The sequence below is a fragment of the Stenotrophomonas sp. YJH_SMC_54 genome, from assembly GCF_059368435.1.
Window position 1 is genome coordinate 339430 of sequence record NZ_JCAFRS010000002.1, and the last position, 57671, is coordinate 397100.

46 protein-coding genes (2 of these 46 only partly in view) are annotated in these 57671 nt (G+C 67.4%); 12 read left to right on the forward strand and 34 right to left on the reverse strand.

The features are described from left to right. Positions 1 to 53, reverse strand: the 5' end (the start) of a protein-coding gene (locus tag AC5P5S_RS03850; RefSeq protein ID WP_005410685.1) for a glycosyltransferase family 2 protein. Its footprint begins 967 nt before the window's first position; 53 of the gene's 1020 nt are visible here — the first part of the coding sequence; its start codon is at positions 51 to 53; its stop codon lies off the left edge, out of view. A 46-nt stretch (positions 54 to 99) separates the two neighbouring features. Further along, positions 100 to 849: a monofunctional biosynthetic peptidoglycan transglycosylase gene (mtgA, locus tag AC5P5S_RS03855; RefSeq protein WP_062607958.1), complete on the reverse strand. Its 750-nt coding sequence runs from the start codon at positions 847 to 849 to the stop codon at positions 100 to 102. A gap of 77 nt (positions 850 to 926) precedes the next feature. On the opposite strand from mtgA, the gene hslO reads away from it, so the two are divergent. Beyond that, complete coding sequence (gene hslO / locus AC5P5S_RS03860) at positions 927 to 1820, forward strand: Hsp33 family molecular chaperone HslO (protein ID WP_005414237.1); 894 nt, start codon at positions 927 to 929, stop codon at positions 1818 to 1820. Between the two features lie 149 nt (positions 1821 to 1969). Further along, positions 1970 to 2782 carry an XOO1806 family protein gene (locus AC5P5S_RS03865; RefSeq protein ID WP_024956328.1) on the forward strand — a complete coding sequence of 271 codons (813 nt, stop codon included), beginning with the start codon at positions 1970 to 1972 and terminating at the stop codon, positions 2780 to 2782. Positions 2783 to 3001: 219 nt separating this feature from the next. Here the strand turns inward: AC5P5S_RS03865 and AC5P5S_RS03870 are convergent, their stop codons facing one another. Both AC5P5S_RS03870 and AC5P5S_RS03875 read right to left on the reverse strand, forming a co-directional pair. Then, positions 3002 to 5959 (reverse strand): TonB-dependent receptor domain-containing protein, encoded by a 2958-nt coding sequence (locus AC5P5S_RS03870; protein ID WP_005414239.1) that lies wholly within the window; start codon positions 5957 to 5959, stop codon positions 3002 to 3004. 230 nt (positions 5960 to 6189) lie between these two features. Then, positions 6190 to 6789 (reverse strand): TetR/AcrR family transcriptional regulator, encoded by a 600-nt coding sequence (locus AC5P5S_RS03875; protein WP_005410690.1) that lies wholly within the window; start codon positions 6787 to 6789, stop codon positions 6190 to 6192. 141 nt (positions 6790 to 6930) lie between these two features. Here AC5P5S_RS03875 and AC5P5S_RS03880 point away from each other — a divergent pair, with 141 nt between their 5' ends. The 3 genes from AC5P5S_RS03880 to AC5P5S_RS03890 all read left to right on the forward strand — a co-directional run bounded on the left by AC5P5S_RS03880 (position 6931) and on the right by AC5P5S_RS03890 (position 10866). Then, positions 6931 to 7848, forward strand: a complete 918-nt coding sequence (locus AC5P5S_RS03880) for an alpha/beta fold hydrolase (protein ID WP_005410691.1) — start codon at positions 6931 to 6933, stop codon at positions 7846 to 7848. Then, a complete protein-coding gene (locus tag AC5P5S_RS03885; protein ID WP_005410692.1) occupies positions 7845 to 10322 on the forward strand; it encodes an acyl-CoA dehydrogenase in 2478 nt (825 codons plus the stop codon). Before AC5P5S_RS03880 ends, AC5P5S_RS03885 begins: the two co-directional genes overlap by 4 nt. Positions 10323 to 10398: 76 nt before the next feature. Beyond that, positions 10399 to 10866 (forward strand): hotdog fold domain-containing protein, encoded by a 468-nt coding sequence (locus tag AC5P5S_RS03890; RefSeq protein WP_005410693.1) that lies wholly within the window; start codon positions 10399 to 10401, stop codon positions 10864 to 10866. Between the two features lie 500 nt (positions 10867 to 11366). Here the strand turns inward: AC5P5S_RS03890 and AC5P5S_RS03895 are convergent, their stop codons facing one another. Beyond that, positions 11367 to 11717 (reverse strand): DUF1304 domain-containing protein, encoded by a 351-nt coding sequence (locus tag AC5P5S_RS03895; RefSeq protein WP_012481032.1) that lies wholly within the window; start codon positions 11715 to 11717, stop codon positions 11367 to 11369. Between the two features lie 42 nt (positions 11718 to 11759). Continuing rightward, entirely contained in the window at positions 11760 to 13049 is a 1290-nt protein-coding gene (locus tag AC5P5S_RS03900) for an NTP/NDP exchange transporter (RefSeq protein ID WP_176394319.1), read from the reverse strand. Positions 13050 to 13373: 324 nt separating this feature from the next. On the opposite strand from AC5P5S_RS03900, the gene AC5P5S_RS03905 reads away from it, so the two are divergent. After that, positions 13374 to 14774: a serine hydrolase domain-containing protein gene (locus AC5P5S_RS03905; RefSeq protein ID WP_005410697.1), complete on the forward strand. Its 1401-nt coding sequence runs from the start codon at positions 13374 to 13376 to the stop codon at positions 14772 to 14774. A gap of 99 nt (positions 14775 to 14873) precedes the next feature. On the opposite strand, the gene AC5P5S_RS03910 is transcribed toward AC5P5S_RS03905, so the two are convergent. Beyond that, complete coding sequence (locus tag AC5P5S_RS03910) at positions 14874 to 15632, reverse strand: SDR family NAD(P)-dependent oxidoreductase (protein ID WP_062607967.1); 759 nt, start codon at positions 15630 to 15632, stop codon at positions 14874 to 14876. Positions 15633 to 15746: 114 nt separating this feature from the next. Here AC5P5S_RS03910 and AC5P5S_RS03915 point away from each other — a divergent pair, with 114 nt between their 5' ends. Beyond that, entirely contained in the window at positions 15747 to 16640 is an 894-nt protein-coding gene (locus AC5P5S_RS03915) for a LysR substrate-binding domain-containing protein (RefSeq protein ID WP_062607970.1), read from the forward strand. Between the two features lie 120 nt (positions 16641 to 16760). On the opposite strand, the gene AC5P5S_RS03920 is transcribed toward AC5P5S_RS03915, so the two are convergent. The 10 genes from AC5P5S_RS03920 to nudE all read right to left on the reverse strand — a co-directional run bounded on the left by AC5P5S_RS03920 (position 16761) and on the right by nudE (position 24446). Further along, a complete protein-coding gene (locus tag AC5P5S_RS03920; protein WP_062607972.1) occupies positions 16761 to 17267 on the reverse strand; it encodes a hypothetical protein in 507 nt (168 codons plus the stop codon). A gap of 774 nt (positions 17268 to 18041) precedes the next feature. Then, positions 18042 to 18437 (reverse strand): glycine cleavage system protein GcvH, encoded by a 396-nt coding sequence (gene gcvH / locus AC5P5S_RS03925; RefSeq protein WP_005410701.1) that lies wholly within the window; start codon positions 18435 to 18437, stop codon positions 18042 to 18044. Positions 18438 to 18530: 93 nt separating this feature from the next. Beyond that, a complete protein-coding gene (gene gcvT, locus AC5P5S_RS03930; protein WP_005410702.1) occupies positions 18531 to 19643 on the reverse strand; it encodes a glycine cleavage system aminomethyltransferase GcvT in 1113 nt (370 codons plus the stop codon). Between the two features lie 358 nt (positions 19644 to 20001). Then, positions 20002 to 20448, reverse strand: a complete 447-nt coding sequence (locus AC5P5S_RS03935) for an NfeD family protein (RefSeq protein WP_049454216.1) — start codon at positions 20446 to 20448, stop codon at positions 20002 to 20004. Between the two features lies 1 nt (position 20449). Then, positions 20450 to 21409 (reverse strand): SPFH domain-containing protein, encoded by a 960-nt coding sequence (locus AC5P5S_RS03940; protein WP_005410704.1) that lies wholly within the window; start codon positions 21407 to 21409, stop codon positions 20450 to 20452. Between the two features lie 66 nt (positions 21410 to 21475). Next, the gene (locus AC5P5S_RS03945) at positions 21476 to 21778 is read right to left on the reverse strand and encodes an Mpo1-like protein (protein WP_005410705.1); all 303 of its coding nucleotides are present in this window, start codon (positions 21776 to 21778) and stop codon (positions 21476 to 21478) included. 125 nt (positions 21779 to 21903) lie between these two features. Next, complete coding sequence (locus AC5P5S_RS03950) at positions 21904 to 22233, reverse strand: YnfA family protein (RefSeq protein WP_005410706.1); 330 nt, start codon at positions 22231 to 22233, stop codon at positions 21904 to 21906. Then, positions 22230 to 23069 carry a nucleoside triphosphate pyrophosphohydrolase gene (gene mazG / locus AC5P5S_RS03955; RefSeq protein ID WP_005414245.1) on the reverse strand — a complete coding sequence of 280 codons (840 nt, stop codon included), beginning with the start codon at positions 23067 to 23069 and terminating at the stop codon, positions 22230 to 22232. The genes AC5P5S_RS03950 and mazG overlap by 4 nt, the downstream gene beginning before the upstream one ends. Before the next feature lie 13 nt (positions 23070 to 23082). Continuing rightward, positions 23083 to 23886 (reverse strand): 3'(2'),5'-bisphosphate nucleotidase CysQ, encoded by an 804-nt coding sequence (cysQ, locus tag AC5P5S_RS03960; protein WP_005410708.1) that lies wholly within the window; start codon positions 23884 to 23886, stop codon positions 23083 to 23085. Further along, complete coding sequence (gene nudE / locus AC5P5S_RS03965) at positions 23883 to 24446, reverse strand: ADP compounds hydrolase NudE (RefSeq protein ID WP_033833433.1); 564 nt, start codon at positions 24444 to 24446, stop codon at positions 23883 to 23885. The genes cysQ and nudE overlap by 4 nt, the downstream gene beginning before the upstream one ends. Positions 24447 to 24523: 77 nt before the next feature. Here nudE and bioA point away from each other — a divergent pair, with 77 nt between their 5' ends. After that, positions 24524 to 25915: an adenosylmethionine--8-amino-7-oxononanoate transaminase gene (gene bioA / locus AC5P5S_RS03970; protein ID WP_033833434.1), complete on the forward strand. Its 1392-nt coding sequence runs from the start codon at positions 24524 to 24526 to the stop codon at positions 25913 to 25915. Further along, positions 25906 to 26643 carry a 16S rRNA (uracil(1498)-N(3))-methyltransferase gene (locus AC5P5S_RS03975; RefSeq protein ID WP_049448757.1) on the forward strand — a complete coding sequence of 246 codons (738 nt, stop codon included), beginning with the start codon at positions 25906 to 25908 and terminating at the stop codon, positions 26641 to 26643. Before bioA ends, AC5P5S_RS03975 begins: the two co-directional genes overlap by 10 nt. 102 nt (positions 26644 to 26745) lie before the next feature. Here the strand turns inward: AC5P5S_RS03975 and AC5P5S_RS03980 are convergent, their stop codons facing one another. The 7 genes from AC5P5S_RS03980 to pilG all read right to left on the reverse strand — a co-directional run bounded on the left by AC5P5S_RS03980 (position 26746) and on the right by pilG (position 38687). Further along, positions 26746 to 27210: a chemotaxis protein CheW gene (locus AC5P5S_RS03980; protein ID WP_033833436.1), complete on the reverse strand. Its 465-nt coding sequence runs from the start codon at positions 27208 to 27210 to the stop codon at positions 26746 to 26748. Then, complete coding sequence (locus AC5P5S_RS03985; protein ID WP_049459284.1) at positions 27207 to 28532, reverse strand: chemotaxis protein CheB; 1326 nt, start codon at positions 28530 to 28532, stop codon at positions 27207 to 27209. The genes AC5P5S_RS03980 and AC5P5S_RS03985 overlap by 4 nt, the downstream gene beginning before the upstream one ends. Beyond that, positions 28519 to 35196 (reverse strand): Hpt domain-containing protein, encoded by a 6678-nt coding sequence (locus tag AC5P5S_RS03990; protein ID WP_231336625.1) that lies wholly within the window; start codon positions 35194 to 35196, stop codon positions 28519 to 28521. Before AC5P5S_RS03990 ends, AC5P5S_RS03985 begins: the two co-directional genes overlap by 14 nt. 100 nt (positions 35197 to 35296) lie before the next feature. Then, complete coding sequence (locus AC5P5S_RS03995; protein ID WP_005410715.1) at positions 35297 to 37333, reverse strand: methyl-accepting chemotaxis protein; 2037 nt, start codon at positions 37331 to 37333, stop codon at positions 35297 to 35299. Between the two features lie 41 nt (positions 37334 to 37374). Then, positions 37375 to 37905 (reverse strand): chemotaxis protein CheW, encoded by a 531-nt coding sequence (locus AC5P5S_RS04000; RefSeq protein ID WP_005410716.1) that lies wholly within the window; start codon positions 37903 to 37905, stop codon positions 37375 to 37377. Further along, on the reverse strand, positions 37905 to 38267 hold the full coding sequence (locus AC5P5S_RS04005) for a response regulator (protein WP_005410717.1): 363 nt from the start codon (positions 38265 to 38267) through the stop codon (positions 37905 to 37907). Before AC5P5S_RS04005 ends, AC5P5S_RS04000 begins: the two co-directional genes overlap by 1 nt. A gap of 18 nt (positions 38268 to 38285) precedes the next feature. Further along, on the reverse strand, positions 38286 to 38687 hold the full coding sequence (gene pilG / locus AC5P5S_RS04010) for a twitching motility response regulator PilG (RefSeq protein ID WP_005418455.1): 402 nt from the start codon (positions 38685 to 38687) through the stop codon (positions 38286 to 38288). A 240-nt stretch (positions 38688 to 38927) separates the two neighbouring features. Here pilG and gshB point away from each other — a divergent pair, with 240 nt between their 5' ends. Next, a complete protein-coding gene (gene gshB / locus AC5P5S_RS04015) occupies positions 38928 to 39875 on the forward strand; it encodes a glutathione synthase (RefSeq protein ID WP_005410718.1) in 948 nt (315 codons plus the stop codon). Then, positions 39875 to 40759 (forward strand): energy transducer TonB family protein, encoded by an 885-nt coding sequence (locus AC5P5S_RS04020; protein WP_005410719.1) that lies wholly within the window; start codon positions 39875 to 39877, stop codon positions 40757 to 40759. Before gshB ends, AC5P5S_RS04020 begins: the two co-directional genes overlap by 1 nt. 494 nt (positions 40760 to 41253) lie before the next feature. Here AC5P5S_RS04020 and tsaB read toward each other — a convergent pair whose 3' ends face one another. From tsaB to AC5P5S_RS04065, 9 genes are all read right to left on the reverse strand, one after another. Further along, positions 41254 to 41967 (reverse strand): tRNA (adenosine(37)-N6)-threonylcarbamoyltransferase complex dimerization subunit type 1 TsaB, encoded by a 714-nt coding sequence (gene tsaB, locus AC5P5S_RS04025; RefSeq protein ID WP_062607978.1) that lies wholly within the window; start codon positions 41965 to 41967, stop codon positions 41254 to 41256. A gap of 9 nt (positions 41968 to 41976) precedes the next feature. Continuing rightward, positions 41977 to 44025, reverse strand: coding sequence for a DNA repair helicase YoaA (gene yoaA, locus AC5P5S_RS04030; protein ID WP_043033640.1), 2049 nt, complete (start codon positions 44023 to 44025; stop codon positions 41977 to 41979). A gap of 473 nt (positions 44026 to 44498) precedes the next feature. Continuing rightward, positions 44499 to 45850, reverse strand: a protein-coding gene (locus AC5P5S_RS04035) for an IS3 family transposase (RefSeq protein ID WP_231336609.1) whose coding sequence is annotated in 2 segments (ribosomal slippage) — positions 44499 to 45403 and positions 45403 to 45850 — 1353 coding nt in all. Because the reading frame shifts where the segments join, the coding sequence is not laid out codon by codon here. Between the two features lie 158 nt (positions 45851 to 46008). Beyond that, entirely contained in the window at positions 46009 to 46545 is a 537-nt protein-coding gene (locus tag AC5P5S_RS04040) for a hypothetical protein (RefSeq protein ID WP_080052382.1), read from the reverse strand. Further along, a complete protein-coding gene (gene mrcB / locus AC5P5S_RS04045; RefSeq protein ID WP_495276289.1) occupies positions 46542 to 48977 on the reverse strand; it encodes a penicillin-binding protein 1B in 2436 nt (811 codons plus the stop codon). The genes AC5P5S_RS04040 and mrcB overlap by 4 nt, the downstream gene beginning before the upstream one ends. 84 nt (positions 48978 to 49061) lie before the next feature. After that, positions 49062 to 50114 carry a glycosyltransferase family 2 protein gene (locus tag AC5P5S_RS04050; RefSeq protein WP_062605831.1) on the reverse strand — a complete coding sequence of 351 codons (1053 nt, stop codon included), beginning with the start codon at positions 50112 to 50114 and terminating at the stop codon, positions 49062 to 49064. 72 nt (positions 50115 to 50186) lie between these two features. Further along, entirely contained in the window at positions 50187 to 51077 is an 891-nt protein-coding gene (locus AC5P5S_RS04055) for an NAD-dependent epimerase/dehydratase family protein (protein WP_062605829.1), read from the reverse strand. Between the two features lie 63 nt (positions 51078 to 51140). After that, on the reverse strand, positions 51141 to 52712 hold the full coding sequence (locus AC5P5S_RS04060; RefSeq protein ID WP_062605827.1) for a hypothetical protein: 1572 nt from the start codon (positions 52710 to 52712) through the stop codon (positions 51141 to 51143). 30 nt (positions 52713 to 52742) lie between these two features. Then, entirely contained in the window at positions 52743 to 54899 is a 2157-nt protein-coding gene (locus AC5P5S_RS04065; RefSeq protein WP_032965949.1) for a bifunctional (p)ppGpp synthetase/guanosine-3',5'-bis(diphosphate) 3'-pyrophosphohydrolase, read from the reverse strand. 130 nt (positions 54900 to 55029) lie between these two features. Here AC5P5S_RS04065 and AC5P5S_RS04070 point away from each other — a divergent pair, with 130 nt between their 5' ends. Next, positions 55030 to 55566 (forward strand): hypothetical protein, encoded by a 537-nt coding sequence (locus tag AC5P5S_RS04070; protein ID WP_005410728.1) that lies wholly within the window; start codon positions 55030 to 55032, stop codon positions 55564 to 55566. A gap of 73 nt (positions 55567 to 55639) precedes the next feature. On the opposite strand, the gene hrpA is transcribed toward AC5P5S_RS04070, so the two are convergent. Next, positions 55640 to 57671, reverse strand: the end of a protein-coding gene (gene hrpA, locus AC5P5S_RS04075) for an ATP-dependent RNA helicase HrpA (RefSeq protein ID WP_062605825.1). The gene runs 2054 nt beyond the window's last position; the window shows 2032 of its 4086 coding nt (coding positions 2055-4086); its start codon lies off the right edge, out of view; the stop codon is at positions 55640 to 55642.

Below are 57671 nucleotides of genomic sequence, written 5' to 3' on the forward strand. Positions count from 1 at the left end.
GCCAGGGCCTCGTTGTAGGCGGCGATGACGAAAGTGAGCCGTTCGCGGGTCATGCCCGGATTGTACGTTGCCGCCGCCCGTAGATCAGGCGGCGCGCGCTCACTCTTCCGAAAGGTACGCGGCCCCGCCCAGCTGCCGTGCCTGGCGCTGGATCCAGGCGGCGCGCCGCTGCACGTACGGCCCTGGCTTTGCGGCGTTGTAGCGCCGCGGTGCCGGCAGCACCGCCGCCAACCGCGCGCTATCGGCCGGGCTCAACCTGGCCGCGTCCTTGCCCCAGAACTTCTGCGCCGCCGCCTGAGCTCCGTACACGCCATCACCAAACTCGGCGATGTTGGCGTACATCTCCAGGATGCGCTCCTTTGGCCACAGCGCTTCGATCAGCACGGTGTACCAGACCTCCAGCCCCTTGCGGATCCAGCTGCGGCCCTGCCAGAGGAACAGGTTCTTGGCGACCTGCTGGCTGATCGTGCTGGCGCCACGCAGTCGCCCGCCCTTGGCATTGTGGTCGCGGGCCTTCTCGATCGCCTGCAGATCGAAGCCGTTGTGGTCGGGGAAACGCTGGTCCTCGGCGGCCACCAGCGAAATCGGCAGGCTCGGCGCCATCTGGTCAAGGTCGCGCCACTGGTAATGCAGGCGATAGGACCAATCGGCCTCGCCCACCGCCTCGCCATAGCGCCACAGCATCACCATGGACACGGGCGGGTCGATGAACCGCAGCACCAGGACCTGCAGGCAGCTGAAAGCGGCCAGCAGCACCGGCAGCCACAGCAGCCGTTTCCAGCGCCAGCGCCTGCGGCGCGGGCCTTCTACGACAGCTTCCACCTTGTGCTGCTCTCCCCCTGCCCCCATTACTGGTGCATCCTTCTTCTATCTGGTTGTCGGCGCATTATCCGGCAACTGCCCCCGTTTACGCGCGATGTGAGCCGATGACCGCCAACTCCGATTCCCTGATCCGCTTCCTGCTCCCCGACGCCGGCGTCCGCGGCGTCCACGTGCGCCTGCAGGCCACCTGGCAGGAGATCCTGTCCCACGCCGAGTACCCGGATACCGCCGCCGAACTGCTCGGCGAGGCCTGCGTGGCCTCGGCGCTGTTCACCGGCCATACCAAGATCGATGGACGCCTGTCGATCCAGCTGCGCAGCAGCACTGCCCTGCGCACCCTGTTCGCCGAATGCACCGCCGCCGGCACCCTGCGCGGCATCGCCCAGCTCAGCGAAGGCGGCGACGCGCCGCGCGACCTGTCCAGCCTGGGCGATGACGCGATCCTCGCCATCACCATCGAGAACCCCGGCCTGGATCCGCGTGAACCCCAGCGCTACCAGAGCCTGGTCGGACTGACCGCACCGGAGCTGGACGAGGCCTTCGAGGACTACTTCCGCCAGTCCGAGCAGCTGCCGACCCGCCTGCTGCTGGCGGCCGACCGCAATGGTGCCGCCGGCCTGCTGCTGCAGAAGCTGCCGGGCGACGAGGGCGACGAGGACGGCTGGGCACGCGCCAGCGCCCTGTTCGAAACCCTGGGCAAGGCCGAATTGCTGGCCACCCCGGCCGAGCAGCTGCTGCACCGCCTGTTCCACGAGGAGAAGCCGGCGCTGATGGGCGAAAAGCCGCTGTCCTTTGCCTGCTCCTGTTCCCGCGAGCGGGTGGCGGCGATGCTGCAGTCGCTGGGTGAGGAAGAGGCCCGTGCAGCGGCTGCAGACACCGGCGCCGTCGAGGTCCGTTGCGAATTCTGCGGGCGTGAGTATCACTTTCCATTGACGGAGTTCGGCATACTGTTCCACGGCGCCCAGGGGGCTGTACCGGCGCCTGAACGGCTTCAATGAACGGCAGTCTTGTACCTGGGGAGGATCAAGGCTTGTTAAGAATTCATAAACACCCTAGGATCAAGTTCCCGTCCCCACGGGAACTTCCGTTGTCCGTCCCTGTCTGAACTGGTCCGATGCGTACCTTCCTGCGTCTACCGCTGGCCATGATGATCGCCCTTGGCGCGATCACGGGCGTGCATGCGCAGAGCAAGGACACCCGCACCGTGCTGCCGGTATGGAACAAGGGCAGCGGCAAGGTCGAGGCCCTGCTGTACCTGGAGCCGACCGGTGAGCAGGCGGCCGGGGCGCGCTGGCATTTCGGCCGCAACTCGCTGGATGCGGCCTTTGGCCTGTCCTCCGGCGATTCACTGGGCCTGCTCTGCAGCAGCAGCGGGACCAGCATGAGCGGCCTGGCCAGCCACTGCATGCTGGCCAGCCTCGGCGACGAGGACGACCTCAACAGCCGGCGTTTCACCGGCACCGCCGCATTGAACCGTGGCAGCAGCCGCCTCGGCATCACCGCCGGCACCGGCCGTGAAACCCTGCCGGCATGGCTGGCAGGCCCGAACAAGACCCCTTCGCTGCGCGCCGAGCAGAATGACCTGACCGTGTTCGCGCAGAAGAACATCGGCCGCGAAGGCTTCGTGTCCATCGCCGGCACCTACGCCAAGGCCCGCCTGGTACCGCTGGCCGACGCCTCGCCGGCCATTGCCGACCGCTGGGACAGCAAGAGCCTGAGCATCGGCGCCGGCTACGGCAATTTCACCGGCAGCATCATCGGCCGCGTCATCGACGTGCCCGGCAAGCCCGGCAAGTGGGAAGGCCTGGGTATCGGCCTGACCTGGCGCACGCCATGGTCCGGCCAGCTCACCGTGGGCGCCGAGAACGTGATCAGCCGCGGCAAGAATCCGTTCTCGCCACGCAACGAAAGCAACGACGACGGCACCGTGCCGTACGTGCGCTACGAGCAGGACCTGTAAGCTCCCTGCCGCCTCACCGCGACGTTTCCGCGCGCGCTCCCTTCGCCCATCCCCGTAATGACACCTCGCCGCCACCACGCGGCGATGCGCAAGCGCCTGTGCGCGGCCTGGTCCAGCACGGCTGCGCAAAGGCCTGCGCCATCAAGCCTGGCTGCCCCATGAAAAAAGCCACGCCCCTTTCGGGGCGTGGCCATGTCACACGTACATATTACGCCGCGATCAGAAGCGCTGGGTGTACTTCATGTACAGGAAGCGACCGATGTCGAAGCCACCGTAGTAGGAGACGTTCGCGCTCGGCTGGCTGTACATGGTCGGGCCCACGCGGCCGAACACGTTGTTGGCACCCACGGCCACGGTCGCATTCCACGGTGCGTTCCAGCGCAGCTGGACGTCGTTGAATACGGTCGCGCCACGCTGGTTGGTCGCGCTGCCCACCGCCACGCCCTGGTTGTTCGGCGAAGCGTAGTTCGGCAGGTTGCACTCTTCCGGGAACGTCACGGCGCTCAGGCACGATTCCTTCATGCCGGAGAAGTAACGGACGGTCCAGCTGGCGCCGAAGTCACCCATTTCCCAACCCAGGTTCAGGTTCGAACGCACGCGGAAGGCGCCGCCCGCCCAGCCCACGCCGGTGCGGGGATTCGGGTGGGTGACCGGGTTCTTGGTGGTGACCAGGTCATCACGCGAGGTGTAGGTGCTGGTCCACTGCGCGCTGAAGTTGCCGAAACGATCGGTCGGCAGGCGGTAGCTGACATCCAGGTCGAAGCCTTCCACCTCGCGGTAACCGGCGTTGATGCCGGTGCGCTTGAGGTTGTTGACGATGCCGGTCACCGGGTCACGCGTGAACGCCGAGCAGCGTGCCGCGATGTCGTTGATGTAGCAGTCGTTGAGGATCAGGTTGGCCGTGTCCGAGATGATGGTGTTCTCGACGCGGATTTCCCACCAGTCCAGCGACATGTTGAAGTTCTGGATGAAACCCGGGCTCCAGACGAAGCCCAGGGTCTTGGACGTCGAGGTTTCCGGGGTCAGCTGGTCGTTGGAGCCGGAGACGAAGGCCAGCGGGGTCTGCGACGATGCAGCGGTGGTCGGGGTGAAGCCCTGCTGCTGCTGGCGGAAGTTGGCTGCATTTACGCCGGCCGGCAGTGCGGCGGCGCAACGGGCACGCACCGCAGGATTGGTGCGCGCCGCACCGTAGACCGAATCGCACGGATCGGTGAAGAAGTCGAACGACTGCGAACCGCCGCTGTACAGGTCGGCGATGGTCGGGGCACGGAAGCCTTCCGCCCAGGTACCGCGGATGAGCAGCGAGTCGATCGGCTTCCACTTGAAGCCGAACTTGCTGTTCAGCGTGGTGCCGAAGGTGTCGTAGTCCGAATGGCGGGTGGCCGCGTTGAGGCTCAGCTCGCGGGCGCCCGGCAGGTCGGCCAGGATCGGCACGTTGAACTCGGCATAGACTTCGTCAACCTTGTAGCCACCACCGGTGGGGAAGTTGGCCAGGCCGGAGGTGTTGCCCGACTGCACCAGCGCGTCCGGGCTGAAGCTGCCGGTTTCCTTGCGGTGCTCGACACCCACGGCGAAGCCCAGGTCGCCGGCAGGCAGGGTGAACAGGCTGCCGGCCAGGTTGGCGGTGATGACCTTGGTGGTGGTCTCGGCGGTGGAGTGCGCGGACGGGAACAGCAGGTTCTGCAGGGCGGTGTTGCCGGTCAATGCGCCGTTGGCACCGTTGCTCTGGATGCCGGCGTGCAGGAACGGGTTGTACGGCACGCACTGGTTCAGCCCGATCGGGTTGGCCACGGTACCGCACTGCGCCACGCCGCTGCTGTTGATGAAGGACGGACCCACCGCCGCACGCAGCGCGGTCAGGTTGAGGTCGCCGGTGCTGGTCTGGACCAGCTTGTTGTTGTTGTACAGGTAGCCGACATCCCAGTCGAACAGGCGGTCGGAGAACTCGAAGCTGCCTTCCAGGCCGCCGCTGAAGCGGAAGGTGGTCAGCTCGGCGCGGGTGTTGCGCGGCACTTCCGAAGTACGACGCCACCAGTTGGCGATGTCAGCACCCAGCGGATTGAACACACTGCTGGCCGAAATCGGCGAACCGAAGGCCAGTGCGCCGTACGGGTAGCCGGCGATCTGGCGGTTCGAATCGCGGAAGCTGTACAGCATGTTGGTGCGCAGGCGCACGTTGTCGGTCAGGTCGTAGATGCCATCGACGAACACTGCACGGCGTTCCTGCGGGGTACGCAGGTCGGTCTGCAGGTTGGTGTTGGTCTTGTCCTTGGTGGAGAAGCTGTTGACGTTCTGCGCGACGTAGTCGGCCTTGTTGTTCGCGTTGCCACCCTCACGCAGGATCACGCGCACTTCGCGGTTCGGGTTGGATGCGCTGGCGGCCGGATAGGTGACGCCCGGCAGGCCATCAGCCGGACGGCTGACGAAACCGCCGAACTCACCCACGGTGGTCCAACCGAAGTCAGGGTGGTTGGAGCTGCGCGGGAACGCACCGTACGGACGATCGGCCGCCCGCACCTTGTCTTCCTTGGCGTACTCGGCACCGATGGTCAGCGAACCGCGCTCACCCTTCACGCCCATGGTGAAGTCCATGGTGCGGGTGGCACCGTCGCCTTCACTGTACTGGCCGTAGTAGACGCTGCCGGTGGCGCCTTCGAAGTTGGTACGGGTGATGATGTTGATGACGCCGGCGATGGCATCGGAACCGTAGATCGACGAAGCGCCGTCCTTCAGCACTTCGATGCGCTCGATGGCCGAGACCGGCACGGTCGAGATGTCCTGCAGGCCACCGGTTGTGATGCCCAGGCGCTTGCCGTTGAGCAGCACCAGGGTGCGGGTGGCGCCCAGGTCACGCAGGCTGATGTAGGTGCCGCCGACGGCTTCGCCCGAGGACAGCGGCTGGGCACGGCTGATCGGCGGCGTACCCACGGCGCTGATGTTCTGCAGGATGTCAGCGACCGACGAGAAGCCCTGCTTCTCGATGTCAGCGCGGTTGAGGGTCAGGACCGGCTGGGCGGTTTCGACGTCGACGGTACGGATGCGCGAACCGGTGACTTCGATGCGGTCCAGGTTGGTGGCGGTCTGGGCAGACGCCACCCCGGTACCGGCAACGGATGCGGCGCTGGCGGCCAGCGCAACGCACACTGCATCGCGCAGCTTGTTGCTGTTCAACTTCATGGGCTCTCTCTCCATGGATCTTGGGTTGTGTGCTGAGTCCAACCGACGTGCCCCAAAAGGGAGGCACAAAAAACGGCTGGTGACCCGATAGTAGCCACACTTGATCTGGAATTAAAGAGTCGTTAAGAAAATGCCCAAATCGCGTGAAACCAGCCTCACCACGACATACGTTGGCGCATTGAGGTCGCCTGCAAGGCGCATTCGGCACTTGCAGGGCGCCATTCTCCCATTCAGCTGGGAATGAGCGTCTCGATCAGATGCTCGACATAGGCCTCGAAATCCTCGCGGGCCTGCTTGGGTTGCTGCAGCTGCAGCGACAGCTGCAGGAAGCCGACGTAGGCGGCATAGGCCAGGCGCGCGCGATGCCGTGCATCGGTGGAGCTGAGCCCGGCCTGGCGGAACGAAGCAACCAAATAGTCGAGCCGGCGCTGCGAAACGCGGTCGATCACCGGGCGCACCATCGGGTGGTCCAGCGCCTTCAGCAGTTCGCTGTAGATGATGTGCGGCTGCACTTCGTGCGCGACCATCTGGAACAGCTGGCGCAGGCGCACGCGCGGATCCGGCACGTCCTCCAGGCTGCCGAACACCTGTTCCTGTTCGAACAGTTCCCAGCGTTCCAGCGCCGCCTGCAGCAGTGCATCACGCGAGGGGAAGTGCCAGTAGAAACTGCCCTTGGTCACACCCAGGCGCCGCGCCAACGGTTCCACCGCGACGGCCCCCACACCTTGTTCAGCAATCAGATCGAGAGCGGCCTGGGCCCAGTCTTCGGCACTCAGGCGGCTGTTGCGGCCGGCGCGCGGTTCGCCGGCGGAAGCGTCAGGTTGATTCATGGGCTGATTTAACCATACGCCGGGGTTCGTTGCAGTACGCGGTTGCGGCCCAAACCGTCGCGACGCCCGCCTGGGCACCTGCCGCAGCGCACCATACCGTGCAGTATTGACTTCCCTCACAAGCGATCCATACTAGCAAGTATGGTTACGTCCCCTACTCCCGCTGCGTTCCATGATCTTCGCCTGGAGGCCGCCCATGGCGCACGCCTGGCCGCAACCGCCAGCGACCACGGCCGCCGTGGCCGCGTGTTGTTCGCGCACGGCTTCGGCCAGACCCGGCACGCATGGAACGCCACCGCGCGGGCCCTGTCTGCGGCGGGGCTGCAGACGCTGGCCTACGACGCCCGTGGCCACGGCGATTCGGACTGGAATTCTGCCGAACTGCCCTATCACGGCGAGCAGTTCGCTGATGACCTGATCGTGCTGGCCGGGGAACAGCCACGCCCGCCGGTGCTGGTCGCAGCCTCGATGGGCGGCCTGTTCGGCCTGCTGGCCGAATCGCGCTGGCCGGGCCTGTTCTCGGCGATGGTGCTGGTGGACATCACCCCGCGTTGGGATACCGCCGGTGTTGAACGCATCCTGGCCTTCATGACCGCCCATCCCGACGGCTTTGCCTCGCTCACCCAGGCCGCCGACGTGATCTCGGCCTACATGCCGCACCGTCCGCGCAAATCCGAGCAGTCGCTGCGCGCACTGCTGCGCGAGGACGGCCACGGCCGCTGGCGTTGGCACTGGGACCCGCGCCTGGTGGCCGAACTGGCCCGCGACAGCGAGCAGCACCAGGATGCGCTGGCCGAGGCCGCACGCCAGGTGAAGTGCCCGCTGCTGCTGGTCAGCGGCGGCCGAAGCGACCTGGTCACGCCACAGACCGTGGCCGAATTCCTGGCGTTGGCGCCGCACGCGCGTCATGTACAGCTGCCGCAGGCCACGCACATGGTCGCCGGCGATGACAACGACGCCTTTACCGCTACTGTGTTGGACTATCTGGACGTGTTGCCCGCAGCGGATGCTGCAGCTTCGTCCGCCACAAACGAGCACGTCACCGGAGCACGCTCATGAGCATCGTTCTTCCCTTCCTCGCCCTGCTGCTGGCAGGCGCGTTCGTCGCCTACCACCGCATGCGGCTGGTTACCTGGACGCTGATCAGCGTGGCCCTGCTGGTCGCCTGCTGGTTCATTCCCTACGTCAACCAGACCGCCACGATCGTGGCTGCCGCCGTATTGGCCGTCATCGCCGTGCCGCTGCTGCTGCCGTTCATCCGCAAGCCGCTGCTGACCGGCCCGATGATGAAGGTGTTCCGCAAGGTGCTGCCGCCGCTGTCGCAGACCGAGCGCATCGCGCTGGAAACCGGCTCGGTTGGCTTCGAGGGCGAACTGTTCACCGGTGATCCGGACTGGAACATCCTGCTCAATTACCCCAAGCCGCAGCTGACCGCCGAAGAACAGGCCTTCCTCGATGGCCCGGTCGAAGAGCTGTGCACGATGGTCAACGACTGGGAAATCACCCACGTCCACGCTGACCTGCCGCCGGAGCTGTGGGCCTTCATCAAGAAGAACAAGTTCTTCGGCATGATCATCCCGAAGGAATATGGCGGCCTGGGCTTCTCTGCGCTGGCCCACCACAAGGTGATCCAGAAGCTGGCCTCGGTGTCCTCGGTGGTCAGCTCCACCGTCGGTGTGCCCAACTCGCTGGGCCCGGGTGAACTGCTGGTGCATTACGGCACCCAGGAACAGAAGGACCAGTACCTGCCACGCCTGGCCGATGGCCGCGAAGTGCCCTGCTTCGGCCTGACCGGTCCGTTCGCCGGCTCCGACGCCACCTCGATTCCGGACTACGGCATCGTCTGCAGGGGCGAGTGGAACGGCGAGCAGGTGCTCGGCGTCAAGCTGACCTTCGACAAGCGTTACATCACCCTGGCCCCGGTCGCTTCGCTGATCGGCCTGGCCTTCCGCATGTACGACCCGGATGGCCTGATCGGCGACACCCGCGACATCGGCATCACCCTGGGCCTGCTGCCGCGCGACACCGCCGGCGTTGAAATCGGCCGTCGCCACTTCCCGCTGAACTCGACGTTCCAGAACGGCCCGATCCGCGGCAAGGACGTGTTCATTCCGCTGACCCAGCTGATCGGTGGCGCGGCCATGGCCGGCAAGGGCTGGAACATGCTCAACGAGTGCCTGGCCGTGGGCCGCTCGATCACCCTGCCGTCCACCGCCAGTGGCGGAGCCAAGGCCGGTGCCGCCGTGACCGGCGCCTATGCACGCATCCGCAAGCAGTTCGGCCTGTCGGTCGGCCGCTTCGAAGGCGTGGAAGAAGCGCTGGCCCGCATCGGCGGCAAGGCGTACAAGATCAGCGCGCTGTCGCAGGCCACCGCTGCTGCAGTCGACCGTGGTGACGTGCCGTCGGTACCGTCGGCCATCGCCAAGTACCACTGCACCACCATGAGCCGCGAAGTGATCTCGGACATGATGGACGTGATCGGCGGCAAGGGCATCATCCTGGGGCCGCGCAACTTCGCCGGCCGCAGCTGGCAGGCCGCGCCGATCGCGATCACCGTGGAAGGCGCCAACATCATGACCCGCAGCCTGCTGATCTTCGGCCAGGGTGCGATCCTCTGCCACCCATGGGTACTGAAGGAAATGAAGGCCGCGCAGGATCCGGATACCCGTGCCGGCCTGCAGGACTTCGACCGCAGCCTGTTCGGCCACATCCGCTTCGGCATCTCCAATGCCGTGCGCTCGTTCTGGTTTGGCCTGACCGGCGCGCGCTTCGGCGCCGCCCCGGGTGACGCCTACACCCGCCGCTACTTCCGCAAGCTGGACCGTTACTCGGCCAACCTGGCGCTGATGGCCGACATCTCGATGATGACCCTCGGCGGCAAGCTGAAGTTCAAGGAATCGCTGTCCGGCCGCCTGGGCGACGTGCTGAGCCACGTCTACATGACCAGCGCCATGCTCAAGCGCTACCACGATGAAGGCGCACCGCAGGCCGACCAGCCGCTGCTGGCCTGGGCCTTCCATGACAGCGTGCACAAGATCGAGGAATCGCTGTCGGCGGCCCTGCGCAACTTCCCGATCCGTCCGATCGGCTGGCTGATGTGGGCGCTGATCTTCCCGCTGGGCCGTCGTGCCGAGGCCCCGGGCGACCGCCTGAGCCGCCGCGTCGCCGCCCTGCTGATGGCGCCGAACGAAGCCCGCGACCGCCTGGCCAGTGGCGTGTTCCTGACCCCGTGCGAGAACAACCCGGGTGGCCGCATCAACAGCTACCTGAGCAAGGCGATCATGGCCGAGCCGGTGGAGCGCAAGTTCCTGAAGGCGCTGAAGAGCAAGGGCATCGAGGCGCTGGACTTCAAGAGCCAGCTGGACGAAGCCGTGGCCGAGGGCGTGATCACCCAGGACGAGCGCAGCCTGCTGGAAGAGCTGCGCACGCTGACCCTGGATACGATCACCGTGGACGACTTCGACACCCACGAACTGCGCGCGGCCAGCTACTACGACCGCCAGCACAAGGATCCGCATTCGCAGGCCGCCTGATCGCCCGCGATACGCGTTGCCTTCGACGGCGGGCCTCGGCCCGCCGTCGCTCTATCCGACGACCGGAACACCGACCATGTCCACGCCTCTGCTCTCGCTCTACCACCGGCTGCAACGCTGGCCTGCCGGCACCTGGCTGTTCTCGCGCGCGGTCTGCTTCAAGGCGCCCTACTTCGCCAGCATCGCGCCGCGCATCACCCGCCTGGAACACGGCCGCTGCGAAGGCACGCTGGCCGACCGCCGCAGGGTGCGCAACCACATCGGCACGGTGCACGCGATCGCGATGTGCAACCTGGCCGAACTGACCGCCGGGCTGATGGTCGACGCCTCGCTGCCGAAGGGCATGCGCTGGATTCCGAAGGGGATGCAGGTGCAGTACCTGGCCAAGGCACGGGGCATGCTGCAGGCGGTGGCATTGCCGGCCCAGCCGATCGTGGCCGCTGCCGAGGGCTATGCACTGCCGGTGACGGTGAGTGTGCGCGACCGCGCGGGGACGGAGGTGTTCAGCGCGGTCATCGACATGTGGATGTCGCCGGCGAAGTAGTGTTCCGGCGAACGGCGCAGCCCCTCGTGGGTGGACGGTTGATCGCGGAAAGCTTTGGTTTGGCTGGGGGCGGTGAGTTCGCGGGGGACGCCGTGAACCCGTCCTTGGGGGCTTGGCCGCGGCATCCATGCCGCGGACACCCCCGCGAACTCACCGCCCCCAGCCTCTGACAGATTTCTGCGGCGTCCACCAACGCAAGAGAAAAATAAGAACAAAAGCAAAAGCGGCCCACTGGCCGCTTTTTTCATGCGCGCAGAACCCACGAGCGCAGCGACCCGCTGTTGCTCTTGATCTTCTTTTTCTTCTCCGTGGGCTGGCCGCACACGGAACCTGTCCGGGGTCGGGCGGATGGGCTGGGCAGGGGTGTCCGCGGCATGGATGCCGCGGCCAAGCCCCCAGGGACGGGTTTACGGCGTCCCCTGCCCAGCCCATCCGCCCGGCCAGATCCACGACCCGCATTCCGCGACCAACCCACGAGGGGCTGCGCCGTTGGCTGGAAACTACGCCAGCGCGCGAAACACCAGCGCCAGGATCGCCGGCACCGCCTGGATCATGAAAATGCGGCGGCTCACGCTGTAGGCGCCATAGCACCCTGCCACCACCACGCAGGCCAGCGAGAACGTCACCAGCACCGGCTGCCCGATCACCAGCCCCACCCCGATGCCCGCCGCCAGGAAGCCGTTGTAGAGGCCCTGGTTGGCCGCCAGCACCCGCGTGGTCTCCGCCTTCTCCGGCGTGTTGCGGAAGGTCTTCAGGCCCAGCGGGCGGGTCCACAGGAACATCTCCAGCACCAGGAAATAAACGTGCAGCAAGGCGACGAGCAACGTCAGGGTGAGTGCGATCCAGTACATGGGCAGTTCCTTGGACAGGGATGGGGATCGGGCCCCGGAAAATCAGCGGTCGCGCGGCAGTTTCTTTTCTTCGCGCAGTACACCGAACGCGGCTGCGGTCATGCACGCGGCCACCAGCATGCCGCCGATGAACACCACGTGCGAGCCGAACAATGACAGGCCCTTGTGCACCCAGGCAAAGCTCAGGTCCGCACCGCGGTAGACCACGGTGTCGATCGCTGCGCCGGCCTTGTAGCGCCACTGCCGGTCCACGCGCGTGTAGATGGTCTCGCGCGCCGGCTTGGCCAGTGCAAATTCGCTGGCGCGGGTCATCACCTGCACCACCGCGACCATCAACGGCATCGGCGAGGCTGCCAGCACCGAGAAGCCGATCAGGATCGCGAAACCGGGAATCAGCAGCGCCGGCGCGATGCCGTGGCGCGACAGCAGCCAGCGGGTCAGGCCCACCTGCATCAGCAGCGCCAGCGCGTTCACCGCCAGGTCGATGCGCGAGAAGAACGCGGTACTGGCCGCCGGATCGGTGAACGCCGCGCGCACGATTGCAGCCTGCTGGTTGTAGAGCAGCGTCCCCACGCCCACGCCGAACACCACCATGATCGCCAGCCAGCGCAGCAACGGCTCGCGCACGATCAGTTTCAGGCCATCCAGCACGCTGCCGCCCATCGGCGTTTCGCCCGATACCAACTGCTGCTCCTGCTCGCGCAGCACCGCCCAGTGCCGCAGGCGCCAGATGCAGAACAAGCAGATCGCCAGGAAACCGGCCGACACCAGCATCAGGTTGGCGATGCCCACGCGCTGCACCAGCGCACTGGTGATGACCGGACCAAGGAAGGCTCCGACGGTGCCCGCCGCGCCGATGTAGCCATAGAAGGCCCGGGCCTGCACATTGGAGAAGACATCGGCCATGAAACTCCAGAACACCGCCACCGCGAACAGGTTGAAGACGGTGATCCAGAAGAAGAAGGCCATGCCGCGGCCAGGCACGCCGCTGTCGAACATCATGTAGAAGCCAAGCAGGGTCACGATGAAGAACCCATACACCGCCGGCAGGAACACCCGTCGCGGGAAGCGGCTGACCAGCCAGCCGTACACCGGCTGCAGCACCAGCATGATCACGAACACGCAGGAGAACAGGAACTGCAGGACGAAGTCCTTCAGCGCGACGCCGTGACTGGCGAACCAGGCAATCAGCACGGGCGGGAACACCGTTTCCAGGTCCGCCGAGGCGGCCATGGCTTCACGCACCGGACGCAACACGTAGTAGCCGCTGAGGAGGCAGAAGAAGTACAGGAACGACCACCACAGCGCCGGGGACTCGCGCAGTGCCGCCATCAGCCCCTGCAGCGGGCCTTTCCCTCGTACCGCGCTCACGCGGCGTCCCTCGCCAGATGACGGCGGTTGGACAGCGGCATGGCAGGCTCCGGGGCAGTGAAGCGCGTACGTTATCCAATGCACTGCAACATCGCCAGCAGGTGGCCGTCTGAAGGCCGCAACGCGGTGTCATGACCGGGTCCGGATGACACGTTCCGATACACGCTTTCGAGGCGTCAAAATCCCAACTTTTTCAACGAGATGCGCATTCATCTTCGCTTTGTTTGTGCACAGAGGAAAAGCGGCGCTAGAATCGCCGTCAGCAGTCGCGCACGGGTCCCACCGATGAAAAAGAACAGCCTGCGTCGTCCGATCCGTTCGGCGGCCACCGGTTTGCTGGGCATGTTGATGCCCGTTGCCTTGTCCACCACCGCGCAGACCCCGCCGCCGTTGCCGCCGATGCCGGCCAACATCGAGTCCGCTGCGGCCACCGCCGTTGCCCACACCCAGCCGGCGGCCTACCGTACCGGGCTGGTGCCGCAGGTGCAGGCGCCCGCCGCAGGCTTCAACGTCGCCAATATCGAATCGATGGCGCAGCAGCTCACCTATGGCGAGCGCGTGCCGGGCATGGCCGTGGCCATCGTGCAGGGCGGCCGCATCCTCAGCGCGCGCGGCTATGGCGTCACTGACGTCAACAATCCGCTGCCGGTCGACGCCCACACCGTGTTCCGCCTGGCTTCGCTGTCCAAGGCCTTCGCCGGCACCATGGCCGGACTGCTGGTCAACGACGGCACGCTGCGCTGGGACAGCAAGGTCACCGACTACGTGCCGGGCTTCCGCCTCAACTCGCCCGAAGCCACCGACCGCCTGACCGTGGCCGATGTGCTCAGCCACCGCGTCGGCCTGCCCTACAACGCCTACGACCGCGACATCGAAGGCAACGCCGAGTACTACGCGCTGACCCAGAAGCTGGCCAACACCAGCCTGAAGTGCCTGCCGGGCGACTGCTACGCCTACCAGAACGTGGCCTTCAGCCTGATCGGCGACGTCGTCTATGCCGCCTCCGGCAGCTTCTACGAGCAGTCGGTCGAGCGCCGCATCTTCAAGCCGCTGGGCATGAACGATGCCAGCCTCGGCCTGGCCGGCATCCAGGCCAGCTCGCGCTGGGCGCGTCCGCACGTGCGCAGCCGCAACGGCTGGGTGTCGCTGACACCGAAGCCGACCTACTACCGCGTGGCTCCGGCCGCTGGCGTCAACGCCAGCGCCAGCGACATGGCGCAGTGGCTGCTGGCGCACACCGGCCATCGCCCCGACGTGCTGCCGGCACCGCTGCTGGCCACCCTGCATTCAAGCCTGATCAACACCCCCGGCGAGATGCGTTCGGGCTGGCGCCGCGAGCGCCTGCACTCGGCCGGCTACGCACTGGGCTGGCGCACCTTCGACTACGCCGGCCACGACGTGGTGTTCCATGCCGGTGCCGTACAGGGCTACCGCGGCCTGGTCGCGCTGGTGCCGGAACGCGATCTCGGCATCGCCATCATGTGGAATGGCGAGAGCGGCCTGCCCAGCGGCCTGCTGCCGACCGTGCTCGATTCCGCGCTCGGTCTGCCGGCACAGCGCTGGCTGGATGTGGACACCGACTTCGGCAGCGACAACCTGATGGCCGAAGGCGCGAGCCCGGCGCAGCAGGACAAGCGCAAGGGCAAGGGCGCCTCGAGCAACCGCGCGGTGGCGTCGCCGCGCTGATCAGGCGAGCGCGACCGTGAGCATGAAGGGCGGCCTGGGGACCGCCCTTTTTGTTGGCTGTTGTGGAATCGAGCCACGCTCGACTCTACAAACGGAGGGCTAATGCGCGAAGTAGTGCATGCCGCCGTCCACCGGAATCACCGCACCGGTGATGTAACCGGCCAGCGGCGAGGCGAGGAATGCCACCAGCGGCGCCACTTCTTCCGGCTCACCGAAGCGTCCGATCGGGATGTTACTGGCGATGAACGCGCGTCGGCTTTCCTCGGCGGGATGCAGGCGGTCCAGGATCTGCGGGCTGTTGATCCGACCCGGCGCAATGGCATTCACCGTGATGCCCTGCCCGGCCACCTCCGACGACAGCCCCTTGCTCCACAGATGCAGCGCTGCCTTCGCCGCGGTGGCGGCATTCACCGAACGGGGCTCCATCGAACCGCTGAAGTTGATCACCCGCCCCCATCCCTGCGCCTGCATCGCCGGCAGCAGTGCCTGGGTCAGCCGTCGTGCGGCAGAGAAGTTCAGCGCCAATGCCTCCTCCCAGATCGTGTCGGCTGCATCGACGGTCGTTGGCCGCGAACCGCCAGCCGCGTTGACCAGGATGTCCACCCGCTGCAACGCCGCCAGCGACGCGTCAGCAATGCGTCGCACGTCCCCGGCGTCGGTGACATCGCCCAGCAGGATGATCGGCGCGGGTGCGCCCGCCGCTTCGATCCCTGCCGCCAGCGCCTGCAGCGGTGCCTGCCGCCGTGACGAGATGGCAACACGTACGCCCTGCGCGGCCAGTTGCCTGGCGACAGCGGCACCGATGCCACTGCCCGCCCCGGTGACCAGCGCTGTGCGTCCCTCAAGATTCAAATCCATCGTGTTCTCCTTTCAGCACGGCCGGTGGATCCGGCCCCTGCAGTGCATGCTGTTTGATCACCCGTGATTGATAAACTCCGCAAAAGTTTCAGCATTCAACACCCGGAGTGTCAGATGAACCTGCTGGAAAGCATGCAGGTCTACGTGCTGATCGTGGACAAGGGCAGCCTCAGCGCTGCAGCGTCAGCACTGGCCATCTCCCCGACGATGGCCGGCAAGCACCTGCGTGCGTTGGAGGCGCGGCTGGGCATGCAGTTGCTCAGTCGTACCACCCGGCGCCAGCACATGACGCCGTTCGGGGAGGACTACTACGCCCGCTGCCGGGAGATCCTGCGGCTGGTGGAGGAAACCGATGCTCAGGCCCAGTACCAGCACCTGGCACCTGCAGGCACGCTGCGCATCAGCGCGCCGGTGATCTTCGGCACGCATGCGCTGGTACCGGCGTTGGCCGATTACATGGCGCGCTACCCCGACGTGCGTGTCGACGCGGTGCTGACCGACCGCGTGGTCGACCTCGCAGAGGAAGGTTTCGAAGCAGCCCTGCGCATCGGCACGCTGGCCGACAGCAGCGTGCTGGTGGCGCGTGCATTGGCACCATATCGCTTGATGATGTGCGCCTCGCCCGGATACCTCGCCCGGCACGGTACGCCCCCAGACCTGCTGGCGCTTGCCCGGCACCAATGCCTGTCCTTCGAACCCAGCGCGCTGGCGCAGTGGCTGCAGGCCGATGCTGGCGGGCTCGGCCATGTGCCCACAGGTCGGCTGCAGATCAACAACGGCGAAGCGCTGCGTACAGCGGCGCTGCATGGGCTGGGCATCGTGCTGCAATCGGCACTGCTTCTGGCCGCGGATGTCGAGGCTGGGCGGTTGGTGCAGCTGTTTCCCGAACACGGCCACGCGGGGCGGCCGATGCACGTGGTCTACGCCCACGACCGCTACCCCTCGACCCGCCTGCGCAGCTTCATCGATTTCCTGGTGGAGCGCTTTCCACCGGCGCCGCACCGCTAGCATCGACCGTCAGCAAGGCGGTCGAGCATGGCTCGACGCTACCAATGGCTCCATAAAAAAAAACCCCTCCCCGCTGGGCAGCCAGGGAAGGGGTTTCAGGATGCGGCTATCGGGAAGTACTTAGATCAGCGGCGCCGGGGTTGCCGGCAGAGCGACCGGAGCGGCCTTCTTCTTGCGGGCGGCCGGCTTGCGCTTGGCAACCTTCTTCGCTGCCTTCTTCGGGGCAGCCTTCTTGGTGGCCTTCTTCGCGGTCTTCTTCACTGCCTTCTTGGCGGTCTTCTTGACGGCCTTCTTGGCAGTCGCCTTCTTCGCGACCTTCTTGGCCGGCTTGCGGGCCGTTGCCTTCTTGGCAGTCTTCTTGGTGGCCTTCTTGGCTACCTTCTTGACGGCCTTCTTCGCGGTCTTCTTGACAGGAGACTTCTTGGCTACCTTCTTCGCCGCCTTCTTCACTGCCTTCTTCGCAGTGGCCTTCTTGGCGACCTTCTTCGCAGCCTTCTTCACTGCCTTCTTGGCGGTCGCCTTCTTCGCGACCTTCTTCACTGCCTTCTTGGCAGCGGCCTTCTTCGCGACCTTCTTCACCGCCTTCTTGGCGGCGGGCTTTTTCTTCGCAGCTTTCTTGGTTGCCATGGGATGGCTCCTCGTCAGTGATAGGGAGTTGAAACGCCCAGGTGGATCAAACCCGCGGATGCTGCGTGCGGGGACCGCCGGCGCGTCAAGCGCGCCGTTACGGATGCGGCAATGCCCGCCTCGATCGGCGGAGCGGGCATCGGAACGGGAGGTGCCTTGCATTTCTCCGGGGGAAGCGGGGCCATGTCCACCGTCATCTGGGTCGCGGTGGTCTTGAAGGGGCTGCTTCGCATCGGACGATTGATTCTGCGCACTCGGTTTGGCAGGCAAGGTCTGCTGAGGCGAAACCTAATCACGGTTTTTTTTACTGTCAACAACCCCCGCGAAAAATTTTCACATCCGCGCCATCCGCGGTGTTGCCTGCACGGTCGCGACGCTCCGCCCTCGACGACCAACAAAGCACCACGCACGCGCGTTGCCTGCAGCAACAACAACGCAAGCGTTGAACAAAAACCACTTGAAATAGGCACTCTGCGCAGATGCATGCATGTTGGCGGCCGCTGCATGCACGCAACGCCGGCACCGGCCGGCGCCGGCACCAGCGCCAGCACAACGGCACCGCAACGGGGGGCGAAAAGTTTTCACATCCGGACGCGTCGGCGCGGGGCGGAAACGCGGATTTGCGCAAAACTGCGCACACCCCTCGGTACCGTTCGCGGGTCTGCTGATGCCGCGTCGAGGGCGCGCAGCAAACCCTGCGTCATGAGCCAACGTACTCGCCAAAACAAAAACGGCCACCCGAAGGTGGCCGTTGCAGAACCCGGAAACGACGACTCAGTGGTCGTCGTTCTCCAGGGCTTCGGCGTACGCGTCCGGGTCCAGCAGCTCGTTGACCTCTTCAGCGTTGGTCAGTTCGACCACGAACATCCAACCTTCGCCGTAGGCATCTTCGTTGATGGTTTCCGGCTTGTCGGACAGGGCCGAGTTGACCTCGACAACCTTGCCGCTGATCGGGCTGTAGACGTCCGAGGCGGCCTTCACCGACTCGACGACGGCGATCTGTTCGCCGGCCTTGGCGTCGGCGCCGACTTCCGGCAGTTCGACGTAGACCAGGTCACCCAGCAGGCCCTGGGCATGGTCGGAAATACCGACGGTGACGCGGCCATTGCCTTCGACACGGGCCCACTCATGGGACTTGAGGAACTTGAGGTCGCCGGGGATCTCGCTCATGGGACTGCTCCAGAGATATGCAGGGGTGGAAAAAACGGGGCTAGTGTAACCAACCGGCCGCCACTGCTGTCAGTGACGACCGGCATGTCCGGATCAGGCGTCGGCGAGCACGCCGGGCTGGGCCTGGCCTTCGCGCACGAACGGGAACTTGACCACGCGCACCGGCACCTGCCGGCCGCGGATGTCGACGGTGACCTCGCCGAGTTCACCGGCGGGCACGCGGGCAAAAGCGATGCCCTTGGCCAGGGTCGGCGAGAAGGTGCCGGACAGGATCTCGCCCTGGCCGCTGGCCGTGGTCACTGCCTGGCCGTGGCGCAGCACGCCCTTCTCGTCCATCACCAGGCCGATCATCTGGCGCGCGGTGCCTGCGTTCTTCTGCGCTTCCAGCACGTCGCGGCCGATGAAGTCGCGGCCTTCGTCCAGCGACACGGTCCAGGCCAGCGCCGCTTCGTACGGGCTGATCTCTTCGTCCATGTCCTGGCCATACAGGTTCATGCCGGCTTCCAGGCGCAACGTGTCGCGTGCGCCGAGACCGGCCGGCTTCACGCCCGCCGCCAGCAGGCGGTTCCAGAACGCGACCACCGCGTCCTGCGGCAGCAGGATTTCGAAGCCGTCTTCGCCGGTGTAACCGGTACGGGCGACGAACAGCTCGACGCCGTCGTCGGACTGCACCTGCAGGGCGGCGAAGCGGCCCAGCTTGGTCAGCGCCTCGCGCTCGGATTCGCGGGCCAGGCCGATCACGATCGCGCGCGCCTGCGGGCCCTGCACGGCCAGGATGGCCAGGTCCGGGCGCTGCTCGACGCTGACGCCGAACGGCGCGGCCTGCTCGCGCAGCCAGGCCAGGTCCTTTTCGCGGGTGGAGGCGTTGACCACCATGCGGAAGAAATCGTCGCCCAGGTAGTAGACGATCAGGTCGTCGATGACGCCGCCGCGCGGATTCAGCATGCACGAGTACAGCGCCTTGCCCGGCACCTTCAGCTTGTCGACCGAGTTGGCCAGCAGGCGGCGCAGGAACGGCTTGACCTGGTCACCGCGCAGGTCGACCACGGTCATGTGGCTGACGTCGAACACCCCGGACTCGCGACGCACCAGGTGGTGCTCGTCCAGCTGCGAGCCGTAGTGGATGGGCATGTCCCAACCCCCGAAATCGACCATCTTGGCGCCAAGGGCGCGGTGGGTATCGTTGAGCAGCGTCTTCTGGGTCATGACCGGGTCCGGCAGCAGAGGAAACAAGAATCCCCATTATCCCAGATCGGTCGCCCGCAGGTCGCGCCGCAGCGCAGCGGGGGTGTTTGGCCGGCCTGCGGCCGGCGGGCGCCTTTTACAAGCCAGGCAACGGCAACAGCCAAAGCGTATCGGCTCTGCGAAGTCGACGGCTTGGCCGGAGCGGTATGGGCGATCGGGACACGCCGTGAACCCATCCCTGGGGGCGCTTTGCTTGCGAAGCACTGCTTCGCAAGCGCCCGAACGCGCAGCCGCCAGCGGCTGGGCCGGACCGCAGAGCGGGGTTTACGGCGTGTACCGCGAACCCAACCCGCCCGACCCAACACATGCCAGTCGACTATCAGTCGACTCTACCCGCAGCAGACTCGACCACCAGCGTGCTGCCCTGCACCGCTACCACCCGCACCATGGCACCGGCCTGCAACTCCGGGCCGCTGACCTGCCAGTACGCGTCGTCGATGCTGACCCGGCCCTGCCCACCAACGATACCCTGCTGCAACGGCACCACCCGTCCGACCAGTTGTTCGGCGCGGCGGTTGAGCAACGGTGCATCGCTGGGTCGCGCCCTTGCCTTGCCCCAGCGCCGGTAGCACTGGATCGAGACAACGCTCAGCACGACGAAGGCAACGACCTGCCACAGCAATGGAATGCCGCTGAACACCGCAACCAGTACGAACACCGCCGCCGCGCCAATGCCGATCCACAGCATGAACGCCCCGGGCGCCAACGCCTCGGCGGCAAACAGCAGCAGCGCCAGCGCGCCCCAACCGACGACTTCCCAGCGCATGTCAGCCTCCGAGCGGCGGCGGCCGCTTGCCGGCGGCCTTGTTGTCCTGGCTGGCCAGCGCCTGCTTCGCCAGTTCGGCCACGCCCGCGATCGAACCGATCACGCCACTGGCCTCCATCGGCATCAGCACCAGCTTCTGGTTCGGCGAACTGGCCAGCTCCTTGAACGCTTCCACGTACTTCTGCGCAACAAAGTAGTTGATCGCCTGCACGTCGCCCTCGGCAATCGCCGCCGACACCACCTTGGTCGCCATCGCTTCGGCCTCGGCCAGGCGCTCGCGCGCCTCGGCATCGCGGAACGCGGCTTCGCGACGGCCTTCGGCCTCCAGCACGGTGGCCTGCTTTTCGCCATCGGCGCGCAGGATCTCCGACTGGCGGGAACCCTCTGCCTCTAGAATCTGCGCGCGCTTCTCGCGCTCGGCCTTCATCTGCCGCGCCATCGCATCCAGCAGGTCGCGCGGCGGCTGGATGTCGCGGATCTCGATGCGGTTGACCTTCACACCCCACGGGTTGGTGGCATGGTCGACCACGCTCAGCAGCTGGGCATTGATCACCTCGCGCTGGCTGAGCGATTCATCCAGGTCCATCGAACCGATCACGGTACGGATGTTGGTCTGCACCAGGGCGATCATCGCCACTTCCAGGTTGGCCACCTCATAGGCAGCCTTGGCGGCATCCAGGACCTGGAAGAACACCACGCCGTCCACGCGCACGGCGGCGTTGTCCTTGGTGATTACTTCCTGGCTGGGTACATCCAGCACCTGCTCCATCATGTTCACCTTGCGCCCGACCCCGTACACGATCGGAATCAGGAAGTGCAGGCCGGGGGTCATGGTGTGCGTGTAGCGCCCGAAGCGCTCGACGGTCCACTCGTAGCCCTGGGGCACCATCCGTACCGCCTTGAACAGGATCACCACGGCCACGAAGGCCAGCACCACGGTAAAGAACATGGTCGGGAACATCTTGCTTTCCTTATCTATGACGTCCAGGCCCCAGCATAGCGCGTGAAGGCCGCATTCACAGCGGAGCTACCAGGGCATGCGCCCGCGCAGGATGTCGGCGAACATCACCCAGTCGCCCATGAACGAGTACAGCGGGTGCTGGAAGGTGGCCGGGCGGTTCTTCTCGAAAAAGAAATGGCCAACCCAGGCGAAGCTGTAACCGCAGAACAGGGCAGCCAGCAGCAGCACCGGCTGCCCACGCAGGATCGCTGCCGCGACCAGCAGCAGTACGCCGCAGCTGCCGATGAAGTGCAGCCGGCGCGATACCGGGTGGCGATGCTCGCTGAGGTAGAACGGATAGAACTCGCGGAAGCTGGCGAAGCGGGACATGCGCGTGCTCCGGGAACCAGGGTCGTCGCCATCATGCACCATCGCTGACCTTGTGGCGCCGAGCCATGCCCGGCTTGCGCGCGCCAGCGCGGTCGGAAGGAGGCGCAGCCACGCATGGCCCGGCGCTACCCTGATGAGGTGCGCGGCCCGAACATGATCACCGCCATGCCGGCCAGGCACAGCGCAGCGCCCAGCAGGTCCCAGCGGCTGGGGCGGATGCCGTCGACCAACCACAACCAGAACAGCGCGGTGCCGATGTACACGCCACCGTAGGCCGCATAGACCCGCCCACTGGCGGTCGGGTGCAGGGTCAACAGCCACGCGAACAGGGCGAGGCTGGCCGCGGCCGGCAGCAGCAACCAGACGCTGCCTCCCTTGCGCAGCCACAACCATGGCAGGTAACAGCCGACGATCTCGGCCAGCGCGGTCAGCAGGAACAGGCCAAGCGTCTTCACGCTTTTTCTGCTGCCTTGGCGTGCTGCCACAGCGCTTCCTGCGCATCCAGGTCCATCGCAGCCAGCGCCCCACCCTGCGCGTCGGCCTGCGCTTCCATCGCGCGGAAGCGGCGTTCGAACTTGTGGTTGGCCCCGCGCAGCGCCGCACCCAGGTCGATGTCGGCATGGCGCGCCAGGTTGGCGCAGACGAACAGCAGGTCGCCCAGTTCTTCCTGCAGCCGCGCCTTGTTGCCGGCGATATCGCCGCGTTCGAACTCCTCGCGCAGTTCCTGCAGTTCCTCGGCCGCCTTGTCCAGCACCGGCAACGGGCCGGGCCAGTCGAAGCCGACCTTGGCCGCACGCGACTGCAGCTTCACCGCCCGCTGCCATTCCGGCAGCCCGCGCGAAATGCCGGCCAGCGCGGAGGTGTCCTGCTCGCCCTTTGCGGCACGCTCGGCACGCTTGATCGCCTCCCAGTTGCGCGTCACGCCGTCGGCATCGTCGACGCTCACGTCGGCGAACACGTGCGGGTGACGGCGCTGCATCTTGTCGCTGATCGCGCGTGCGACCTCGGCGAAGGCAAAGGCCCCCTGCTCTTCGGCCATGCGCGCATGGAACACCACCTGCAGCAGCAGGTCGCCCAGCTCGTCACAGAGATCGTCGAGATCGCCACGGTCGATCGCATCGGCCACCTCGTAGGCTTCCTCGATGGTGTACGGCGCGATGGTTGCGAAGTTCTGCTCCAGATCCCACGGGCAGCCGCCCTGCGGGTCACGCAGGCGCGCCATGATCGCCAGCAGGCGCTCCAGCTCGTGGGCGGCGGCGCTGCCGGTGGTGGGGGTGTCGTGCGCGCTCATGCGGCCTCCAGGGTCAGTCGGACAACCAGTCGCGCCACGGCAGGCTGGTATCACCAAGGGCAATGAAATCGCCGTTCAACAGGGTTTCGCGGCGGTTGTAGCGGAACGGCTTGCCGGTCGCAGCCGACAGTACCGCACCGCCGGCGGCGTGCAGTACGCACTGGCCGGCGGCGGTATCCCATTCGGAGGTCGGGCCCAGCCGCGGATAGACATCCAGGCCACCTTCGGCGATCCGGCAGAATTTCAGCGACGAGCCCTGCGCGATGGTCTCGATGCGGCCCATGCGCGCCAGCAGCGCCTCGGTTTCCGGTGAGCGGTGCGAGCGGCTGGCGGCGACGCGCAGCGGGGCGGTGGCCGGCGTGCGGGTGCGCAGCACGGTGTCGTGCAGGCCCTGCCGGCGATAGGCCAGCTCGCCACGCATGGCATGCCAGACGATGCCGGTGACCGGGGCCAACACCACGCCGAAGGCAGGTGCGCCCTGGTAGATCAGCGCGATGTTGACGCTGAACTCGCCATTGCGCTTGACGAACTCGCGGGTGCCGTCGAGCGGATCCACCAGCCAGTACGCGCCCCAGTGGCGGCGGTGCTCCCACGGCACCTGCGCCGATTCCTCCGACAGGATCGGCAAGTCCGGGGTCAGCTGGCGCAGGCCCAGTTCGATGACCTGGTTGGCGGCTAGGTCGGCGGCGGTGACCGGGCTGTCGTCGTCCTTGATCTGCACCTCGAAGCCATCGGCGTACACCTGCATGATGGCCTGTCCGGCTTCCTGGGCGATGGCGATGGCGGTCTCGCGCAGGTCCGTGGTCAGTTTGATCATCGCGTTCCCTGCAGCCACTGGCGAGCGATGAACAGCGCCGCCAGCGAGCGTCCCTCGGAGAAGTCCTCGCGCAGCATCAGCTGGTCCAGTTCGGCCAGCTTCCACGGCACCACCTCCAGTTCTTCCGGCTCGTCGCCGGCCAGCTTTTCCGGATACAGGTCGCGTGCCACCACCAGCCACGACTGGTGGCTCATGTAGGTGGGGGCCAGGGTCATCGCGCGCAGCACGTCGACCCGGCGTGCACCGTATCCGGCCTCTTCCTTCAGCTCGCGGTCGGCGGCCTGCCCGGGGGTTTCGCCGGCGTCGATCCGGCCCTTGACCAGGCCCAGTTCATAGCGATGCATGCCGGCGGCGTATTCACGCACCAGCAGCACCGTCTCGTCGTCGAGCATCGGCACCACCACCACCGCACCATGGCCACGGCTGACCAGGCGTTCGAAGCGGCGGCGTTCACCGTTGGAGAACTCCAGGTCCAGGTGCTGGCGCTGGAAGGGGCCGTTCTCCTCATCGGTGATCCGATGGATGATCGGCAAGCGCCGGCCGGCACGGTCATCGTTCATGCGGAATCTCCACGGCGGCCGGCGCCAGCGCCGGGGCCGATAGAATGTGCAGGCAGCAACATGTTCATGAGCCCGAAATGCTAGCAGACCCAACCCCCTCCCCGCTGGCCCAGCACTGGCGGCAACGCGACCTGCAGGTGCTGTGGCATCCGTGCACGCAGATGCGTGAGCACCCGCATACCCTGCCGCTGGTGCCGATCGCCCGTGGTGAAGGCGCATGGCTGATCGATCACGACGGCAACCGCTATCTGGACGCCGTCAGCAGCTGGTGGACCAATCTGTTCGGCCATGCCGAGCCGCGCATCGGCGGCGCCATCGCGGCGCAGGCCGGGCAGCTGGAACAGGTGATGCTGGCTGGCTTCGGCCATGAGCCGGCGATCACCCTGGCCGAGCGCCTGCTGGCGCTGGCGCCACGCCAGCCCGGCCGCGAGCCGCTGGCCAAGGTGTTCTATGCCGACAACGGCTCGGCCGGCGTTGAAGTCGCGCTGAAGATGGCCTTCCAGTATTTCCAGAACCGCGGCGAGCCACGGCGCACGCGCTTCATCGCGCTGGAGAACGGTTACCACGGCGAGACCCTTGGAGCGCTGGCGATGGCGGACATTCCGCTGTACCGCCGCGTCTACGCGCCGCTGCTGGCCGAAGGCCTGTTCGCGCCCTCGCCCGATGCCTACCTGGCCGAGCCGGGCCAGAGTGCGGCTGATCGCGCACGCCAGGCCGCTGATGGCCTGGCCACCCTGTTTGACCAGCATCCCGGCGAGATCTGCGCAGTGATCCTGGAACCGCGCCTGCAGTGCGCCGGCGGCATGCGCATGCATGACCCGGTGTACCTGCAGCGGGTGCGCGAACTGTGTGATGCGCACGGCGCATTCATGATCGCCGACGAGATCGCCACCGGCTTCGGCCGCACCGGCACCCTGTTCGCCTGCGAGCAGGCCGGCGTGATGCCGGACCTGATGTGCCTGTCCAAGGGCCTGACCGGCGGCTTCCTGCCGCTTGCCGCGGTGCTGGCCACGCAGGCGCTGTACGACGCCTTCCTTGATGACTCGCGCGAGCGCGCCTTCCTGCATTCGCACAGTTACACCGGCAACCCGCTGGCCTGTGCGGCTGCGCTGGCGACGCTGGACATCTTCCGCGACGACGATGTGATCGCCCGCAACCGTGGCATCGCCTCGGTGATGGGCGCGCTGGCTGCGCCATTGAGCGACCATCCGCACGTGGCCGACGTCCGCCAGGCCGGCATGGTGGTGGCCTTCGAGCTGTCGCGGGATGGCAACAAGCGCACTCCGTTCGATCCGGCGCTGCGACTGGGCCTGCACGCCTACAAGGCTGCGCTGAAACGTGGCGTGGTGCTGCGTCCGCTGGGCGACGTGCTGTACTGGATGCCACCCTACTGCGTGGATGACGAACAACTGGAGCTGCTGGCACATACCACGCTGGCGGCGATTGACGAGGCGATTGCATGCGCGTGACCCGCTGCCCCATCGACCTGGCGCTGCACAGCGGCCAGACCGTGACCCTGCCGGAAGAGACGGCCAACCATCTGGTGCGGGTGATGCGCCTGCGCGAGGGTGATACCTGCGTGCTGTTCAACGGCGATGGCCACGACTACAGCGCCACGCTGACCGCCGCCGGCAAGCGCGAGGTGCAGGTGCGCATCGATGCGGTGCAGGCGGTGGACAACGAATCGCCGCTGGCGATCACTCTGCTGCAGGGCATTGCCCGAGGCGAGAAGATGGACCTGATCCTGCAGAAGGCCACCGAGCTGGGCGTGAGCGCCATCGTTCCGGTGAATGCCGAGCGCACCGAAGTGAAGCTGGATGCCGCGCGCGCGGAGAAGCGCGTAGCGCACTGGAACAACGTGGTGACCTCGGCCTGCGGCCAGTCCGGGCGCGCGCGCATTCCGCAGGTTGGCTCGCCGGTGTCACTGGCGCAGGCGGCGACGACGCTGCCGGCCGATACGCTGCGGCTGACGCTGGACCCGCACGGTGCCCATCGCCTGTCGACGCTCGACGCGGCGCCGACGGGCGGCATCGTGATCGCGATCGGCCCGGAAGGCGGCTGGTCGCCGCGCGACCGGGATCAGCTGGCAGCGGCAGGATTCCAGGGCCTGCAGCTGGGGCCGCGCATCCTGCGCACGGAGACCGCCGGGCTGGCCGCGATCGCGGCATTGCAGGCGCGGTTGGGCGACCTGGGATAAGGTTGATTGGTGGTAGTGCCGGCCGCTGGCCGGCATCCAAGGGATCATGAGGTTGCCGGCCAGCGGCCGGCACTACCGGGAACCCGACCGGCGGATTGCCGATCAGGTCGCCAGCGAATCCAGCGCGGCTTCCAGCGCATCCAGGTTCGGCAGCAGCGCGCTCTGCTCACCCAGCAGCACGCGCATGTGCACGATCTGCGGCAGGGTTTCCTCGGAAGCATCGGCCAGCAGGCCATCGCGCGGCACCGAGATCAACTGCGGGAAATTCTGCGTCAGCAGCGCGTAGTAGGGGCGCTGCGCGTTGCCGCTGAGGGCCTTCAGCACGACGACCTTGTTGTGGCCGCCCACGGCTTCCTCGCCCAGGCCGGAAAGGCGCGCGAACGACACCAGCGGCACCTGCCAGCCGTGCCAGCCGATTTCGCCGACCAGCCAGCGCGGGGCGTCGGAAACCGGCTGCACCGGCACCCGCGACATCATTTCGGCCACGGTGGCATTGGGCAGCAGCACGCGCTCGTTGCCGGCCTGGATCAGGACGCCGCGGATTTCGTCATTGCTGGCATAGCTCATGGTGCCTCTCCGTTATCGTCTTCCACGCCCCAGCGCGAGGCGATGGCCTGCGCCAGTTCCTGTGGCTCACCCGCCACCATGCCAGCGGCGACCACCGCCGTGGCTGCGGCAGGGTCATAGCAGCCCTCGCCGACCTGCCCGGCCACCCAGGCACCGGCGGCGGCCAGATCCAGCGCCGGACCCACATGCGCAAGGTCGGCGCCGCTGAGCAGGACCAGCGCAGTGTGGTCGGCCGGCAGCCCGGCAATCGAAATGCCTTGCGCGTCGCTGACGAAATACAGGCCGTCGCTGGCTGCCTGCACGCCGATGTCATCGGCCAGCACGTGCACTTCACCGGGTGTTGCACGCTGGCCGGCTTCGGCCAGCTGCACCGGCAGCGGCGACACCCGTGCCATCTGCTTGACCAGGTTGCCGTAGCGGCCACCGTCCAGGCGCATGTGCACCAGCACCGGCACGCTCAGCGACGACGGCAGCGCACCGAGCAGGCGGCGCAGCGCATCCGGGCCGCCAATGCCGGCCAGCACCAGCAGCGAGCCGGCACGTGCGCCCGCAGGCGCCGCAGTGTCCAGGTCCACCAGGCTGAGGTGATCGGTATCGAAGGACGGCAGCGGGGCTTCCATCGCGGCGCTGTACCCGGTGGCTGCGGGTGCGTCTGCTACGTCCTCGACCAGCGACCACGCGGTGTGGTCGAAGGACACCGGCGGCGTTGCCGGTGCGGCAACCGGCTGCATCGGCGCTGCCTCCAGCGGCTCCGGCACCACCGGCTGCAGCGCGGCCAGTGCCTGCTCCAGCGCGATCGGTTCGTGCAGGTGCGCCGGTGGCGCATACAGGCTGTCCGCCGGTACCTCGTCGGCCCAGCTCAATGCCTGGTCCAGATGCGGCTGGAGCGCTTCTTCCCGTGGTGCCGGCGGCGGTGCCGGGTGGCCCGGTTCCAGCTGCAGGGCGGGTTCGTCTTCCGCACCCGGCGGCAGCACCTGCTGGTGGCCGTGCAGCTTGGCGGCCAGGTGGCGGCCCCAGCGCTGTGCCTCCCAACCATCACGGCGCGCCGCCAGCTCGGCTTCGTCGAAGACCAGGGTCAGGCCTGGTGCGGACAGCACCGCTTCAAGCCGCTCCAGAGCATCCTCGATGGCCGCTTCCAGCGCGATCACCACGAACTGTGGACGCGCGTCCTGCAGCAGCTGCGGCTCCAGGCCGTTGGGGTCGTCTTCCAGCACCAGCTGCACATCGGCATGCGACAACGCCTCGCGCAGGCGCTCGCGCGCCGCGCCAGGACGGGCCAGCAGGGCGACGGCCGGGGCCGCCTGGGCTTCACTCACGGACACGGGCGATCCCCAGCAGGTCGTACACGTTACGCATCAGGTCCAGCTCCTGGTACGGCTTGCCCAGGTAGCGCTGCACACCGATCTCGAAGGCGCGCTGGCGGTGCTTGTCGCCGCTGCGCGAGGTGATCATCACGATCGGCACGTCCTTGTAGCGCGGGTCGGCACGCATCGCGGTGGCCAGCTCGTAACCATCCATGCGCGGCATCTCGATGTCCAGCAGCATCAGGTCGGGCACGCGTTCTTCCAGGCGCTCCAGTGCTTCCACGCCGTCGCGGGCGACGCTGACCTCGAAGTTGTGGCGTTCGAGGATGCGCCCGGTCACCTTGCGCATGGTCAGCGAATCGTCCACCACCATCACCAGCGGCACCTGGCGCTCCTGGCGTGGTGCGTTGGCCAGCACCGGCAGCGTCGGGTTGGCGAGGAAGCGGCGCACCAGCGGCGCCACGTCCAGGATCACCACCACGCGGCCATCGCCGGTGATGGTTGCACCGTAGATGCCCGGCACCGACGCGATCTGCAGGCCGACCGGCTTGACCACGATTTCGCGGTTGCCCAGCACCTGGTCGATCGCCACGGCGGCACGCAGGTCACCAGCACGGACCAGCAGCAGCGGTACCTGGTCCTGGCCATCGGCACGCGCCGGGGCCTGCCCGACCAGGCTGCCGAGGTCGTACAGCGGATAGTCCTCGCCGCTGTAGCGATAGCTGCTGTCGGCCGCTTCGAAACGCTCGCGCGACAGGCGGCCGATGCCACTGACCGATGCGACCGGCACCGCAAAGGTGGTTTCGCCGATCTGCACGAACACCGCCTGGGTGACCGCCAGCGTCTGCGGCAGGCGCAGGGTGAAGCGCACGCCCTGGCCCCGCACTGACTGGATATCGACCGAACCGCCCAGCTGGCGCACTTCGTTGCGCACCACGTCCATGCCCACGCCACGGCCGGCCAGCTGGCTGACCTGGTCAGCGGTGGTGAAACCAGAGGCGAAGATCAGGTTGTCCAGTTCCTGCTCGTTCGGCTGCGCATCGGCAGCCAGCAGGCCACGGTCGATGGCGCGGCGGCGGATCGCCTCGCGGTCCAGGCCGGCGCCGTCATCGGCCACTTCCAGCACGATTTCCGAGCCTTCGCGGTGCAGGCGGATGGCGATCTCGCCCTCCTCCGGCTTGCCGGCGGCGCGGCGCTGTTCCGGCGCTTCCAGGCCATGGGCCACGGAGTTGCGCAGCATGTGTTCCAGCGGCGCGACCATGCGGTCGAGGACGTTGCGGTCCAGTTCGCCGTGGGTACCTTCCAGGGTCAGGTGGACCTGCTTGCCGGTATCCATGCCGGACTGGCGGACCACGCGGCGCAGGCGCGGCACCAGACCGTCGAACGGCACCATGCGCGCGCGCATCAGGCCATCCTGTAGTTCCGAGCTGACGCGCGACTGCTGCTGCAGCAGGGAGTCGTACTGGCGCGACAGATCGTCCAGGACGCCCTGCAGGCCGCCAAGGTCGGCGGCGGACTCGTTCAGCGCACGGCTGAGCTGCTGCAGGGTGGAGAAACGGTCCAGTTCCAGCGGATCGAACTTCTGGTCCGCCTGGTCCTGCTCGCGCTGGTAGCGGGCGACGATCTGCGCCTCGGTTTCCAGGTCGAGTCGGCGCAGCTGGTCGCGCAGTCGCGCATTGGTGCGCTCCAGTTCGGCCATGGCACCACGGAAGGCACCCAGCTGCTGTTCCAGACGCGAGCGATAGATCGCCACTTCACCGGCATGGTTGACCAGGCGGTCGAGCAGGTCGGCGCGCACCCGCACCTGCTCCTGCTGCGGACGCGCCAGCGGATCTTCGTCGGCCACGCCTTCGGCCGGCAGTGGTGCCGACAGCGGGGCATCGGCCGGCGTCGTCAGCGGGCCCACAGCCTGTGCCGGCACGGCCTCGGCCTCGCTGGCCGCACGCGCGGCCGCAGCGGCCGCCGCGATATCGGTGGTGGTGCGGACCTCGAAGGCCTCCACCAGATCCTGTGCAGGCGCCACCACGCGGTGGGCACCGGTCCGCGTCAGCAGCTGGTGCAGGCGGTCGAAGCCGCGCTCCAGCAGCTGCACGTCGCGGCGTTCGATCTCGGTGCGGCCGGCCGCCACGGCTTCCAGCAGGGATTCGATGCTGTGGCCAAGGTCGCCGATGGCATTGATGCCGGCCATGCGTGCGCCACCCTTCAGGGTATGCAGGTCACGCTGCAGGCCGGCCAGCACCTCGCGATCCTGCGGCGCATTGCGAAGCTCGCTGATCAGGCCATCGCAGTGGTCGAGCAGGTCCTTGCCTTCCTCGACGAAGATGTCGACCAGTTCGCGGTCGTACACACTGAAGTCGAGCGCATCGGCGCCATCCGCGGTGTCTTCCAGGGTGGAGGCTTCATCGTGGAGCGGCGCCCACTCCCCGGCGTCGGCCTCGGCAGGTTCGGCATCGGTGTTGGCCGTGCCCTGCCCCGGCGCTTCTTCCAGTTCGAAGAACCGCACCGGCTCGGCGATGGCCTGCAGTGCTTCGGCAGCGCTCACCTCGTTCACCGTCGCCGGGGACGGCTGATCGGCGCTCTCTCCTTCGCCGACCGCCGCCTCCCCGCCGACGTCCGCATCCTCGGCAAAGGCTTCCGCCTCGCCCGGCGCGAGTTCGCTGGCCTGGAGGCCGAGCACGGGCCATTGCCCGTCGTCGTCCAGGGTCTGCTCGTCTTCGATCACGTGCAGGCCGGCCTCGAGCGCGGCTGCCAGCGTGACCGGTTCTGCAAAACCCGGCGCAGCCATTTCATCCTGCAGGCTCGACAGCCCGCTGTCGAGTGGCAGTGCAGCAGCGGCGTCAATGACGCTGTCATCGCCACTGCCCGAATCAAAGGACAACGGCGTATTCAGGTCGATCGCGTCAACTTCCGCAGGCACCGGCCGTTCTTCCGCGTCGCGGTCATCCACCGGCAGCGCACTGGCGTCGAGGTAGGGCGACAGATCGTCGGCCATGGTCAGATCAGCGTCGTCGACCGTCGTGATCGTGGGCACGGCATCTGCTTCGGCCACTTCGACAACAGGCGCACTCTCGACCGGCTGGATCGATTCAATCGCGCCGGTGTCCGCCACGGCAGGTTCACCTTCGCCCGGCGCCGACGGCCAGCCGGCGTCGAAGTAACGCGAAAGATCGTCGCTGGCGGTCAGCTCGCCCACGTCCAGGCCGCTGTCGGCCGCGATGTCCAGCGTCTGCGGGTCGGTTGCAGCTGGAACCGGTTCCAGCGCATCTTCGGCAAGCGGCTGCGGCTCGGCAATGAGATCGGGCGCCACATCGAAAGCGGACGCCATGCTGGTTTCGTCCAGCGTGTCCAGCCCGGCCAGCGGCGCTTCGGCTTCGGATGCCCGCCCGACATCGGGCGCCAGCTCGATGCCCTCTTCATCCTCGTCCTCCAGCCCGACCATCGGCCAGCGCGCTTCCGGCAGTTCACCGGCGAGCGCCTGCAGGCGCTGTACCAGCGCTTCCTGTGGCGTGATGCGCGGCTGCTCGGCCTGCAGCGCTTCCATGGTCGCGGTGATCGCCTGCGCGGTCGCATCCAGCGCAGCCACGCCCTCGTCGCCCGGCACCACGTCTGCAGCCAGCGCGCGCTTGATATAGGACTCGGCACCGCCGGTAACGGCAGTGATTTCCGGCACTTCGGTCATCGCGAAGGCGCCGTTCATGGTGTGCACCGCGCGCAGCAGCGCGTCGCTGACCGGCTGCGGCGCCTGCTGCGCCGAGCGCAGCCAGTCCTGCAGGGTCGCCTGGTGGACTTCCACTTCGGCTTCCAGGATCTCGCGCAGCACGCTGTCGATGTTGGCCGGCGTGCCCAGTGCTTCGGGCGCCGGGTCCGCATCGGCTTCAGCCTGCACCGACGCCATTGCTTCGGCTTCGAGGATGCGGCTGATCTCGTCCTCGCCATCGGCTTCGACCACCGGTGCGGCGGGAGCGGCCGCAACCGGCAGCGGTACGTAATAGGTTTCCTCACCCGCGCCGACGCGATCGGCAATGGCCTGCATCGCCTGCAGGTCCACGCTGATCCGCTGGCCATGACGCAACGCGGCGTTCAGCTGCGGCAGCGCGGCATGCGCGTTGTCGACCATGGCCAGCACGGCTGGCGTCGCCGGGCGGCTGCCGTCGAGCACCCGGTTGAGCATGCCCTCGATCTTCCACGCGAATTCGCCCAGGGTGCGTGCACCGACCAGTCGGCCACTGCCCTTGAGCGTATGGAAGATGCGGCGGATGGGACGCAGACGGTCCATGTTGTCCGGCTGCATGCGCCATGCCGGCAGCAACGTTCCGAGGTTGGCCAGTTCGTCGTCGAACTCTTCCAGGAACACCTCGCGGATGTCCTCGTCGATGTTCTCGGCATCGTCGTCGAAGCCGGCCTCGAAGCCGGCGTCTGCATCTTCCGCGCTGCCCACGGCGACTGGCGCTTCCGCATCGGCCGGCGTCGGGGTCGCCTGCGGATTGAAGTCCGCGGCGGCAGCGCTCAGCTCGGCAAAGAACTGCGCGTCGGCTTCGCTGAAATCAATCGGTGCGATGGTGTCGATGTCGATCATCGACACCGCCGCTGCCGGCACATCGGCAAGCGGTGCGGGCGCTTCCACCGGCACATCCACGGGGGTGATGTCCGGCTCTGCGGCAGCCGGGCTCTCTTCCACCACCGCAGGGGCAGTGGCATCGACGTTCTCCAGCGACGGATGCAGCCCGGCAGCGTCCTCCAGCGACAATGCCTCCATCGCATGCAGCGACAACACGTCGTCGGCATTGTCCAGCGCATCGGCATCGAAACGGAACACGACGTCGTCACTTGCAGAAACCGCGTCATGTTCGGCGGCCACCGGGTCGAACCCCGGTGCGGCATGCGCGCCGGTCTCGATGGACAGCGAGGCGTCGGCGGCGTCCTCTACGTCCAGGCCGGTTGTCGCATTGGACTGCACTGGCAGAGCCGCCTCTGACAGTGTCCACTGGGTGGCGGCCCCCTGCCCTGCATCGAGCTGTTCGAAACTGACCGGATCGAAGCTGGCAAACGTCGGACTGCGCTCATCGTCCGCTGGAGCGAGCGGATCGGTCTCAGGATGGAACGGTGCCAGATCCCATTGCGGGACCTCGGGTGCAGGTGCACTGGAGGCGGCAAAGACCAGCGGTGCATCCGACTCGTCACGCAGCGACAGCGGCGCGGAGGCGACGGATCCCAGCCCACCAAACATCAAGCTGTTGTCCGCCGCTGCCGGCGAAGGCGTGGCCGGTGGCGGATCGAAGGTGAAGTCCGGCAGCGGTACCGGCACCTCACCGGGTGCCGGCGCGGCCGACTGTACCGGGATCTCGATGTGCTCTGGCTGCAGTGCCTCGCCCTGCAGCACGACCGGCTCACGCTCGATCGACTGCGGCACGGACGCTGCCGGCTCAGCCGCATCGTGGTCCGGCAACGGCCAGTAGCGCAGCGCCTCAAGGCTGCTGCGGGTGATGTCGAGGATGTCCTCGCGACCCGGGCGGCGGTCGCGCAGGGCTTCGAGGTAGTACTCCAGGCTGGCCATGGCGTCGGCCAGCGTGTCCAGCTGGCGGCCACTGGGCACGCGCTGGCGACCGATCAGCTCGGCTTCGATGTACTGCTGCACACCGCGCAGGTAATCGGCGGCGGTACCCAGGTCGAGCATGCGCAGCGCACCGGACACATCGCCCAGCAGGCGCGGCACGTCGTGCAGCTCGGCATGGTTCCAGCTGGTTTCAATGAACGCGACGAAGTGCTCGCGCGCGGCGGCGAAGTTGGCGATGGCCTCGTGCGCCAGCACCTCTACCGTGCGCCGGTTCTCCACTGCGCTCGGATCGTCCTGGCCACTGCCGCCGGCGCCCAGATGGGCGACCTGGTCATCCAGCGACGCATCCACGTAGAGCAGCGCCCCGGCGATATCCAGCAGCAGGTTTTCGTCGATCTGCTGGCGGCCCTCGACCACGCCACGCAGGGCATCACGTTGCTGCACGACCACGCCGCGGGCCACGCCCAGGCCCATCATGCCCAGCGTATCGGCGACCGCACCGAGCTCGTTGGCCTGGGTCTGCAGTTGCTCCGGCGCACCGCCGGTACGCAGGTGCAGGTCCAGCGCATCCTTGATGCGCAGCAGTTCTTCCTTCACTGCACTGCCCACGGTATCGAGCAGCTCGCGGTTGCGCCCGCTCAGGCTGCCACGGGCATGGTCCAGCTCGGCCTCGGTGGCGGTGACGCTGTCCGGTGCGAATGCCAGCAGCACGCTGTCATGCACGCCCTCTTCGCCACGTGCGGCACGGATCTCGTTCAGCAGCGGCATCAGTACGATCGGGATGTCACGGTGACCGTTCTGCAGGCGCTCCAGGTAATCGGGCAGCAGCACGCTGCCACGCATCAGGGTCGCGCAGGCTTCATCCCGATCGGCCACGCCACCGGCGCCGATGGCATTGGCCAGCTGCTCCAGCTCCTCGGCCACCATGGCCGGGGCGTACAGCTCGACCATGCGCAGGGTGCCCTGTACCTGGTGCAGGTAGCCGGCGCAGATGCGCATGCGGCTGGCGTCGGTCGGGTCTTCCGCGTAGTACTCGACTTCGTTGCGCACCTGGCGCAGGGTCTCGTCCAGCTCGGGCTTGACCCAGCCCAGCGCTGCGTGGCTCATCGCATCGCGCAGACTGCTCATGGACGCGCTCCGTTCGCCGCCGCGCGGAAGCCGCGCGAGTTCTGGCGTGGGGAATGGAAATGCTTCATCGACTGGTTCCTTGCTCGCCGCCCTGCCCGCGTCACGCCGGCAGCTTGAAGTCGGCGACCGAACGACGCAGGTCGGCCGCCAGCTGCGCGAGGTGGCCGATCGATTCGGCGGTCTGCCCGGCACCCTGCGAGGTCTGGCCGGTGATCTGCCGGATCACGCCCATGGTGCGGGTGATGTCCGAGGCCGCAGCCGACTGCTGCTGGGCGGCGATGGAGATGTTCTTGATGAGGGTGTTCAGTGCATTGGACACGCGCTCGATCTCGGTCAGCGCGGTGCCGGCGTCCTCGGCCAGGCGTGCACCGGACACCACTTCGGCGGTGGTCTGTTCCATCGAGGTGACCGCTTCGTTGGTATCGGCCTGAATGGCCTGCACCAGGTTCTCGATGCGTCGGGTCGCGCCGGAGGTACGTTCTGCCAGGCGCTGCACTTCGTCGGCCACGACCGCGAAACCGCGGCCCGCTTCACCTGCCGAGGCCGCCTGGACCGCTGCGTTCAACGCCAGGATGTTGGTCTGTTCGGAAATGTCGTTGATCAGCTCCACGATCGAGCCGATTTCCTGCGACGACTCACCCAGGCGCTTGATGCGCTTGGAGGTTTCCTGGATCTGGTCACGGATCTGGTCCATGCCCTGGATGGTCTCGCGCACCACGCCGGCACCTTCGGCGGCGATCACCACCGAACGTTGTGCCACGTCGGCCGACTCGGCCGAGTTGCGCGACACCTGTTCGATGCTCGCCGCGATTTCGCCGATGCGGTCCGACGCCGAGGTGATCTGGTTGGCCTGGTGGCCCGCCGCCTCTGCCAGCTGCATGGCGGTGGCCTGGGTTTCCTGGGTGGACAGCGCGACCTTGGCCGAGGTGTCGTTGATGGTGGTCACCAGGTGGCGCAGCTCGTCGACGGCGTAATTGATTGCGTCGGCGATGGCGCCGGTCATGTCCTCGGTCACCGAAGCCTTCACCGTCAGGTCGCCCTCACCCAGCGAGGAGATTTCGTCCAGCAGCCGCATGATCGCCTGCTGGTTGCGGCTGTTGAATTCCACCTGGGTCTGGTAGCGCAGTTCCTGCTCGCGCGAGCGGCTGCGCACGTTGGTGGAAACGAAGCCGATGATCGCGATCAGCGACAGCGCACCGGACACCACACCGATCCAGAAGTTCGGGAACAGGCGGGTGTCAGACACCGAGCCGAACGAGGAGAACGCGTCGAACAGCTTGCGGCTGTCATCCAGCATGTGGGCCGAACCCTGGCCCAGCGCGGTGGCTGCGGACTGCGCCGCGAACAGCTGGCGCGAGCTGGCCAGGATCGCGTCAGCGTCCTGCTTCATCGCTTCCCACTTCTGCTGCGACTGCTCCAGTGCGGCGACGGCGGCGGCACCGCGCACGGCGGTGATGCCCAGTTCCTCGTTGCCGTTGCGCAGGCCGTCGAGCACCTGCGAGAACACGGTGATGTCGCGTGCCAGTGCATCGCCGGACGTCGCTGCGGCGCTGCCACCGGCACGCATTTCGGTTACGCGGCGGGCCATCGAGCCAGCCACCACGACCTGCTGCAGTGCGCTGTACACCTGCGACGACGGCGCGCCGGAGGCCGACATCGCACGCACCAGCTCGTTCAGCTGGGCCTGCAGGCCCGGCACCGCGCCGGTGAAGTTGTTGGCATTGCCGGCCAGCGCCAGCACCGCCGGTTCGCTGGCGACCAGCTGCCCGGCCTGCTTGCCCAGCGGCGCCCAGGTCTCGCCCAGGGTGGCGATGGCACCGGACACGCCCGGCTCCTTGCCGTAGCGCCCCTGCAGTGTCGACACGTTCTGTTCGATCGCGTTGCGGGTCGCCTTGAAAGCGGTGAACGCCTGCGCGTTGCCGCCCACCGCGTCACGGCCCTGGTTGGCCAGCTGCTGCGAAAGCACCTGCAGGTCGGCCGCCTTGGAACCGGCATCGGCCAGGCGACTGCCCTGCCAGGTGGCGACGCCGGTGTTGACGCCGAACAGGATCATCGATGCCAGCAGCAGGAACAGCCAGAGGTTGCTGCCGCCCAGCCGCAGCTTGCCGGTCTTGGTGGCGTCCGAAGCAGTACTCATCGTTCAACCTCGATCTTCAATGCAGGGGGCGATGCCCGGCCTCAGGCCGCGGCTTGCCGGAATTCAGGGGTACGCGACAGCAGCGAGAGGGAGAACACGCCCCAGTCGTGGCCGTCGGCGTGGAAGGCGCGATCGACGAAGTGGCCGTAGCGCCCTTCGGCCAGCGTGCCGGCCGCGATCTGCTGGTCCAGTTCAAAGCTGCGCTGGCCGAACAGTTCATCGATGGTCAGGGCGACGTCGCCGCCGGCCTGGCGCATGATCAGCACGCGCTGGCCTTCCTGCTGCACGGTACGCGTGCCTTCCAGGAAGTACTTCAGGTCGACCACCGGGAACAGGTTGCCGCGCAGATTGCCCACGCCCAGCAGCCACGGCTGCGCGCACGGCACCGGGGTCACCGGCGGCATCGGCACGATTTCCACCACTTCGCGGAAATCGGACACCAGCCGGCGCTGGCCGACGCGGTAACCCACGCCACGCCAGAGGTCCTGGGCGAACTGCCGCTCGGGCAGCTGCACCGCGTGGGCCAGGCTGCGCCGTTCGTAGGCTTCGAGAATGTCGAAGGGCGAGCGCATCAGGCCACCAGTTCGTTGATCCGCGCGATCAGTTCATCCTCGCGCGGCGGCTTGACGATGTAATCGGCCGCGCCCTGGCGCAGGCCCCATGCCTTGTCGGTTTCCATCGCCTTGGTGCTGACGATGATCACCGGGATGTGCTTGATCGCCGCATCACGGGCCATCGCGCGGGTGGCCTGGAAGCCGCTCATGCCGGGCAGTACCACGTCCATCAGCACCAGCTGCGGCACCTGGTCGCGGACCAGCTGCAGTCCATCCTCGGCATTGTCCGCCTCCAGCACCTCGTGGCCGGCACGGCGCAGCCACTGGGTGAACACCGCGCGGTCGGTCGGTGAATCCTCGATCAGAACGATACGAGCCATTGTGCCTTTCCCCCCTGGTCAGGCGTTGACGTATGTGCGGATGGCACCCAGCAGTTCTTCACGCGTGAAAGGCTTCGTCAGGTACTGCTCCGAGCCGACGATGCGTCCCCGCGCCTTGTCGAACAGGCCATCCTTGGACGAGAGCATGATGACCGGGGTCGCCTTGAACAGCTGGTTGCCCTTGATCAGCGCACAGGTCTGGTACCCGTCCAGGCGCGGCATCATGATGTCGACGAAGATGATCTGCGGCTGCTGGTCTGCGATCTTCGCAAGCGCTTCGAAGCCGTCGGTGGCGGTGACCACCTCGCAGCCTTCGCGCTTGAGCAGCGTTTCCGCAGTCCTGCGGATGGTCTTCGAATCATCGATGACCATCACCCGGAGTCCTGCGAGTTCCCCGCCCGCAGTCGTGTTTTCAGTCATTGCCTATCCCCAAGCGCACGGCCCGATCTCTGGCGGGGGCCGCTACGAAAGCGTATCTATATCGCACTTTCCGCGCCCGCTTCAAGGCCGCCCCTTGGCGCGGGGCATGGCGCCCTCCTGAACGTGACGGGTTTCGCAATGCGTGCGCGAGCGCCGGGCGGACGCTGCGTTGCAGTACGGCGGGGAGGCGCGCGAGCGGCGTTGCCGCTACCATCAACGCCTTGCCTGACAGGTGCGCCCATGCCGTTGAACGTCATCGTGGTGATGGACCCCATCGCCCACATCAAGATCGCCAAGGACACCACCTTCGCCATGCTGCTGGAAGCCCAGCGCCGCGGCCATGCCCTGCACTACGTGCGCCCGGGCGGCCTGGCCCTGGAAGGTGGCGTAGCGGTGGCCCAGACCGCGCCGCTGCAGGTGCGCGACGACCCGGCCGGCTGGTATGAGCTGGGCGCGTTCAGCCGTACCGAGTTCGGCCCTGGCCAGATCGTGCTGATGCGCAAGGACCCGCCGGTCGACGCCGAATACATCTACGACACCCAGGTGCTGGACGTGGCCGCAGCGGCCGGCGCCTGCGTGGTCAACAACCCGCAGGGCCTGCGCGACTACAACGAGAAACTGGCCGCGCTGCTGTTCCCGCAGTGCTGCCCGCCGACCCTGGTCAGCCGCGACGCGAAGGTCTTGAAGGCCTTTGCGCTGGAGCACGGCCAGGCCGTGCTGAAGCCGCTGGACGGCATGGGCGGCCGCTCGATCTTCCGCAGCGGCCAGGGCGATCCGAATCTGAACGTGATCCTGGAAACCCTGACCGACGGCGGCCGCAAGCTGGCGCTGGCCCAGAAGTTCATTCCCGACATCACCGCCGGCGACAAGCGCATCCTGCTGGTCGATGGCGAACCGGTGGACTACTGCCTGGCGCGCATCCCGCAGGGCGATGAATTCCGCGGCAACCTGGCCGCCGGCGGCCGCGGCGAAGGCCGCCCGCTGAGCGAGCGCGACCGCTGGATCGCCGCCCAGGTCGGCCCGGAGATGAAGCGCCGCGGCATGCGCTTCGTCGGCCTGGACGTGATCGGCGATTACCTGACCGAGGTCAACGTGACCAGCCCGACCTGCGTGCGCGAACTGGACGCGCAGTACGGCCTGAACATCGCCGGCACCCTGTTCGACGCACTCGAGGCCGGCCTGCGCTGATGTCTGCCGCACCTGCCGTCCTGCCCCCGCCGCCGCGCGAAGCGCAACGGCTGGGGGCGACCATCGCGCTGTCGGTGCTGGTCCACGCCCTGCTGATCCTGGGCGTGGGCTTCGCCGTGAAGGGCGATGCGCCGCTGGTGCCGACACTGGAAGTCATTTTCAGCCAGACCCGCACCGCGCTGACCCCGAAGCAGGCCGATTTCCTGGCCGCGGCCAATCAGGAAGGCGGTGGCGAGCACGACCGCGCACAGCGTCCGCGCGACAACCAGGCCGGCATCGTGCCGCAGGCCCAGTCCGGAATCAGCCCGGTTCCACAGCAGCAGCAATCGGCCGCGCCGGTTCCGCCGCCACAGGCACGGGTGGTCAGCAGCCGCAATGGCGAAGAGGTGGTGGCGCAGGCGCAGTCCCGCCCCACGCCGGATCAGCCCGAACCGGACGCACCGCTGAGCGCGCGCGAGCAGCGCGACGTGGAGATGGCGCGCTTGGCCGCCGAAGTGCACCTGCGCTCGGCGCAATACGCCAAGCGCCCGAACCGCAAGTTCGTATCGGCCAGCACGCGCGAATATGCCTATGCCAATTACCTGCGTGCCTGGGTCGACCGTGCCGAGAAGGTAGGCAACCTGAATTACCCGGATGAGGCGCGGCAGCGCCGCCTCGGCGGCCAGGTAGTGATCAGCGTGGGCGTGCGCCGCGATGGCAGCGTGGAGAGCAGCCGGATCCTGCGTTCGAGCGGTACGCCATTGTTGGATGAGGCCGCCCTGCGGGTGGTGCAGCTGGCCCAGCCGTTCCCGCCCTTGCCGAAGACCGAGGATGAGATCGACATCCTGCAGGTTACACGTACGTGGGTGTTCCTGCCGGGCGGCACCCTGCACGACGACCGATAGGGTTTTGTTGCCCGGGCCTGCGGCCCGGGACCCGCTGAAAGGCTAGAGCAACGGCAACAGCAACAGCGGCGGTTGGTGTACTGAAGCGTGGCGAGGCGGTGTCGGGCGGCGGGGACGCCGCAAGTACGTCCGTGTAGGCTTAGCCGCGGCATCCATGCCGCGGATACCCCGCCGCCCGACACCGCCCCGCCTCTGACAGATCGCGGCGCACCATTGCTTTGGTAGGTGTCGACCTTGGTCGACACACATCCACGCCACGCGTGGATGCGAGCGAAGCGACCCGCTTTTGACTTTGACTTTTCTTTTCTTGATTTTCCGTGGCGGACGCACACGGAAACTGTCAGGGGCCGGGCGGGTGGGCTGCGCAGGGGCGTGAGCCGCATGGATGCGGCGACCGAGCTTACAGGGACGTACTTGCAGCGCCCCCTGCGCAGCCCACCCGCCCGGCCAAACCACGGCTTTTGATCTACGCGACCAACCCCGCCACGAGGGGCTCAGCCGTTGGCCTTCGCCTTCGCCTCGCGCGCGGCCTGCTGCTCGACCAGGGTCAGCGCCACATTGTCACGCAGGTACGCCGGCTCGACCTTCTCCGGTGCAATGGCTTCGCCGCGAGCGAACGCCGGCACCGCCAGTGCCAATACATCCGACGCCCGCGGCAGCGCCGTCGCATCAAAGCCGCGCAGGCCGGTGCCCAGCTGGGTCACCAGTGCCCCCTCGGCTGCACCGAAACCGGTGCCGACACCGTAGGCCGACATCCCTTCCGGCAGCGCAACCGCAGCGGGTGCGCACACGCGCTCGGCATCGCGTGCCACCGGCAGGCCGTCTACACGCTCGAAGCGCGCGACGTACAACTCCCCCATCCGTGCGTCGATCGCCGACAGGATCTGCGTTTCGTCCGCCGGTGCCCGCAGCGCCAGCACCTGCAGCGTCGAGACCGGCAGCAACGGCCGATCCAGTGCCAGCGCAATGCCTTGCGCGATGGCGATCGCCAGGCGCACACCGGTGAACGCACCCGGGCCGCGGCTGAGCGCGATACCGTCCAGCTGGCGGCGGCTGATGCCGGCTTCGGACAGCAGCGCCTCGGCCCACGGCAGGCTCAGTTCGGCATGCCGGCGCGGGGCGATCTCGAAGCGTTCCAGCACCTGCCCATCGACATGCAGGGCAACGGAACAGGCTTCGGTGGCGGTTTCAAAGGCGAGCAGTTTCATCGGATCGGGTCAGAACAGGGGGAACGTGGCACCGGGCGCCGGCTCGGGGCCGGTCGCAACGGCCGCCGGAGCAGCCGCATCATCGGCCACGGGCGCCCATTGTGGCGTAAAGAAGGCCTGCACATCGGCCAGACTGCGGGTACGGCGGAATGGCGGCAGTGAATCAAGGAAGACCCGACCATAGCCACGGTTGAGCAGGCGCGGGTCGCACAATACCAACACACCACGGTCGCTCTCACTGCGGATCAGGCGACCGACGCCCTGTTTCAGCGCGATCACCGCCTGCGGCAGCTGCTCATCGCGGAACGGATTGCCGCCCTGGCTGCGGATCGCCTCCAGCCGTGCCTCGTACACCGGATCGTCCGGCGCCGCGAACGGCAGCTTGTCGATCATCACCACGCTCAGCGCCTCCCCCACCACGTCCACGCCCTCGCGGAAACTGGCCGAGCCCAGCAGCACGCCATTGCCCGACTCGCGGAAGCGCTGCAACAGCGTCGCGCGCGGCGCCTCGCCCTGCACGAACAACGGCCATGGCCCATCACGCAGTGCCTCGGCGGCCTCGCGCAATGCACGGTGCGAGGCAAACAACAGGAATGCCCTGCCCTGCGACGCCTGCAACACGGGCCGCAGGGTCTGGATCAACGCAGTACCAAAGCCCCGCGCAGCCGGATCAGGCAGGCCTTCGGGCAGGTAGCACAGCGCCTGCTCCGGCCAATTGAACGGGCTTGGCTGGACCAGCGTATGCGGGTCATCCAGGCCCAGGCGGGTGGCGATGTGGTCGAAGCCACCGCCCACGGTCAGCGTCGCCGAGGTGAAGATCCATGCCGCGCGACTGCGTTCGCGATGCTCACGCAACGGGCCGGACACATCCATCGGCGTGCGCTGGCAGCGAAAACCACGTGGCGTGAGCTCGTACCAGAGCACATCAGCGGCAGTGGCGGTTTCCGCCGGGTCGGTATCGAAATCGAGGGCAGGTTCGTCATCGCCCAGCCAGCGGCTGAGCCGCGAGACCGCCTCGCGCGCCCGCGCATGGCAGGCATCCAGGCCCGCTGCGGCTTCGCGCAGCGGCTGCAGTGCCTGCTCCAGCGTCACCAACCCCGCCATCACCGTATCGAATCCATCGCGCACCTGCGGCATCGCCAACGCGCGCCATTGCGTGCCACGCGGCGGCAGTCCCTCCATCGCCGAACGCAGGGCCAGCAGCGCCTGCTGCAACTGGTCGACCGGTTCCTGCAGCGCCGACTGCGCGCCGCCGACGCCACGCGCTTCGGCCAGGCAGTCGCGGCCCAGTTCCTGCCACGGGCGCATGCCGAAACCTTCGCCGAAGAACTGCGCGGCCAATTCGGGCAGCTGGTGTGCCTCGTCGATGACGAAGGCCTGCGCCCCCGGCAGCAGTTCACCGAAGCCATCCTGCTTCAGGGCCAGATCGGCCAGCAGCAGGTGATGGTTGACCACCACCACATCGGCCGCCTGCGCACGCTGCCGCGCGCGCACCACGAAGCAGTCATCCCAGAACGGGCAGTCGGTACCCAGGCAGTTGTCGACCGTGGAAGTGACCATCGGCAGCAGCGGCGAATCATCGGCCAGGCCTTCCAGTTCGGCGATGTCACCGAACTCCGAACGACCGGACCAGGCCAGGATGCGCTGGAACTGCGCCGCCTGTTCGGGGCTGGAAAAACGCGGCTCGCCGCGTGCCTGCTGCAGGCGATAGCGGCACAGGTAGTTCGCGCGCCCCTTCAGCAGCGCACTGCGCAGGCCGACACCCAGTGCCTGACGCACCCGTGGCAGATCGCGGTGGTAGAGCTGGTCCTGCAGCGCGCGGGTTCCGGTGGAAATGATGGTACGCAGCCCGGACAGCAGCACCGGCACCAGATAGGCAAAGGTCTTGCCAGTGCCGGTACCGGCCTCGGCCAGCAGCAGGTCACGCTGCTGCAGCGCATCGGCGATGGCTTCGGTCAGGTGCAGCTGTGCCGGACGCGGGACGAAGGCATCCAGGTGCGAGGCGAGCGCGCCGCCGTCGCTGAGGGCTTCGCGGCTGGCATGGACAAGGTCGGACATCAGAGGGAAAGGATACCCGGCCGGGCGCTGCCCGGCACCCGTTTCAAGCCGGAGCACCAGCAACAGCAACAGCGGTGTTCATGGCTCTGGGTTGTACTGGGGACTGGCGGGGGACTGTGGGTTTGCGGGGACGCCGTAAACCCGTCCCTGGGGGCTTGGCCGCGGCATCCATGCCGCGGACACCCCGCAAACCCACAGTCCCCGCCTTCGACAGTTTCCCGGTGACGGAGGGACGTGCTTCGCAAAGTCGAGCTTGCTCGGCTGCCCTTTCAGAAGCGGTGGGTGGAACGGAAACAAGAAGGGGTCGAGTGCGCGCAGCGCGCGACCCGCTTTTGATTTTCTTTTTCTTTTCCGTGGCTGGCAGCACACGGAAACTGTCAGAGGTCGGGCGGGGCGGGTTCGCGGGAGTGTCCGCGGCATGGATGCCGCGGCCAAGCCCCCAAGGTGAAGTGACCCCCGAGACTTGGACGGGGTCAGGCGGCCGATTGGGCCCGCTCCCGGTACTCTACCGGGCTCAGACCTTTCAGTTTCAGTTTGATGCGCTCCTGGTTGTAGTACTGGATGTATTCCACCAGCCCAGCCTCCAGACTCTCGATGTTGTCAAAGCTGTTCAGGTAGAAGAACTCCGACTTCAGGGTCCCGAAGAAGCTCTCCATCGCCGCATTGTCCAGGCAGTTGCCACGCCGGGACATGCTTTGTTTCAACGAATGTTTTTCCAGCATGTGCCGGTAGTTTTCATGCTGGTACTGCCAGCCCTGGTCGGAGTGGATCATGGGGCGCTCATCCGGCGAAAGCTTCTTGATGGCCTCCTCCAGCATCTGACCTACCAGATCGAACACGGGCTGGCGCTTGATCTGATAAGCCACGATTTCGCCGTTGTAGAGGTCCATGATCGGGGACAGATACAGCTTCATGCCTTGTACCTTGAACTCGGTCACGTCGGTCACCCACTTCTGGTTGGGGCGCTCGGCGTGGAATTGGCGATTGAGGTCATTGCCAACCACAACATTGGCGGCCCCCTTGAAGGACCGGTAGCGCTTCACCCGTACCCGTGATTTCAGGCCCATCTCCCCCATCAGGCGCTGTACCCGCTTGTGATTGGTCCGATGACCCTGATTGGCCAATTCCAGCGTCACCGTGCGATAGCCATAGCGCCCTTGGCTTTGATCGTAGATTGCACGGATGCGCTCGCACAGGGCTGCCTCGTCCTGATCCGGATGGGCCAGGACATGGTTCTGGTAATAGAACGTACTGCGTGTCAGCTCCGCCGCTTCGAGCAGAAGCGACAGCGTATGAACCTGCCTCAATCCTTGGATGGCTTGCGCTTTGCGTCTTGCGCCGCCTGCTCTTCCCGGATCAAGGCATCGAGTTTTTTTAGGTAGTCGGTCTCCGCACGCAGATAGGCGACTTCCTTGAGCAGCTCATCGCGGCTCATTTCCTCAGGCGGCTTGGACGAACGGGTCTTTTTCATCGGCTTTCGGGGCAGCGGCGGAGGCGGTGCCAACGCTTGGGCACCGCCTTGAGCATACAGCCGCCGCCATCGCCCCACCGCGCCGGCATCACCAATCTGGAAGTAGGTGGTGGCCTCCCGCCCAGACATGCCGTCCTGGCTCATCTTTTCCAGGACAGCCAGCTTGAACGGGAGGTCATAGAACCGGGCCTGGCGATGAAATCCGCGCCAACCATGCAGCCGATAGGTCGCCACCCAGCGCCTGACCGTGGAGAACTCAAGGCCGTGGCGACGGGCAATGGCTTTGACCGATGTGGAGGTCTTGCAGGCCTCTTTGGCGACCTGCAGTTTGAAACGTGCGTCATATCTGTTCATGTATCCCTCGGGGTTGGATCTGACGTCCAACTCCCGGGGGTCACTTCAAGGACGGGTTCACGGCGTCCCCCGCGAACCCACCCCGCCCTGCCAAGCGCGGCTTTTGCATTACGCGGCCAAGCAGCCAGCCACGAGGGGCTGCGCCGTTGGCTGAAAACTCAATACCGCTTGATCCCGGGCACCGTGCAGCCCTCAATCTGCGCATGCGCCGACACCGCATTCTCCTTCTCGCCCCGCGCCAGGCGCGACTGCTCGATCGTCGCCCAATGCCGGCGGCACAGCGGCCCTGTCTTCGAGCCCAGGTCGACCGCCTTGCGCGCGAACGCCTCCGCCTGCGCCCACTGCCCCTGCAGCAGCGCCAGCTCGGCGCGCTCCTGCAGCACCGCCGGGTCACCAGCGACGATCTCCAGCGCATGGTCCAGGCTGCTGGCGGCACCGGCCAGATCGTTGACCTGGCGTTGTGCCTGCGCGGTCACCCGCAGATCTTCCACCTGCGAGTCACGCAACGGCTGCACCGACAACTCCTTGTCATCGGGGCCAGCGGCTGCGTCAACTGCGGCCAGGCGCTGCGCCGGCGTGGTGGTATCGACCGGCTTGACCACCGGCGGTGCACTGCTCACGCAGGCGGCCAGGGCCAGGCTGAGGCCGGTCAGGGTCAGGGGCTGCAGCAGGGATCGCATGTTCATCGGCATCATCGGCTCGGGGGAGGAGTGGCGGCGGGCGTCGCGGCAGGTTCGGCAGGCGCTTCCGGCTTGCGGTCCAGGCCGAACCAGCTGCGCCAGCCACCACCCTCGCCTTCGGTCTCGCCCTGCCCGTCCGGCGACACCGCCGGTGCACAGGGCGCATAGGCCGGCGCATAGCCGACCACGAACGGGAAGCGGCGCGCTCCCGGGCAGCCCTCATCAGTCGTGTTGAGGCCGGTGGCGGCCACCGACTGCCAGTCCAGGCCCTTGTTGCTGACCCGCAGCGGCGCACTGGGAAGACGCTGGAAGATACCCGACCAGACCCGCATCGCGCCGGTGGCACCGTACAGGCCAGCCTGCTCGTTCTGGTCGTTGCCGATCCAGATCACCGCCAGGTGATCCCCGGTGTAACCGGCATACCAGCTGTCACGACCATCGTTGGTGGTACCGGTCTTGCCGGCCGGCTGCAGGCGGCTGAGGCCATCGGCGTTGAGCCGCTGCGCGGTGCCGCTGGCAACCACCTGCTGCAGGCCGACACTGATCAGGTTGGCGGCAATCGAATCGCCTTCCTGGGCCGGTGCCGGGGTCTTGTCGTAACGCTTGAGCAGCTTGCCCTGCGGATCGAGTACGCCACGCACCGCATGCAATGGCTGGATTTCGCCACCGGACGCGAGGAACTGGTACAGCTGTGCAATCGCGTATGGGCTCTGGTCGGTCGAACCGAGGATCACCGCCGGATTCGCTTCGGCCTTGATGCCGGCCAGCACGTGGATCAGCTGGGTCACACGCTCGGGGCCGACCTGCATGCCCACGCGCACCGTGGCCTGGTTGTAGGAATGCGCCAGCGCGTCGATCAGGCGCACGGTGCCGTGGCTGCGGTTGTCCGCGTTGCCCGGGCTCCAGTTGCGGCCACGGCCGAGCTGCACCGTCACCGGCGAATCGTCGACCCAGCTGGCCAGCGAGTAGCGGTCCGGCTGCGCCAGCGCCAGCAGGTACACGAACGGCTTCAACAGCGAGCCGACAGGACGCTGTGCTTCGATCGCTCGATTGAACCCCACCTCGGACACCTCACGGCTGCCGATCACCGCCAGCACGTCACCGTTGTGCACGTCGGTCAGCACCATGCCGGCCTGCAGTTCGGGACGGCGCTTGCTTTCCAGCGATTTGATGGTGCGGGTCACCGCGCCTTCGGCATAGGCCTGCGCAGACGGCGACATGCCGGTCATCACGCTCAGGCCGGCGCCCTGCAGCGCCGATTCCGGATAGTCATGGCCGAGCTGGCGGCGAACCAGGTCCACATAGGCCGGGAAGCGGTTGGCCGCCACCAGGCCCGGCGTCTTGGGCACGCCCAGCGGCGCCTTCAGCGCACGCTGGTACTCGGCATCGTCGATCAGCGTCGCCTCATGCAGCTTGCCCAGCACGAAATTACGGCGATCCAGCGCGCGTTCCGGGTTGCGCCGCGGATCGTAGTAGGACGGGCCCTTGACCAGGCCGATCAGCAGCGCGATCTGCTCGGTTTCCAGCGATTGCAGGTCACGGCCGAACCAGAACTCGGCGCCGGAAGACATGCCGTGGATGGCCTGGCTGCCGCGCTGCCCCAGGTACACCTGGTTGAGATAGGCCTCGAAGATGGTGCGCTTGTCGTAGCGCGCCTCCATGATCAGCGCGTACAGCACTTCGTTGAATTTGCGGGTGACCGTCTGTTCCTTGCCGATCCCGAGCAGGCCGCTGCGGGCCAGCTGCTGGGTCAGCGTGGACGCCCCCTGGCGACTCTGGCCACCGGAACGGACCGTCACCCACACCGCGCGCGCGATGCCGGACAGATCGATGCCGTGGTGACGGTTGAAGTCCTTGTCCTCCACCGCCTGCAGGCCGGTCACCAGCAGGTCCGGCGCCTCGTCCATGCGGATCAGGCGGCGTTCTTCCTGCTTCTGCCCGTACAGGGTGGCAATACGCGCCGGGTCCAGGCGCGCAGCCTTCAGCGCCTTGCGGTTGTCGGCATCACGCAGCGACGCGACCGCACCGTCTGCCAGCGACAGTTCCAGCCGACGCGGTGCGACGCGGCCATCCACATCGTTGTAGCCACGGCTGGAAATGACAAAGCGCCCGCCGTTCACCGCATAGGTCGCCGGCTCCTTGCCCTGCCCGTCATCGCGGTAGGCAGATGCGGCGAGTTCGGTCTTCAGGGTCGCCGCGTCCATCGCCTTGCCGGGTGTGAGCACCAGCGGCCGCGCATATACCCGGGTCGGGATCTGCCAACGCAGTTCACCGAAGCGCTGGGTCACCTGTTGGTTCAGGTACAGCGTATAAGGGATCAGGAAGCCCAATCCCAACGCGACCGCAGCCATGCTCCAGGTGATCAGGCGACGCCGCCACAGCGGGCTGTCGTCCTGCTGGTCGTCGTCGAAATCGTCGATGTCGTCGGAATCGTAGCGTCGGGGCACGGGCATGCAGGCAGGTAGGGTCTGGCGAGTCTAACGCAGGCGCCGCGGTGGCTGGCAGGCGATGGCCCGCGGTTTCACTGCAGTTCAAGCAGCGCGCGGCGCCCGCCACCCGGCCCACGCACCCGCAAGCGCTGCCCAGCCCCCTTTCCAGCCGCCCCCCGCCAGGCAGACGTTGGCCAGGCGTGCGATCAACCGCGGCGCATCATGGGCGATCCAGCCTGCCGGCACATCCACGCGGCGATACAGCTGCAGTCGCGACCAGGCCATACGCCAGGCGAGCGCGTGAAGTCCCTGGAAGCGCTCCGGCGCCACCACCACGCCGCGCTGCCCCAGCAGATCGGCCAGGGCCAGCAGGCGCCCGGCCGTGCGCTGGCGCGCCTGTGAATCGAACAGATCGAGATGGCGCAGGCGTTGCAGGAAACCGCGGCGACTGGCACCGATCTGGTTGTTGCCATGCTGCCGGTAGTCGATGGTCGGTTCGGCCAGCATGTCCAATCCTCCACGCAGCGATGCGTGGACCGCCAGCCATTCGTCGTGGCTCCAGCCCGGCGGGACCGGCAGCGATCCGGCCAGCAGCCCGCGGCGCAGCGCACAGGTGGCACCGGTGATGAAGTTGCGCAGCAGGATCGCGTCGATCGCAAGGCCCGAGCGTTCCAGCTCGACCTCGGCCGGATGGACCACCAGTACCCCCAGCAGCCGCTGGCCAAGCGGCGCGCCCTGCGCGTCCACCAGCCATGCATCGCTGTGCAGCAGCAACAGGCCCTGATCGGCGTGGAAGCGCTCCACGTAGCGGCGGACACGCCCCGGATGCCAGACATCATCCTGGTCGCACAGGAACAGGATGTCGGCCTGGCAACGCATCAGCGCATCGGCGAAATTGCGCACATAGCCGAGATTGCGCGCGTGCTGGACGATCTCGACACGGATGCCCAGCGCCTGTGCACGCGGCACGAAGGCCTGCAGCAGCTGCAGCGTCTGGTCGCTGGAACCGTCATCGCCGATCATGACTTCGTTCACCGGAAGATCCTGGTCGAGGATGCTGTCCAGCTGCGCCTGCAGGTAGCGCGCACCGTTGTAGGTGCACAGCGCGACGCCAATGCGCTCGGCAGGGGCCGATCGGGATGGCGCGTCAGGCATCGAACGTACTCGCGGAAACAAGGGCCGGGGGATGGTAGCAGAGCCCCCAAAGAGGATGGATACGGTGGCTGGCTAGCCGTTGCCGGGATACGCAGCGATCCGCTGCACGGCCTGGGCCGCGCTCATCGGTCGCCACGTGTCCGCGTCGGGCTGGAACGGCCGCGGATGTACGTCCAGCAGCGCCCGCAGCGGGCCATTGTCCGCAATCAGATCCTGCTGCAGGCGTGACACCGGACCACGCGCCCGCGGCAGCACCGCGGCCAGGCCCCGCAGTGCCGCGCCCGGCAACGGCAGCGCCAATGTCGGCTGTGCCAGGCTGGCGTGCACGCGGCGGAACATCGCGTGATAGGGCAGGCGCTCGCCACCGCCGATTTCCAGCACCCGTGCCGACGCTGCACCGGTGGCGATGCAGGCCACCACGGCGCGGGCGATATCGTCGGCATGCACCGGTTGGCGCAGGCCTCCCACCAGCGGAATTGGAAACAGGCGCAGACGCAGCGCACGCTGCACGATCGGGGTGATGCTGCGGTCGATGCCGGCCCCATAGATCAGGGTCGGCCGCAGGATCGTCCAGCCCATGCCAAGACGCTCGGCCTGCGCGATCAGGCCCGCTTCGCCCCGCTGCAGCATCGCCACGACGTCCTGCTCGTCGGCCTGCTCGGAATTCTGCTTGCTCAGCACGCTCATCGAACTGGTGGCGATGACCTGCCGCGCGGGGGCCGCCGTCTGCCGCGACAACCACTGCGCCAATGCTTCAAGGGGGCCGAAGCTGGCAATCGCCTGCCAGTCCGGAGACGGCACGCTGTCCAGCGCAGCTGCCAGGTCCCCGCACAGCCACTGCACGCCGTCCTGTGCCGGTTGCGGTTGCCGGCTCACCGCCTGTACCCGCCCATGCGCCTGCACCAGGCGCGGCAGCAGGAACCGGCCGATCTGGCTGGTGGCTCCGGAAACAAGGACGGTCATCGGCACTCCGTGGGGATGTTGCGAGGGGTGGCTACTATAGCGGTCCCTCCGGCAGCGGCGGGCTCAGGGCGACGACACCCCGATGTCGCGCAGGCGCTGCCGCAACTGCTGGTACTCGCTGCTGGAAGGGCCGACGCCAAGCTCGCCCGCCTGCTGGAGCGCACGTTCGGCAAAGGCGACATCTCCGTTGCCCAATCGTTCGCTGCCAATCGCAAGCCAACGCTGCGCGAGGCGCTGGCGGGCCGCAGGCAGGCCGCCGGCGGTGGGAGACAACGTCTGCCAGGCCTGCAGGCAGGCACCTGCAGCCTGCACCCGGTTCTGCCGGAGGTTGTCGTCGAAACAACGGCGACTGGCAGGCAGCAGGCGCGCGGCCGCAGCCTTCACACGTGAATCGCGCGGTGCCAGCGCCTGTGCTTCGCGAAGGGCATCGAATGCGCTGTGCCCCGGCGGGCTGATCCATTGGCCTGCGCGCTCGGCGCGTTCTATCCGGCGCAGGTGATCGCGCAGCTCGCGTTCACGCTGCGCGTTGCTCACTGCGGGCTGCTGCAGTGCCTCCCGGGCCTGCCGTGCACGCTGCAGGCGCTGCACCAGTTGCTGTCGTGCCGCCTGCGAAGCGCCCAGTGCTTCGGCCAGCACGGCATCACGCTGCGCCGCCTCGAACTGGAAATCGTCGGCCTGGATCTGGCTTCGCGCCAGCACCGCCTGCAGCACCTGCTCGCGGCCCCGCTGGGCAGTGGGATCGTCCGGCGCCACCGCCAGCACGGCCAGGAACCCCTTTGCGGCACGTTCCAGCTGCTGTCGCTGAAGTGCGCGCTGTGCCTGCCGCAAGCGCTCGTCGACCGCCCGTGCCAGGGCCTCCTGGCTGGCGGGAAGATCGGCGTGGCCTGCATCGAACAGGCGCGCGCGCTGCAACGTCGCAGCGGCTTCAGCCAGTTCCCCGCGTCCGGCCAGGGCGCGCGCGTGCTGCAGCAGATCGCTCAGTGCATCCTCGCGCCCTTCCAGAGCGGGCAGGTTGTCCGGCTGCAGTGCCAGGATGCGCTGGAACAGCGGCAACGCACTGCTGTCGCCATCGTCCAGCCGGCCGGCCGCGAACGCATTGCGGGCCTGGGCCAGCAACGCGCCGATACCGGCGCCGGCGCTACGCCGCGCCTGCAGTTGGCGGGCCACGGCGTCGGCGTCGCCCTGCGGCACCTGCAGCTCGCGGGCCAGCGCCAGTGACTGCGCGCTACCCTCGAGATCGTCGCCCTGCAGCTTGTCGCGGGCCTGCTGCAGTGCTGCCGCGGCGGTTCGTGCAAGGCCCTGGCGCGCCTGCGGCCGATCGCCATCCAGTGCCAGCACCGCCTGGTAGCGCTCCCGCGCACCACTGCCATCGGCCGCACTCAGCCGGCCGGCGGCGAGCGCACGATCGCCTTCGACCAGCAGCTGTTCGATCTGCGGCTCGTCCCAGAACCAGTCGGCCAGCGGCTTGCGCAGCAGCACCAGCAGCACGAACACCGCCAGCGCCGCGACCAGCGCCCATCGCCAGACCCGCCGCGCATGACGTGCCTGCAGCCACCACCAGCGGCCTTCGCGGCGGACGCGATCCAGCGCAGGGTGTTCAGCGCCATGCGGGCGATGCGGGGGCTCGCGTTCCATGCGTGCAGGGTAGCCGGGGCGGCGTGAAGCTCAGCCGAGGCGACGCGCCTCGCTCACGCCCGGCAGCGCGTCCAGCTTGCCCAGCAGGTTCGACAACTGGTCGTAGTCGCTGACCTTCAGCCTCAGGCGCAGATGGGCACGGCCACTGTTGCGCACGTTGTCACTGTGGATGTCAAGCACGTAGGCGTCTTCCTGGGCGATCAGGTTGGTGATGTCCTTCAGCAGCCAGCGGCGGTCGACCGCATCGACCACCACGTCCACCTCGTAGCCGCCCCCGGCCTGGCCCCATTCCACCGGCAGGATGCGCTGCGGGCTGGTGGCCGCCAGCCGGGCCAGCGCGGCACAGTCTGCCCGGTGCACGGTGACACCACGGCTACGGGTGAGGTAGCCGACGATCGGTTCGCCGGCCACCGGCTGGCAGCAGCGCGCCAGCTGCACCAGCAGATTGCCCACGCCCTGCACCGTGAACTTGGACTTGCCCAGGTTCTCGCGGCGGGCGGTCGGGCGCGGAAGCGCCGGCGCAGGGGCCGGCTGGCTGGCCGCGCGCTCTGCCTCCAGCAGCGTACGGCTGACCTGGTTCGGGCCGGTGTCGCCCAGCGCCACCTGGATGTAGAGGTCGTCAACGCTGTCGGCATGGAACTTCTTCGCCGCCACCGCCAGATCCGAATGCTGCAGCCCCAGGCGCTTCAGCTCGCGCTCGAGCAGTTCGCGCCCGGCCTGCACGTTGCGCGCGCGGTCCAGCTTGTGGAACCAGCTGCGCACCTTTTCGCGCGAGCGGTTGCTGGCCAGGAAGCCCAGCGCGGGCATCAGCCAGTCGCGGCGGGGGTCGGCCTCCTTGCCGGTGAGGATCTCGACACGGTCGCCGCTGCGCAGGCGATAGGTCAGCGGCACGATGCGGCCATTGACCTTGGCGCCACGGCAGCGGTGGCCCACCATCGTATGTACCTGGTAGGCGAAATCGAGCGGCGTGGCCCCCTGGGGCAGGTCCAGCACCTCGTCCTTCGGGCTGAGCGCGTAGACCCGGTCCTCGGTCAGCTCGGCGTCGAGTGCCCCGGCCAGTTCATTGCCCTGCCCGTCCTGCGCCTGCTCCAGCAGCTGGCGCATCCAGGTGATCTTGCGATCGAACGACTTTTCCGCGCCCTTGCCGCCTTCCTTGTACTTCCAGTGCGCGGCCACGCCCAGCTCGGCCTGGGAATGCATCTCGTGGGTGCGGATCTGCACTTCGATCGTGCGCCCTTCCGGGCCGACCACGGCGGTGTGCAGCGAACGGTAGTCGTTGGCCTTCGGGCGTGCGATGTAATCGTCGAACTCGCTCGGCACCGGGGCCCACAGCGCATGCACCACACCCAGCGCGGCGTAGCAGGCGGCAACGTCGTCGACCATCACCCGCACCGCGCGGATGTCGTACAGCTGGTCGAACGCCAGCCGCTTCTTCTGCATCTTCCGCCAGATGCTGTAGATGTGCTTGGGGCGGCCACTCACTTCGGCATGGATGCCCTGTGCGGCCAGCTCGCGCGACAGCTGCTTCTTCACGTTCTGCACGTAGCGCTCGCGCGCCACGCGGGTTTCGTCCACTTCGCGCGCGATGCGGCGGTAGGTTTCCGGCTCCAGGTGGCGGAACGCCAGGTCCTCCAGCTCCCACTTCAGCTGCCAGATGCCCAACCGGTTGGCCAGCGGCGCGTGGATGTCGCGGGTCAGCTGCGCCAGCGCCCGGCGCTGCTCGTCGTCCAGCTTGTCGGCAGCGCGCATTCTCGCCAGCTGCCGGGCCAGCAGGATCGGCACCACGCGCAGGTCGCGGATGATCGCCAGCAGCAGGCGGCGCAGGCCCTCGCTGTTGCGCCCGGCCTCGCGGCCAGCATGCAGCGCCCAGACCGGATCGGCGGCGTCCTGGCCGTCGAGCAGGCCGATCACCGCCGCCTTGTGGTTGCCCAGCGGCAGCTGGTCCAGGCTGGCGCGCAGGCCGGGCAGGTCGAACAACAGCGCGGCAACCACCGCGCCTTCGTCGGCCGAGAGCATCGACAGTGCATCGAGGGTATCGCCCAGCACCGACCAGCTGGCGCGCATCTGGTGGTCGCACTCCGGTGCTTCCCAGTGTTCGCGCAGGGCCTGGCGCAGCGGAGCGGGCAGCACCGCGGCGGAGGGACGGTTCAACAAGGCATCCAGGCCGGGGACAGAAGCGCGGTTCACAGCATCGAGCAGGCAAGACAGAGGTTCCTACACTAGCGCCGGCGCCGTTCAGGGACAATCACCGCAGCCACCATCACCCGGCATGAAGACATGCCGCTACACTCGCCGGCAAACCCAGGAGAGTTCCGCCATGCCCTCGATCGCCCCACGTTTCCGTCCACGGCTGCTGGCCTGCGCCGCACTGCTGCTGTCCCTGTCGGCGCCTGCGCTGGCCCAGCGCGTGGTGGACGGTGACCTGCAGCAGCAGATGTCGCCGACCGAATTCAAGGCGGCCGGCCTGGACAAGCTGAGCGCGCAGGAACTGGCCACGCTCAACCGCTGGCTGCAGGGCAAGGTTGAAGCGGCGACGACCCAGGCTGTGGCAGCGGTACGCGAAGAAGCCCGCGAACAGGGCCGCCAGGAAGTGATCGTGAAGAACCGCGGGTTCTTCGATTTCGGCAGCAGCGAGCCGATCACCGGCGTGCTGCAGGGCGAGTTCCGTGGCTTCGGCAAGGGCCGCGTCTACGTGCTGGACAACGGCCAGGAATGGGAGCAGACCGACAGCACCAGCGTGGTCGGCGTGCGCAAGCAATCGCCCAAGGTCAGCATCAAGCCCGGCGTGATGGGCGTGTGGTACATGAAGGTGGAAGGCGTGAACAGCCAGCCCAAGGTGCGCCGCTCCAAGTAGTGGATCCACGCCACGCGTGGATGACATTCCACCGTACCCCGCCGGTCATCATCCGGCGGGGTCGGGTCGGGGGTTACGAGGCCTGGCGCAGTGCCGTCACCCGCTGCGCCAGCTTCTTCGCCGAAATGCCGGTACGTGCCCCCAGCTCCTGCGCGAACAGTGACACCCGCAGCTCTTCCAGGTCCCAGCGCAGCGCCTGCCATTGCGGGCGATCGCGCAGGCCCTGCTGCTCTGCCGTTTCCAGCGCTTCCAGGAACGGATGCAGTTCCAGCATGCGTGCCTGGTCACGTGGCGGATCACGCTTGGCGCGCTCGCTGCGCAGGATCATCGCCTTCAGGTAGCGCGGATACTGCGCCAGCGCGTCGGCCGGCGTATCGCGCAGGAAACCGGGGTGGATCAGCCCGGACAGCTGCGCTTCCATGTCGTCCAGGTTGCCGCGCGCCCAACCCATCAACGGTGCTTCCAGCATCGGCTTCAGTTCCGCCACCAGCGCCAGGATGGTTTCGGCCAGTTTCAGCCGCGACATGGCCTCGCCGAACAGGGCCTTGGCCGCATGCTCACGGCGCTGTTCGAAGGCCGCCGCATCGCGGATGTCTTCCAGGCCCTCCGCCAACACCGCGTTCATCGCCGCATCCACCAGGTCACCACGCAGGCGCTCCTGCGACTCGATCGCCGCATACAACAGGCCGGTCTTGGCGCCCACCGGCAGCTGCTTGCGCGCCTGCTTGACCTTCTCGGCCAGGGCGATCTCCAGCAGCCGGCGCACGCCCAGCGGGTGAGCCTCCTGTGCCTGCTGCCGATCGGCGAAGATGCGCAGCGCCACACTGTCACCCTCGTCCAGCAATGCCGGATAGGCCGGAACGCCGGCTTCACCGGGCACCTGCAGCGGTATCGGCGTCGCCGGGAACGTGCGCAGGCCATCGGCCGCCATCTCGCGGCCAGCGCGTGCAGCGAAGGCATCGCCGGCACGACCGCCGAATTTCGCGCGCAGTGCGTACAGATCACGCGAAGTGGCCAGCACCTTGCCCTGCTCGTCGCGCAGCCGCAGGTTCATGTGCAGGTGCGGCTCGATCGAACCGGGCTCGAAATCGAGCGCGGTCACGGTGGCACCGGTTGCACGTGACAGGAAACGCGCCAGTTCGCCGGTGATGGCATCGGCGCTGGGCTGCGGGAACGCCTCGTAGAACGCACGGCCGAAGTCCGGCGCCGGCACGTAGTTGCGACGCATTGCCTTGGGCAGGCTGCGGATCAGTGCCGAGGCCTTGTCGGCGACGAAGCCAGGCGCCAGCCAGCCCAGCTGCACCGGGTCCAATGCATTGAGCAGGTGCAGCGGCACGTCCAGGGTCACGCCGTCATCGTCGGCACCCGGCTCGAAGCGGTAGTGCAGCGGCAACCGCGCCTGGCCCAGCGCCAGGTATTTCGGGTAGCGCTCCTGCTCACTGCCCTCGCCGGGCAGCAAGTCTGCGAGCGACCAATGCAGCGCCTTGCGCTGTTCCGGTGCCAGTCCCTTCCACCAGGTATCCAGGCCCGCAGCCGAATGGATCTGCGGCGGCACCCGGTCCAGGTACCAGCGCGCCTGCCAGTCCTCGTCGGCGACGATGCCGGCGCGACGCAGCTTGGCTTCCTCCTCGCGGGCGACCTCCAGCACTTTCTGGTTGTCGGCCACGAAACTGGCGCGGGTGTTGATCTCGCCGGTCACCAATGCCTGGCGCACGAAGATGTCATGTGCCTCGCCCGGCTCGATGCGGCCGTAATGCACCGGCTTCTTCGGCGCCAGCACCAGGCCGAACAGGCTGATCTGCTCGGAGGCCAGCACCTGTCCCTGCGCGCGCGACCAGTGCGGATCGAAGTGCTTGCGCAGCAGCAGGTGCGGCAGCTCGGCAATCACCCAGTCCGGTTCGATCGCGGCCAGGGTCATGCCCCACACCTTCTGCGTATCCAGCAGGTTGGCCACCAGCAGCCACGGCGGCGGCCGCTTGGACAGCGCCGAACCCGGGAACGGCAGGAACCGGCGCTGGCGTGGCGCCTGGAAATCGCCCTTCTCGGTGCGGTGGCCGATCTGCGTCGGCAGGCCCGCCACCAGCGCCCGGTGCAGGGTCTGGTAG

Coding starts and splice junctions, on each gene's coding strand:
- AC5P5S_RS04050 (WP_062605831.1), bottom strand. CDS start 50,114: ATGCCTGACGCGCCATCCCGATCGGCCCCTGCCGAGCGCATTGGCGTC.
- AC5P5S_RS03885 (WP_005410692.1), top strand. CDS start 7,845: ATGAGCATCGTTCTTCCCTTCCTCGCCCTGCTGCTGGCAGGCGCGTTC.
- AC5P5S_RS03995 (WP_005410715.1), bottom strand. CDS start 37,333: ATGAGTACTGCTTCGGACGCCACCAAGACCGGCAAGCTGCGGCTGGGC.
- AC5P5S_RS03890 (WP_005410693.1), top strand. CDS start 10,399: ATGTCCACGCCTCTGCTCTCGCTCTACCACCGGCTGCAACGCTGGCCT.
- yoaA (WP_043033640.1), bottom strand. CDS start 44,025: ATGTCCGACCTTGTCCATGCCAGCCGCGAAGCCCTCAGCGACGGCGGC.
- mtgA (WP_062607958.1), bottom strand. CDS start 849: ATGGGGGCAGGGGGAGAGCAGCACAAGGTGGAAGCTGTCGTAGAAGGC.
- nudE (WP_033833433.1), bottom strand. CDS start 24,446: ATGAACGATGACCGTGCCGGCCGGCGCTTGCCGATCATCCATCGGATC.
- tsaB (WP_062607978.1), bottom strand. CDS start 41,967: ATGAAACTGCTCGCCTTTGAAACCGCCACCGAAGCCTGTTCCGTTGCC.
- AC5P5S_RS03910 (WP_062607967.1), bottom strand. CDS start 15,632: ATGGATTTGAATCTTGAGGGACGCACAGCGCTGGTCACCGGGGCGGGC.
- AC5P5S_RS04055 (WP_062605829.1), bottom strand. CDS start 51,077: ATGACCGTCCTTGTTTCCGGAGCCACCAGCCAGATCGGCCGGTTCCTG.
- gcvH (WP_005410701.1), bottom strand. CDS start 18,437: ATGAGCGAGATCCCCGGCGACCTCAAGTTCCTCAAGTCCCATGAGTGG.
- AC5P5S_RS04005 (WP_005410717.1), bottom strand. CDS start 38,267: ATGGCTCGTATCGTTCTGATCGAGGATTCACCGACCGACCGCGCGGTG.
- mazG (WP_005414245.1), bottom strand. CDS start 23,069: ATGAGCGCGCACGACACCCCCACCACCGGCAGCGCCGCCGCCCACGAG.
- AC5P5S_RS04070 (WP_005410728.1), top strand. CDS start 55,030: ATGCCCTCGATCGCCCCACGTTTCCGTCCACGGCTGCTGGCCTGCGCC.
- AC5P5S_RS03935 (WP_049454216.1), bottom strand. CDS start 20,448: ATGCGCTGGGAAGTCGTCGGTTGGGGCGCGCTGGCGCTGCTGCTGTTT.
- AC5P5S_RS03875 (WP_005410690.1), bottom strand. CDS start 6,789: ATGAATCAACCTGACGCTTCCGCCGGCGAACCGCGCGCCGGCCGCAAC.
- AC5P5S_RS03905 (WP_005410697.1), top strand. CDS start 13,374: ATGAAAAAGAACAGCCTGCGTCGTCCGATCCGTTCGGCGGCCACCGGT.
- AC5P5S_RS03880 (WP_005410691.1), top strand. CDS start 6,931: ATGGTTACGTCCCCTACTCCCGCTGCGTTCCATGATCTTCGCCTGGAG.
- cysQ (WP_005410708.1), bottom strand. CDS start 23,886: ATGATCAAACTGACCACGGACCTGCGCGAGACCGCCATCGCCATCGCC.
- AC5P5S_RS03980 (WP_033833436.1), bottom strand. CDS start 27,210: ATGAGCTATGCCAGCAATGACGAAATCCGCGGCGTCCTGATCCAGGCC.
- AC5P5S_RS04060 (WP_062605827.1), bottom strand. CDS start 52,712: ATGGAACGCGAGCCCCCGCATCGCCCGCATGGCGCTGAACACCCTGCG.
- AC5P5S_RS03900 (WP_176394319.1), bottom strand. CDS start 13,049: ATGGCGGCACTGCGCGAGTCCCCGGCGCTGTGGTGGTCGTTCCTGTAC.
- hslO (WP_005414237.1), top strand. CDS start 927: ATGACCGCCAACTCCGATTCCCTGATCCGCTTCCTGCTCCCCGACGCC.
- AC5P5S_RS03975 (WP_049448757.1), top strand. CDS start 25,906: ATGCGCGTGACCCGCTGCCCCATCGACCTGGCGCTGCACAGCGGCCAG.
- AC5P5S_RS03940 (WP_005410704.1), bottom strand. CDS start 21,409: ATGTTCCCGACCATGTTCTTTACCGTGGTGCTGGCCTTCGTGGCCGTG.
- AC5P5S_RS03920 (WP_062607972.1), bottom strand. CDS start 17,267: ATGGCAACCAAGAAAGCTGCGAAGAAAAAGCCCGCCGCCAAGAAGGCG.
- AC5P5S_RS04040 (WP_080052382.1), bottom strand. CDS start 46,545: ATGATGCCGATGAACATGCGATCCCTGCTGCAGCCCCTGACCCTGACC.
- pilG (WP_005418455.1), bottom strand. CDS start 38,687: ATGACTGAAAACACGACTGCGGGCGGGGAACTCGCAGGACTCCGGGTG.
- AC5P5S_RS03990 (WP_231336625.1), bottom strand. CDS start 35,196: ATGAGCAGTCTGCGCGATGCGATGAGCCACGCAGCGCTGGGCTGGGTC.
- AC5P5S_RS03895 (WP_012481032.1), bottom strand. CDS start 11,717: ATGTACTGGATCGCACTCACCCTGACGTTGCTCGTCGCCTTGCTGCAC.
- AC5P5S_RS03865 (WP_024956328.1), top strand. CDS start 1,970: ATGATCGCCCTTGGCGCGATCACGGGCGTGCATGCGCAGAGCAAGGAC.
- AC5P5S_RS03870 (WP_005414239.1), bottom strand. CDS start 5,959: ATGAAGTTGAACAGCAACAAGCTGCGCGATGCAGTGTGCGTTGCGCTG.
- AC5P5S_RS04020 (WP_005410719.1), top strand. CDS start 39,875: ATGTCTGCCGCACCTGCCGTCCTGCCCCCGCCGCCGCGCGAAGCGCAA.
- gshB (WP_005410718.1), top strand. CDS start 38,928: ATGCCGTTGAACGTCATCGTGGTGATGGACCCCATCGCCCACATCAAG.
- bioA (WP_033833434.1), top strand. CDS start 24,524: ATGCTAGCAGACCCAACCCCCTCCCCGCTGGCCCAGCACTGGCGGCAA.
- AC5P5S_RS03945 (WP_005410705.1), bottom strand. CDS start 21,778: ATGTCCCGCTTCGCCAGCTTCCGCGAGTTCTATCCGTTCTACCTCAGC.
- AC5P5S_RS03915 (WP_062607970.1), top strand. CDS start 15,747: ATGAACCTGCTGGAAAGCATGCAGGTCTACGTGCTGATCGTGGACAAG.
- gcvT (WP_005410702.1), bottom strand. CDS start 19,643: ATGACCCAGAAGACGCTGCTCAACGATACCCACCGCGCCCTTGGCGCC.
- AC5P5S_RS04000 (WP_005410716.1), bottom strand. CDS start 37,905: ATGCGCTCGCCCTTCGACATTCTCGAAGCCTACGAACGGCGCAGCCTG.